Origin of the sequence: Desulfatiglans sp., from assembly GCA_012513605.1 — a bacterium.
GTDB lineage: Bacteria > Desulfobacterota > DSM-4660 > Desulfatiglandales > HGW-15 > JAAZBV01.
Window position 1 is genome coordinate 1 of record JAAZBV010000088.1, and the last position, 57,671, is coordinate 57,671.

48 protein-coding genes (1 of these 48 running past the window's edge) are annotated in these 57,671 nt (G+C 43.0%); 24 read left to right on the forward strand and 24 right to left on the reverse strand.

Translation table 11 applies throughout. The annotated features are described in order from the left end of the window. Nucleotides 1–583 precede the first annotated feature (583 nt). The gene (locus tag GX654_11370; GenBank protein ID NLD37458.1) at nt 584–1,714 is read left to right on the forward strand and encodes an ATP-binding protein; all 1,131 of its coding nucleotides are present in this window, start codon (nt 584–586) and stop codon (nt 1,712–1,714) included. A gap of 131 nt (nt 1,715–1,845) precedes the next feature. Here GX654_11370 and GX654_11375 read toward each other — a convergent pair whose 3' ends face one another. After that, the gene (locus tag GX654_11375; protein ID NLD37459.1) at nt 1,846–2,163 is read right to left on the reverse strand and encodes a carboxymuconolactone decarboxylase family protein; all 318 of its coding nucleotides are present in this window, start codon (nt 2,161–2,163) and stop codon (nt 1,846–1,848) included. Between the two features lie 463 nt (nt 2,164–2,626). On the opposite strand from GX654_11375, the gene GX654_11380 reads away from it, so the two are divergent. Genes GX654_11380 through GX654_11415 form a run of 8 tightly spaced genes read left to right on the forward strand, consistent with a single transcriptional unit; the run spans nt 2,627 to nt 11,615 of the window. Further along, a complete protein-coding gene (locus GX654_11380; GenBank protein ID NLD37460.1) occupies nt 2,627–3,268 on the forward strand; it encodes a redox-sensing transcriptional repressor Rex in 642 nt (213 codons plus the stop codon). After that, complete coding sequence (nuoE, locus tag GX654_11385) at nt 3,258–3,803, forward strand: NADH-quinone oxidoreductase subunit NuoE (GenBank protein ID NLD37461.1); 546 nt, start codon at nt 3,258–3,260, stop codon at nt 3,801–3,803. Before GX654_11380 ends, nuoE begins: the two co-directional genes overlap by 11 nt. Further along, complete coding sequence (locus GX654_11390; protein NLD37462.1) at nt 3,803–5,692, forward strand: 4Fe-4S binding protein; 1,890 nt, start codon at nt 3,803–3,805, stop codon at nt 5,690–5,692. Before nuoE ends, GX654_11390 begins: the two co-directional genes overlap by 1 nt. 5 nt (nt 5,693–5,697) lie before the next feature. After that, nucleotides 5,698–7,689 carry a 2Fe-2S iron-sulfur cluster binding domain-containing protein gene (locus tag GX654_11395; protein ID NLD37463.1) on the forward strand — a complete coding sequence of 664 codons (1,992 nt, stop codon included), beginning with the start codon at nt 5,698–5,700 and terminating at the stop codon, nt 7,687–7,689. Between the two features lie 22 nt (nt 7,690–7,711). Continuing rightward, complete coding sequence (locus tag GX654_11400) at nt 7,712–7,972, forward strand: (2Fe-2S) ferredoxin domain-containing protein (protein ID NLD37464.1); 261 nt, start codon at nt 7,712–7,714, stop codon at nt 7,970–7,972. After that, nucleotides 7,969–9,687, forward strand: a complete 1,719-nt coding sequence (locus GX654_11405) for a 4Fe-4S binding protein (GenBank protein ID NLD37465.1) — start codon at nt 7,969–7,971, stop codon at nt 9,685–9,687. The genes GX654_11400 and GX654_11405 overlap by 4 nt, the downstream gene beginning before the upstream one ends. Then, nucleotides 9,687–10,874 (forward strand): SpoIIE family protein phosphatase, encoded by a 1,188-nt coding sequence (locus GX654_11410; GenBank protein ID NLD37466.1) that lies wholly within the window; start codon nt 9,687–9,689, stop codon nt 10,872–10,874. Before GX654_11405 ends, GX654_11410 begins: the two co-directional genes overlap by 1 nt. Before the next feature lie 36 nt (nt 10,875–10,910). After that, nucleotides 10,911–11,615: a 16S rRNA (uracil(1498)-N(3))-methyltransferase gene (locus GX654_11415; GenBank protein NLD37467.1), complete on the forward strand. Its 705-nt coding sequence runs from the start codon at nt 10,911–10,913 to the stop codon at nt 11,613–11,615. A gap of 52 nt (nt 11,616–11,667) precedes the next feature. On the opposite strand, the gene GX654_11420 is transcribed toward GX654_11415, so the two are convergent. Continuing rightward, complete coding sequence (locus tag GX654_11420) at nt 11,668–11,865, reverse strand: hypothetical protein (GenBank protein NLD37468.1); 198 nt, start codon at nt 11,863–11,865, stop codon at nt 11,668–11,670. Between the two features lie 405 nt (nt 11,866–12,270). On the opposite strand from GX654_11420, the gene GX654_11425 reads away from it, so the two are divergent. From GX654_11425 to GX654_11440, 4 genes are all read left to right on the forward strand, one after another. Then, nucleotides 12,271–14,355, forward strand: a complete 2,085-nt coding sequence (locus GX654_11425) for a hypothetical protein (protein NLD37469.1) — start codon at nt 12,271–12,273, stop codon at nt 14,353–14,355. 75 nt (nt 14,356–14,430) lie between these two features. Then, nucleotides 14,431–15,219, forward strand: coding sequence for a hypothetical protein (locus tag GX654_11430; GenBank protein ID NLD37470.1), 789 nt, complete (start codon nt 14,431–14,433; stop codon nt 15,217–15,219). Nucleotides 15,220–15,223: 4 nt separating this feature from the next. Next, entirely contained in the window at nt 15,224–16,150 is a 927-nt protein-coding gene (locus GX654_11435) for a hypothetical protein (GenBank protein ID NLD37471.1), read from the forward strand. Between the two features lie 11 nt (nt 16,151–16,161). Continuing rightward, complete coding sequence (locus tag GX654_11440; protein NLD37472.1) at nt 16,162–19,539, forward strand: hypothetical protein; 3,378 nt, start codon at nt 16,162–16,164, stop codon at nt 19,537–19,539. A 33-nt stretch (nt 19,540–19,572) separates the two neighbouring features. Here the strand turns inward: GX654_11440 and GX654_11445 are convergent, their stop codons facing one another. The 7 genes from GX654_11445 to thrS all read right to left on the reverse strand — a co-directional run bounded on the left by GX654_11445 (nt 19,573) and on the right by thrS (nt 26,694). Continuing rightward, on the reverse strand, nt 19,573–19,905 hold the full coding sequence (locus tag GX654_11445; GenBank protein ID NLD37473.1) for a MerR family transcriptional regulator: 333 nt from the start codon (nt 19,903–19,905) through the stop codon (nt 19,573–19,575). A gap of 7 nt (nt 19,906–19,912) precedes the next feature. Then, nucleotides 19,913–22,327 (reverse strand): phenylalanine--tRNA ligase subunit beta, encoded by a 2,415-nt coding sequence (locus GX654_11450; GenBank protein NLD37474.1) that lies wholly within the window; start codon nt 22,325–22,327, stop codon nt 19,913–19,915. A gap of 25 nt (nt 22,328–22,352) precedes the next feature. After that, a complete protein-coding gene (pheS, locus tag GX654_11455) occupies nt 22,353–23,357 on the reverse strand; it encodes a phenylalanine--tRNA ligase subunit alpha (protein ID NLD37475.1) in 1,005 nt (334 codons plus the stop codon). A 77-nt stretch (nt 23,358–23,434) separates the two neighbouring features. Continuing rightward, entirely contained in the window at nt 23,435–23,779 is a 345-nt protein-coding gene (gene rplT, locus GX654_11460; protein NLD37476.1) for a 50S ribosomal protein L20, read from the reverse strand. A gap of 71 nt (nt 23,780–23,850) precedes the next feature. Continuing rightward, nucleotides 23,851–24,048 (reverse strand): 50S ribosomal protein L35, encoded by a 198-nt coding sequence (gene rpmI, locus GX654_11465; protein ID NLD37477.1) that lies wholly within the window; start codon nt 24,046–24,048, stop codon nt 23,851–23,853. 214 nt (nt 24,049–24,262) lie between these two features. Then, nucleotides 24,263–24,778: a translation initiation factor IF-3 gene (locus GX654_11470; protein ID NLD37478.1), complete on the reverse strand. Its 516-nt coding sequence runs from the start codon at nt 24,776–24,778 to the stop codon at nt 24,263–24,265. A 5-nt stretch (nt 24,779–24,783) separates the two neighbouring features. Further along, a complete protein-coding gene (gene thrS / locus GX654_11475) occupies nt 24,784–26,694 on the reverse strand; it encodes a threonine--tRNA ligase (GenBank protein NLD37479.1) in 1,911 nt (636 codons plus the stop codon). Between the two features lie 591 nt (nt 26,695–27,285). Between thrS and GX654_11480 the strand changes: the two genes are divergently transcribed. From GX654_11480 to GX654_11505, 6 genes are all read left to right on the forward strand, one after another. Beyond that, nucleotides 27,286–28,014: an NAD-dependent deacylase gene (locus GX654_11480; GenBank protein NLD37480.1), complete on the forward strand. Its 729-nt coding sequence runs from the start codon at nt 27,286–27,288 to the stop codon at nt 28,012–28,014. 141 nt (nt 28,015–28,155) lie between these two features. Then, a complete protein-coding gene (locus tag GX654_11485) occupies nt 28,156–29,580 on the forward strand; it encodes an efflux transporter outer membrane subunit (protein NLD37481.1) in 1,425 nt (474 codons plus the stop codon). A gap of 13 nt (nt 29,581–29,593) precedes the next feature. Further along, nucleotides 29,594–30,892, forward strand: coding sequence for an efflux RND transporter periplasmic adaptor subunit (locus tag GX654_11490; protein NLD37482.1), 1,299 nt, complete (start codon nt 29,594–29,596; stop codon nt 30,890–30,892). Nucleotides 30,893–30,894: 2 nt separating this feature from the next. Next, nucleotides 30,895–31,614, forward strand: coding sequence for an ABC transporter ATP-binding protein (locus tag GX654_11495; protein NLD37483.1), 720 nt, complete (start codon nt 30,895–30,897; stop codon nt 31,612–31,614). Between the two features lie 2 nt (nt 31,615–31,616). Next, nucleotides 31,617–32,837 carry an FtsX-like permease family protein gene (locus GX654_11500; protein NLD37484.1) on the forward strand — a complete coding sequence of 407 codons (1,221 nt, stop codon included), beginning with the start codon at nt 31,617–31,619 and terminating at the stop codon, nt 32,835–32,837. A 306-nt stretch (nt 32,838–33,143) separates the two neighbouring features. After that, a complete protein-coding gene (locus tag GX654_11505; protein ID NLD37485.1) occupies nt 33,144–34,328 on the forward strand; it encodes a class I SAM-dependent rRNA methyltransferase in 1,185 nt (394 codons plus the stop codon). Between the two features lie 124 nt (nt 34,329–34,452). Here the strand turns inward: GX654_11505 and GX654_11510 are convergent, their stop codons facing one another. Both GX654_11510 and GX654_11515 read right to left on the reverse strand, forming a co-directional pair. Further along, nucleotides 34,453–35,295 (reverse strand): hypothetical protein, encoded by an 843-nt coding sequence (locus GX654_11510; protein NLD37486.1) that lies wholly within the window; start codon nt 35,293–35,295, stop codon nt 34,453–34,455. Nucleotides 35,296–35,322: 27 nt separating this feature from the next. Beyond that, a complete protein-coding gene (locus GX654_11515; GenBank protein NLD37487.1) occupies nt 35,323–36,975 on the reverse strand; it encodes a sulfatase-like hydrolase/transferase in 1,653 nt (550 codons plus the stop codon). 125 nt (nt 36,976–37,100) lie between these two features. Here GX654_11515 and GX654_11520 point away from each other — a divergent pair, with 125 nt between their 5' ends. The 3 genes from GX654_11520 to GX654_11530 are packed head-to-tail and all read left to right on the forward strand — an operon-like array spanning nt 37,101 to nt 41,430. Next, nucleotides 37,101–38,546: a cytochrome bc complex cytochrome b subunit gene (locus GX654_11520; protein ID NLD37488.1), complete on the forward strand. Its 1,446-nt coding sequence runs from the start codon at nt 37,101–37,103 to the stop codon at nt 38,544–38,546. A gap of 53 nt (nt 38,547–38,599) precedes the next feature. Beyond that, on the forward strand, nt 38,600–39,127 hold the full coding sequence (locus GX654_11525; protein ID NLD37489.1) for a ubiquinol-cytochrome c reductase iron-sulfur subunit: 528 nt from the start codon (nt 38,600–38,602) through the stop codon (nt 39,125–39,127). Beyond that, nucleotides 39,124–41,430, forward strand: coding sequence for a tetratricopeptide repeat protein (locus GX654_11530; GenBank protein NLD37490.1), 2,307 nt, complete (start codon nt 39,124–39,126; stop codon nt 41,428–41,430). The genes GX654_11525 and GX654_11530 overlap by 4 nt, the downstream gene beginning before the upstream one ends. Nucleotides 41,431–41,517: 87 nt before the next feature. On the opposite strand, the gene GX654_11535 is transcribed toward GX654_11530, so the two are convergent. Further along, entirely contained in the window at nt 41,518–42,906 is a 1,389-nt protein-coding gene (locus tag GX654_11535; protein NLD37491.1) for an aminotransferase class V-fold PLP-dependent enzyme, read from the reverse strand. 201 nt (nt 42,907–43,107) lie between these two features. Here GX654_11535 and GX654_11540 point away from each other — a divergent pair, with 201 nt between their 5' ends. After that, the gene (locus GX654_11540; protein NLD37492.1) at nt 43,108–43,548 is read left to right on the forward strand and encodes a RidA family protein; all 441 of its coding nucleotides are present in this window, start codon (nt 43,108–43,110) and stop codon (nt 43,546–43,548) included. Nucleotides 43,549–43,585: 37 nt separating this feature from the next. On the opposite strand, the gene GX654_11545 is transcribed toward GX654_11540, so the two are convergent. From GX654_11545 to GX654_11600, 12 genes are all read right to left on the reverse strand, one after another. Continuing rightward, nucleotides 43,586–44,035, reverse strand: coding sequence for a DUF3307 domain-containing protein (locus GX654_11545; protein NLD37493.1), 450 nt, complete (start codon nt 44,033–44,035; stop codon nt 43,586–43,588). 100 nt (nt 44,036–44,135) lie between these two features. Continuing rightward, nucleotides 44,136–44,894, reverse strand: coding sequence for a class I SAM-dependent methyltransferase (locus tag GX654_11550; protein ID NLD37494.1), 759 nt, complete (start codon nt 44,892–44,894; stop codon nt 44,136–44,138). A 129-nt stretch (nt 44,895–45,023) separates the two neighbouring features. Further along, entirely contained in the window at nt 45,024–45,260 is a 237-nt protein-coding gene (locus GX654_11555) for a toxin-antitoxin system HicB family antitoxin (GenBank protein ID NLD37495.1), read from the reverse strand. Between the two features lie 68 nt (nt 45,261–45,328). Then, nucleotides 45,329–45,655 carry a type II toxin-antitoxin system RelE/ParE family toxin gene (locus GX654_11560; protein ID NLD37496.1) on the reverse strand — a complete coding sequence of 109 codons (327 nt, stop codon included), beginning with the start codon at nt 45,653–45,655 and terminating at the stop codon, nt 45,329–45,331. Continuing rightward, nucleotides 45,655–45,930 (reverse strand): type II toxin-antitoxin system Phd/YefM family antitoxin, encoded by a 276-nt coding sequence (locus tag GX654_11565; GenBank protein NLD37497.1) that lies wholly within the window; start codon nt 45,928–45,930, stop codon nt 45,655–45,657. The genes GX654_11560 and GX654_11565 overlap by 1 nt, the downstream gene beginning before the upstream one ends. A gap of 71 nt (nt 45,931–46,001) precedes the next feature. Next, a complete protein-coding gene (locus tag GX654_11570; GenBank protein NLD37498.1) occupies nt 46,002–46,229 on the reverse strand; it encodes a class I SAM-dependent methyltransferase in 228 nt (75 codons plus the stop codon). Between the two features lie 183 nt (nt 46,230–46,412). Continuing rightward, nucleotides 46,413–50,681, reverse strand: coding sequence for a hypothetical protein (locus GX654_11575; GenBank protein NLD37499.1), 4,269 nt, complete (start codon nt 50,679–50,681; stop codon nt 46,413–46,415). A gap of 122 nt (nt 50,682–50,803) precedes the next feature. After that, on the reverse strand, nt 50,804–51,325 hold the full coding sequence (locus GX654_11580) for a dCTP deaminase (GenBank protein NLD37500.1): 522 nt from the start codon (nt 51,323–51,325) through the stop codon (nt 50,804–50,806). Between the two features lie 381 nt (nt 51,326–51,706). Beyond that, complete coding sequence (locus GX654_11585; protein ID NLD37501.1) at nt 51,707–53,059, reverse strand: M48 family metalloprotease; 1,353 nt, start codon at nt 53,057–53,059, stop codon at nt 51,707–51,709. A 33-nt stretch (nt 53,060–53,092) separates the two neighbouring features. Continuing rightward, nucleotides 53,093–53,752 (reverse strand): OmpA family protein, encoded by a 660-nt coding sequence (locus GX654_11590; protein NLD37502.1) that lies wholly within the window; start codon nt 53,750–53,752, stop codon nt 53,093–53,095. A gap of 282 nt (nt 53,753–54,034) precedes the next feature. Further along, on the reverse strand, nt 54,035–55,921 hold the full coding sequence (gene mutL / locus GX654_11595; GenBank protein ID NLD37503.1) for a DNA mismatch repair endonuclease MutL: 1,887 nt from the start codon (nt 55,919–55,921) through the stop codon (nt 54,035–54,037). Nucleotides 55,922–55,927: 6 nt separating this feature from the next. Next, complete coding sequence (locus GX654_11600) at nt 55,928–56,794, reverse strand: zinc dependent phospholipase C family protein (GenBank protein NLD37504.1); 867 nt, start codon at nt 56,792–56,794, stop codon at nt 55,928–55,930. Nucleotides 56,795–57,159: 365 nt separating this feature from the next. On the opposite strand from GX654_11600, the gene radC reads away from it, so the two are divergent. Beyond that, nucleotides 57,160–57,671 carry the 5' portion of a DNA repair protein RadC gene (gene radC, locus GX654_11605; protein NLD37505.1) on the forward strand. 217 nt of this gene lie beyond the right edge of the window, so the window shows 512 of its 729 coding nt (coding positions 1–512); it begins with the start codon at nt 57,160–57,162; its stop codon lies off the right edge, out of view.

Here is a 57,671-nt window from a genome sequence, read left to right on the forward strand (position 1 = left end):
AAATTCAAGGGGGTAGGTCTTCACTACAACGGGTTTTCACACCCCTCTCTAATAATTACAGTTACTTATACCCCGAAAAATCGTCATTTTTACTAAAACACTAATCGAATAGCGAAAGTCGGGTTAGTAATAGTTATTGGTATTGCTCTTTATATCCTTCATAAGTTCCTTATCTGGTGTGAAAAGAAAAGATGGATTAATTATCGTGGAATCAGTGGCGACTCAATAGGGGATGCTATGATGGAAATACATGCGATGTTAAGTCCAAATGTAAAAAATGTGATTGAAATAAAGCAGCAAAAAAAGCAAGAAGAGGATGATTCAGGAGATCCACCCGACCCGCTATCAGAAGACAAAAGTTAGGTCATTTCCTTCCGACTTTGATTTTAACTATTCTAAGAAAAGCATCGATGTATGGATTCCACTGTTCAACACTCCTAAGGCTTATCGGAGACCATGGCAGTAAGGAGAAAACGTCTATTAAAATATCTAAAAAAAGCTTGAAAACCGGGTAAAATGGTAATATAAATAGAAACAATGTTGCGGATTATCATGATAAATTGAAATAGAGTTGCGGTAAATTATGTATCATCGTACCCTTAATCTCACAGAATTATTGAGAAAAAAGTCATTTTTTTTATTCGGACCCAGGGGCACCGGGAAAACAACACTCATAAAACAGACGCTTCCGGATGCCACGGTTATTGACCTGTTGGAAATAAAGACCTTTCGTCAGTATCTAAAAAATCCATCTATCCTTTCAGAACGCAGCCTGAAGCCAATTGTTGTTATTGATGAAATTCAAAAACTGCCAGAGATATTGGATGAGGTTCATCGCTTAATCGAAGGTCAAAGACTTACTTTTTTGCTTACCGGAAGCAGCACACGCAAGCTTAAAAGAGGAGGCGCTAATCTACTTGCCGGAAGGGCATGGTGGGCTGAACTCCTTCCGTTGACATCAGGCGAGATCCCCAATTTTGATTTGATCACATATCTAAACAGGGGAGGATTGCCATCGATTTATCCTAGCGATGATTACATGGAGGAACTCAATGCCTATATTGCTTTATATCTTAGGGAAGAGATACAGAATGAGGCATTGACCAGGAAGATTACTCAATTTTCCGAATTTCTGGATTTAATAGCCCTGAGTAACGGTGAGGAGATAAGCTATCAATCCATTGCAGGAGATTGTGGCGTTTCGGCCAATTCAATAAAAAATTATATTCAGTTACTTGAAGATACCCTTCTGGCCTTTCAACTGAGCGCTTACACAAAAACCAGTAAACGAAAGGCCATTGCCCGTTCCAAACTTTTTCTATTCGATGTCGGCGTAACCAACTCACTTGCTAACAGAGGGACTATCCTGCCAGGGTCGGAATTGTTCGGCAAGGCATTTGAGCATTTCATCCTGATGGAAATAAGGGCCTTTTTATCCTACACCAGAAAAAATATAAAAATGTGTTACTGGCGATCAACGTCACAGTTTGAGGTGGATTTGATCCTTGGTGATCTCTGGGCCATAGAGATAAAAAGTACACAGTCTGTTCAGGACAAACACCTGAAGGGCGTCAGGGCGCTTAAGGAAGAGGGAACCATCAAAAATTATGCAGTAATAAGCAACGATGCTGAAGAAAGAAAAACAAGGGATGGCATCTCCATCTTTCCATGGAATCTCTTTTTAAAGAAGCTTTGGGATGGAGAAATTATATGAGGAACACATAATTTTCAAAATTGGTGAATCACTTTTTATAGCTACAAAGAAGAGTTGTTAAAACTCAACAACCACCATCTAAAAATAGTGGTTGTTGAGCCTAATTTTTTATGGCCGCTTTACGTCGTAGTTTAACCTTCAAAAGCATCATTAATCCATTTCCATCCTGCAACTGCCCTGGGATGACCGAGAGTGGTCATTGCCATTAGGGCAGTATGGTATACCTCATCTTTTGTTGCGCCATTTTCAACAGCCATAATAGCATGCCTCTGGATTGCGGTCTGAAGACCACTGCCGATACAAAGTCCTACTTTGATCAGCTCCACTGTTTTTCTGTCTAATGGTCCGGCTTCAGCACAGGCTATTGTCAGCTTTTCATGGGCATCCCATACATCAGGATATCTGTCTACTAAGGACTTAAATGTATCTGGTAGATTTTTTTCGGTCATGGCATATTCCCTCCTTATTATATGTTGATAAAAAAACCAAACCGCGCCAGATTAAGTTATTACCTATATTTTCTTTTTTTGTTTAATACCATAAGTCTCCCTCATGGGTTTGTCATTATCTTTGTCTAAAAAAAAAGAGTCTGCCTTTGACTCTTAAATATGGACACTAGCTAGACGTAGTTCCGGTATACCTGAACGAAGGAGGCTGGTTGCTCAGTGGCTATTACCCTGCATCACCATTTTCGGGCAGGCACAGGGACCTGCCCCTACAGTTTATAAGATATGCATCATGCCATTTGCTACCATTCAGCCATTTATACTGATTTCTGAAAACCGGTTTTAGACAAGAATGATGTTAAAAAAATATTTTTAAAACTTTTCTTGACACTTTTTTTTCATGGCATTATATTAGATATACTTTTATCGATTACTTATTATCGATAGGTTATTATTTATAAGGAGAATGATGATGCCCCAATCTATCCGAACCTTTTCCGCGCCCCTTATCAGGAGGCTGCCGGAATATCATTCATACCTGGAATCTGCCTTTGCCCAGGGTTTAAAGACCGTATCCTCAACGGCCATAGCTGCCCATCTTAATATTGATCCGATAGTTGTGCGAAAGGATTGCGAGGCAATAGGCGCTGTTGGCAGGCCAAGGATCGGTTTTGATATCCCAGGTCTTATCGCGGCTATCTATGAATATATGGGCTGGGGAAACCTTGATGAGCTGGTTATTGCCGGATGCGGCAGTCTGGGTTCAGCCCTCATAGGGTATAACGGGTTTGAAAAACGCGGGTTCAGGATTGTTGCAGGGTTTGATAATGCCCCTTCAAAAGCCGGAAAATCAATCAATGGGATTTCTGTATTCCCGCTCAATAAGATGGTGAATCTGGTAAAGAGGCTCCATGTGGAGATAGGCATAATTGCAGTTCCCCCTCAAGCAGCACAGGAAATTGCCGATATGATGGTGGAGGCTGGTATCAAAGGTATTTGGAATTTTTCACCATGCGCCCTTAAGGTCCCTAAAAATGTCATTGTACAGCAGGAAGACCTGATAACATCACTGGTGATACTCCAGAAAGGAATGAAACATGAGAGATAATATTGAAAATGTGGCATCAGGCCATGATGCTGGTTCAAAAAAGGTGGTTACACCGGTTCGTCAATTCGATGTAGTGGTTAAAATACTGGAAAATTACCATTATGATCACGAAAAACTAATCCCCATACTGCATGAAGTACAGGAGGAATACAGATATTTACCTGAGGCGGTTTTGATGTATGTTGCAAATTCACTCGGAATAAGTCCTGCAAGGGTTTATGGGGTGGCCACCTTTTATACCCATTTCGCTCTACAGCCTAAAGGCAAATATGTTGTAAGGGTGTGCGATGGAACCGCCTGCCATGTTAAAGGCTCAATGAATATGTTTGAAACAATAAAAAAGGTCCTTTCCCTCTCAAATGGCAAATCCACCACTGATGATCTCATGTTTACGATCGAGACTGTTAGTTGTCTGGGCGCATGCGGTCTTGCCCCTGTAATGATGGTAAACAGCGATGTCTATGGTCAGCTCACAGAGGACAAGGTGAAAGATATTATAGAAAATATCAGGAAAAGTGAGGCAGGTGTAAAATGATGAATGAGACAATTGTAACACTTCAAAAAAATTATGAAGACCGTGCAGGCAGACAGAAAACCAGGATCACTATCTGTGCCGGAACAGGTTGCATAGCAAATGGGGCTCAGGCCATCATTGATTCTTTCAGGTTAAATCTCGCTAAACTTGCACAAAGCAATGCCACACTTGCAATAGATACGCATGATGACCATAGTGAAACCGGTATAATCGGAAGCGGATGCCAGGGATTCTGCCAGATGGGGCCGCTTATAAGTATTGAACCAAATGGTATATTTTATGTGAAGGTGAAACAGTCTGACGTTGATGAAATAATTACAGAAACAGTAATAAATGGCAGAGTCATTGAACGGCTTCTTTATATTGACCCTGCAACAGGTTTAAGATGCAGGGGCAAAGCAGAAATACCCTTCTATCAAAAACAACATCGCCTGACCCTTGAACTGTGCGGAATAATTGACCCCGAGGATATCGGGGCCTATATAGCTCATGACGGATACAAGGCCGCTTTTGCAGTGCTGTCAGAATCATCTCCTGAAATGGTATGTGCGGAAATACTAAAATCAGGGCTTCGCGGTCGAGGTGGCGGAGGCTTCCCAACCGGAAAAAAATGGGATCTTGCACGAATTGAACCAAGTGACCGGAAATATGTAATATGTAATGGTGATGAGGGTGACCCTGGTGCATTTATGGATAGAAGCGTTATGGAGGGAAATCCACATTCTGTTATTGAAGGCATGATTATAGCCGGAAAGGCGATTGGCGCAAAAGAGGGCGTGGTGTATGTAAGGGCAGAATATCCTCTCGCAGTCAAGCGCATGCGCAATGCTGTTAAGGATGCATTAAACAAAGGCTTTCTGGGTGAAAACATCCTGGGTAGCGGTTTCAGCTTTAATATAGATGTAATGGAGGGCGCAGGCGCCTTTGTATGCGGTGAAGAGACTGCCCTTATGGCATCAGTAATGGGAAGACGCGGTATGCCCTCGCCCAAACCTCCATTTCCATCTCAGCAGGGGCTGCATGGAAAGCCAACTATAATAAATAATGTAGAAACACTGGCCACTGTCCCCATAATTATACGCATGGGAGCGGATATCTTTCGCACAATAGGCACTGAAAAATCACCCGGCACAAAGACCTTTGCGCTCACAGGTCATGTGGCAAATACCGGGCTTATAGAGGTGCCCTTTGGTACAACACTTAATGAAATTGTAAATGATATTGGCGGAGGGGTGCTTACATCAGACGGTAAAAGGAGCGACAGTTTCAAGCTGGTACAGATAGGCGGGCCATCCGGGGGGTGCCTTACAGAGGAAAACAAGTCTCTTTCTCTTGATTTTGACTCTCTCAAATCAATAGGCGCCATGGTAGGCTCAGGCGGTCTTGTCGTCATGAATCATAATACCTGCATAGTGCAGGTTGCAAAATATTTCATGAATTTTACACAGAATGAATCATGCGGCAAGTGTGTCCCGTGCCGTGAGGGTACAAAACAGCTTCTGTTAATGCTTGAAGAGATTACACAGGGAAAGGCAACCCTTGAAACACTTACTGATATGGAAGAGCTGGCAAATGCGGTACGAATCGCCTCTTTATGCGGCCTTGGCAAAACAGCTCCAAACCCGGTTTTATCTACAATCAGGGCGTTCCGTGATGAGTATATAGAACATATTGTTGATAAAAAGTGCAGGGCGGGTCAGTGCAAGGCGCTCCAGAAACCTGAAATTCATGCGGATATCTGCATCGGCTGCGGAGTCTGTGCAAAAGTCTGCCCTGTCGGGGCAATAACCGGCGAGAAAAAACAGCCTCATTCCATAAATACTGAAATATGTATCCGGTGCGGGGCATGTGCACAGAAATGCAAGTTTGACGCGATTACGGGGGTATAATAATAATGACTGACAATAAAATAAAAATAAACGGATGTGAATATCTTATTGAAAACGAGCGCAATGTTTTAGAGATAGCAAGAAAGGCCGGTATTGATATACCAACATTCTGCTATCATTCTGAACTGAGCGTATACGGCGCCTGCCGTATGTGCCTTGTAGAGATAGAGGGGCGCGGTATTGTCACCTCATGCTCAACACCCCCTGAAAACGGCATGGTTGTATGGACAAATACACGTGAGGTCAGAAGCATAAGAAAAATCAACCTGGAACTGCTACTTGCCAATCATGAAAGGGAATGCACAACCTGTCTTAAAAATGGGACATGCTCACTCCAGAAACTCTCCCGCACAATGGGCATTGAAAAAATAAGGTATAAATCAACAGTGCGCAGGGAAATGCATGATATCTCATCATCGGCGCTTATACGTGATCCCAATAAATGTGTATTATGCGGTGACTGCGTTCGTGCCTGTGATGAAATACAGGGAATTGGGGCAATCGACTTTTCATGGCGCGGTGCAAACGCAAAGGTTGTCCCGGTATTTAACCGCAAACTTGGAGAAATAGAATGTGTTGACTGCGGTCAGTGTGCAAGGGTATGCCCTACTGGGGCTATTGTGCCAAAACCTGAGATTGATGAAGTATGGGCAATGATTGATGACCCCACTGTAACAGTGGTTGCACAGGTTGCCCCTGCCATACGCGTTGCACTTGGTGAATATTTCTCTTTACCGGCAGGCACAATAACAACCGGTAAACTGGTCGCCGCATTAAGACGAATCGGCTTTGACAATGTATATGATACAGCATTTACTGCCGATGTTACTGTTATTGAAGAGGGCTCAGAGCTTCTTAAACGTTTATCAGAAGCAAAACATCTGCCTCTTATAACCTCTTGCTGCCCTGCATGGGTGAAGTTTGCGGAACAATACTTCCCAGAACTGCTGGAAAATTTATCCACATGCAGGTCGCCCCAGCAGATGTTCGGGAGCCTTGCTCATAAGATCATGCCTGATAAAATCGGCAAATCAAATGATAAATTCAAGGTGGTTTCTGTAATGCCCTGCACAGCCAAAAAATTTGAGGCAGGTCGAAATGAATTCACCACTGAAAATGGCCGGGATGTGGATGCAGTCATTACCACGCAGGAATTAGGGAAGATGATTGAGTCTGCAGGCATAAGATTTACTGATCTTAAGGATGAAGATTTTGATATGCCATTCGGGATTGCTTCAGGCGCAGGGATCATATTCGGTATGTCAGGGGGGGTGACTGAAGCGGTTGTAAGGTTTGCTGCTGAAAAGATTGCAGGTGATACCAGCACCTGTAAAGTTGTCAAACACAAGGTTTCAGATGGAATTACTGAATTAACAGTAAACATTGGCGCCACCTCCTTTAAAAGCGCTGTTGTATATGGTTTAAAAAATGCCAGGACTGTGTGTAACGATATAATCAATGGCACATCACCATACCAGGTAATAGAGGTTATGGCATGTCCGGGTGGTTGTGTAAACGGGGCCGGTCAACCGGTAATTACAGACTTTAACACTGTTGCTAAAAGGGCTGACGGGCTGAGAGATATAGATAATACAAGTAAAATATACACAACCCTTTCAAACAGCAGTGTAGCTAAAATATACAGTGAGCATCTTGGTCATTCAGGCTCTCATGAGGCGCATAAGCTGCTTCACACACATTACAGCAGCCGGAAAAGGGTGAGGGATGATGCTTTTCATCTCCACGGATCAGTGACACCTAAGTTATCCGTTTCCATATGTGTAGGCACAAACTGCTGCCTGGGTGGTGCTCATGAATTGATGAGAGATTTAGTCGCATATATTAATACTCATACGCTTCAGGAAATGGTTGAAGTAAAGGCCGCATTCTGTTTTGAGAAGTGCAGCGGAAAGGCACCAATGGTAATGATTAACAACGATATTGTTGCCGGCTGCACCTTAGAGCATATACAGAAAAGGATCAATGATGTTTTATGAGTTTTAATGGAGATAAATTGTGGTGAAAGATAAACGTATAGAGATTGAACTTTGCATGGGGAGTGCCTGCTTTGCGCGAGGAAATCGATTTACGGCTGAGGCAATAGATGATTTTGTTAAAAAACATGGCCTTGAGGAACAGGTGCATATACGCGGGGCAATGTGTGAAAACAAATGTCGCACAGGCCCCAATGGCAGGATTAATGGTGAACCATGCAGATGCAGTGAAGGTGAAATTCCGGCTGCAATAATAAATCTGGCTCATGAAAAGAGGATACCATGAATGCCTTAAGCCCGGTATATACTGAAAAAGCGCAATGTCAGGACTGTTACAGGTGCCTGCGCAATTGCCCTGTAAAGGCTATAAAGATAGAACAGGGGGTTGCATCGGTCCTGGAAGAATTATGTATCCACTGTGGAAAATGTGTTGCAGCCTGCCCGAGCGGTGCAAAAAAGGTACGTGACGATATTGCTTCTGTAGAAAAGTTATTAGCCAGTGGTAAGGATGTAATCGCCTCTATTGCCCCAGCCTTCAGATCGGAATTTGACAGGGTTACTGACCATGATTTTGTTTATGCAGTAAAACAACTCGGCTTTTCAGGGGTTTCAGAAACTGCCCTTGGAGCTGAAGAGGTATCAGGCCATGTATACAGGATGCTGAATAACTCAACTGGCGCTGATCACCCCATGATATCTACTGCATGCCCTGTTGTGGTTAATTATATTCGGAAATATTTTCCTTCACTTACAGGCATGTTAACCCCTGTGTTATCTCCAATGCTGTCTCATGCAACAATGCTGAAAGAGCTCTACCCTGATACTGCCGTGGTTTTTTTCGGGCCATGTATTGCAAAAAAGGACGAGATAGCACAGTTTCCAAACATCTGTGACTCTGTCCTCACTTTTCAAAACCTGCGGATGATGTTTGAGCAAAAGGGTATTACATTTGGCAAAGGCAAGGCGGGCACAGATGTTTTCATCCCCCGAAAGGCAAAAGAAGGCACAGTATACCCTGTTGATGGAGGGATGATTGCAGGGATCAGGGGTAATGGCAGGATAATTGATCGTCATATGATGCACTTTTCAGGGATTCCCGAGATTGAATCAGTATTAAAATCATTAAGCACATTAAAACCTGAAGAACCCCTGTTTCTTGAACTGCTCGCTTGTTCAGGAGGGTGCATAAACGGCCCGGTTGCACAGAAAGGTGATGGTATCCTTGCAAAAAGAATTTCAATAGTCCGGAACACATCAGATTTAAAGTGGGAAAACCCAAAGGTCACTGTAGAAAATGTTGAAGGCATAACAGAGCCTCTTGATATCCCGACAAAAGAGGTTAGCATTGATGCCATCATAAAGGTGCTCAGGGCAACAGGCAAGTATACTGTATCAGACGAACTTAACTGCGGGGGGTGCGGATACCTGAACTGCCGTGATTTTGCAAAGGCAGTAGTAGAGGGAAGGGCTGAGCCAGCCATGTGTGTCACCTATATGAGAAAGCTTGCCAGTAAGAAGGCAAATAAACTAATTTCTGCTATGCCCCTGGGTATTGTCCTTGTTGATACATCAATGCGTATAATAGAATGCAATGAGAGGTTTGCTATTCTTGCAGGAGATGATGCCAGGATGATATATGAACAGAGGCCAGGCATGGTTGGTGCTGTGCTTGACAAGGTTCTGCCTGTCGGTTCATTTTTCAGGCATGTGCTTGAGACTGAAGAAGATATATCAGGCCGTGAAATCAACATAAATAACCGGCTTTTACGATGCACGATCTTTACCATTGAACCCGGATTGATTGCAGGCGGCATCTTCAGTGATATCACAGACCCTGAAATGCAGAGAGAAGAGATAATAAAGCGGGCGCGAAGTGTTATTAGAAAAAACCTCTCCACTGTTCAGAAGATTGCCTACCTCCTGGGTGAAAATGCCTCAGAAACAGAGATGGTTCTGTCCGGGATCATTGAATGCTTTGGTCCTCAGGACCAGGAGGGGTGATGGATACTGAACCTAGAGGCTCTATAGATATCAAACATAAACAATTGATGAAATACGGGCAGAGGGTATTTGGCGATACATTCCAGTATCATCATATCAGGGAAGAAGACAGGCTGATTGTTATACTCTCAGACGGTCTTGGGAGCGGAATAAAGGCGAATGTGTTATCAACACTTACCGCTACAATGGCAATGAATTTTACATCCGGTTTACGCGATGTAAATCGGTGTGCACAGATTATCATGAAGACACTCCCTGTATGCAGTGTCAGGAAGATAAGTTACGCTACCTTTACCATTGTTGAAATAGACAGGGAACATAATGTGCGGGTTATTAATTATGATAATCCTTTACCGATCCTAGTGAGACAGAATAATTGTGTGAATTTACCTGTTGAATATAGTGAAGGTACACATAAAAATAGAAAATACCGGCTTGAATTCATGCATTTCAGGCTTGAACAGGATGACCGTATAATACTGCTTTCGGACGGTATCACACAGGCAGGTATGGGTTCAAAAAGGTATCCGCTGGGCTGGGGTAATCAGGGGGTTATCCTTTTTACTGAAAAACTGATCGCAACTGAAGGCCTACCCGCCGCGAGGGAGCTTGCAGAAACAATCATCAGCAGGGCCAATGAAATTGATCGCTACCAGATGCACGACGATGGGACATGCGGGGTTATACACTTAAGAACATCTCAGGAGCTGCTAATGGTTAGCGGACCACCGCTTGATACCTCAAGGGATGCAGAGCTTGCCGCGACTTTATCAAACTTTAACGGCAGGAAGATCATATGCGGCGGCACAACAGCCAAGATTATTGCAAGGGAGCTCGGAAGGGAACTGACCTTTGTAAATGAACGGTTTACATCATCACAGCCGCCGCTTTCTACTATTCCGGGAATAGATCTTGTTACTGAAGGCATCATTACCCTGCACCACGTTCAGGTCATGCTTGCAAGGGGGATATCTCCAGATCAGGATGAAAACAGCCCTGCTTCCAGGGTAGTAGAGATGATGCTCGACAGCGATATAATACACTTTATGGTGGGTACACGTATCAATGAGGCATGGCAGGACCCATCTTTACCGGATGATATTGGCTTGCGTCGAACTATTATCGCTGCAATAAGGAGACTGCTTGAGACCAATTATGAAAAAGAGACAAAACTCCATTTCTGGTAGATGAATATAATTTTATAAAGGTAATGTATTGATAAAATGAACCTGATAATTCTTGATAAAGAAGATATCCATGATGGAAAGGCCGAAGTAACCGGTAAAAAGCTTGAGCATATCCTTACATACCTGAAACCTTCTGCTGGTGACACCCTCAAAACAGGGCTCCTGAACGGGCTGATGGGAGAGGGGATAGTTATGGATCTTAATATGGATAGACTAATATTAAAGGTCGAATTGGATGACACCCCCCCTGCCCCTCTTCCACTGATACTTATCCTTGCAATGCCACGACCAAAGGTATTAAACAGGGTAGTTCAGCATGCTGCAACAATGGGGATCAAGGAGATATATATTATAAAAACATGGAGGGTTGAAAAGAGCTATCTGGAAAGCCCCATACTTGATGAGGATAATCTTCGTATCCAGATGATCCTGGGGCTTGAACAGGGCAAAGATACTATATTGCCCAAAATAAAAATCAGAAAACTCTTTAAACCCTTTATTGAAGATGAGCTGCCGATGATTATTAAAGACACCCTTGCCCTGGTGCTCCATCCGCTTGCAGATGCACCATGCCCGCATCAGGTTAATTCGCCTGTTACTATTGCCATTGGCCCTGAGGGAGGTTTTATCCCCTATGAAATTGATGCACTGCAGCGCACAGGGTTTAAAGCAGTATCCCTTGGAGAAAGAATCCTGCGTGTGGAAACCGCCCTTCCCTTCATTATTGGCAGATTATTTTAGATTTTGATTTGATTTTCCTCGTTGCAGACCCTGGACGCTCTGCGTCGATTTCCTATTTCCTATTTCCCATTTTCTGATTCCTATTTTTTTTGTCATCAAGTATGGAAAGAAACAGGTCTATACGAACAAGCTCTCCCCTCTTTATCTCCATCGGGTTTTTAAGAAGAACCCTCTCACCATTACCCTTAACAGCATACTCAGAAATATGAGAATAAAGCAGTAAAAAGCATATCCTCATAACGCGACCCATATAGCCTCCAATATGAAATTCACTAGAAATAAATAATTAAAATGATAGTTCAACTCAGAAATGCAGTTGGTTGTTTATATTAAGAAAAGCTGATTTTGTCAAATTAAACGGGTTATAAAGATTATGTATTGACTTGCATCAGTTTGCTCCATATAATTTCATCCATTAAATATGGTAATGCTTGTCAACCTGACTCAATATTAATATGGAGTGGATGTTGTCATGTTTTACCCATTATCTCGCATATGTCACCTCATTAATAAAAACCGGTTAAACCAATTAACTTTTCCTGAATTCTGTACCTTGATCTACAGAAGTCGTAATGTAATTTTAACCATGCTTGCGTGGTCTCTTTTTATATACTGTCCCCTTCCGTCCAGGGCCTGTAATGCAGATACTGCAATTATGGCTGTTATATCTTCTGCCGGAAAATCACCCGAAGCCCTGGTTAATTATGTGAACAGCCGCACCATTCCGGCGCTGAACAGCCGCATACTGCGCAGCCCTGCACAGGTGCTGAAGGATGGCAGGGGCAATAGTGTCGAACGATCTCGGCTCCTGGCAGCCCTTCTTGATGCAGCAGGCCACCCTGCGCGTTTCCAATGTGCTGACCTGGATGATGAAGCGGCATCAACCCTGATAAAATCTGCCATGCCTGCATCTCCGCCAAAAAAATCATGGCCGGAAGATGTGCCTCTCTCAGAACCTGCAACAGAAACTGCCCTGCTTGATGCAGTTCGCCGCCATACCTGGGTTCAGGTACTTATTGAAGGTCAATGGAAGGACCTTGATCCTTCATTTACAGCAGCTAAACCTGCCACCTTTGATTCAGACGAGCGTGAAACATTTTACAGATTCTCCCAGACAAGGCTGCCACAGTTGGAATTAACTATAGAGGGAGACAGGAGCAAGACCCCTGGTGAGTTTGAGGAGTTGCTCTGGTGGGATGGCAGTCTTGAATTGGTTTCAGATCAACCGCTCTATATCCGTGTTTACCCACGTATCACCCTTGGAAGAAAGGGAGAGGGTGAAGGGCTTGATCCGGCCCGACGCCTGGTAGATCCCCTGGCAGGGGGGCAGCCCGAAGAGGAAGAGACTGCCCATGAGCCAGTCACAACGTGGAGGGCAGAGATATTATCAAATAATGGAATCTTAAAGGATGCTGATATCCCTGCCACCCTCCCCAATGATGAAGGGACAATATTATCTCTTCGTCTGCGTTCAAGGATAATCTTTAATAAGGAAGAGGACATTATCGAGGATATCAGGCCCATTTCCGCTGTTGATTCTAAAGGCAATCTTCCCATTTTTCAGCGTCATGCCCTTTTATATTCAACCTCTCTTATTAATCCTGCCGAACTGAAAAGCCGGCTGGCTGTTTATTCACCGGAGCGCCGTGTTAAGGCCCATGCAGAGATAGAGAGCTTAAAGAAAGAGCTCAAACAGGAGGCATCAAATAAGGAAACCATTCTAAAGAGCTCTCTATCATCTGAAGAGGTACTTGGTATTTACAGCGGTCACTTTATTAACCTGGCATATCTGGCGCTTATTGATCCTGTAACAGAAGAGCTGGCAGGCCGTCTTGGCATTTATTCATATCTTGAAGAACCAAGACTTATCATCAACAGCCTTTATAGGGGTAAAAACGGCCATGAAGAGGTAAACGTTGATCTGAGGCGTGATAAAACAGGGGCTATCGGGCTCCCCGGAGAGCCGAAGCGCATTACCGAGAGTTTCCAGTTCAGCCGGGGCGTGATCAGCTCTGCTCTCGAGGGAAGGCTAATCGCCCTTGCAACAGGCAGGCCAGCGCTTACCACAGCTACGCTGATGAAACTTGCATCAAAGTCAGGAATTCCATCACGTCTCTATTCAATGCATGAACAGGAATACCTGGATGAACTAACACTCCCGGAAAATGTTCGAACAATGCTTAATAAAACACTTGAATCAGGTCATGTAGTGATGCTGCCTTCAAAACCTGTGAATTTTGAGGGCGCACCCCGCTGGGGCTGGTGGCAGATTAATCCCCTTAACCGCCATACTATTGGTGTGCTTGACAGCGGCCTGCATCAGGCGATTATCGAACGTACCCTGATAGAAACCGAGGGAGTGCTAAGTAACGAAATGGCCGCAGTAATCGGCGCCATAAGCGGTGCGGTTGACACCCAGTTTACCATAAGCGCAATGGTGCTCAGGCACGGCGAACTGACTGAAGAGGCGATAGAGGAGGCTAAAGCCTACATGTCCGATATTGGAGAGGCACTATGCCAGGAATTTAAGGCAGAGTTCAAAGTGGGAGTCTCTAAAACTCTGGCGTCGGCATCCATAGAAATAGAGGGGTGTTTCCGTTATGAAGAATCCCTTGAAATAGGCGTTAAGTCCGAAGGTTCTGTGACTCTGATGGACAAGAGTTGGTGTGAGGCTTTTCAGCGCGGTTTTACATGTGCCTCCATGACAATACTTAACGCATATGCATCACAGCAGGATTAATTAGTATCCATCCATAAATAGACAAATTCTGGATGGAACTTTCGATTGTAAAACCTGTTTAAGGAGGATAAACAAATGATCAAAAAGTTATTTTCCATATTCTTTATTTCTGTTTTATTTCTTTTTACCCAGACAATTGCATTGGCTGATACCTACATGAAGCAGGTAAAGCGCTCTGATGCATATACAGTAATGGGCCAGACCATACCCGAAAAAACCGAAACCACTGAGACATGGATAGGCGAAAAGGCCAGCCGGGTAAATCTTCCCGATGGCACATCCACCCTTACGATGTTTACCGAACAAAAAACCTACGCACTGAAACACGCTGACCGCACATATGCAGAGATGCCCGCGAGTATGGATCAATTAATGGATGAGGTAGAAGAGGATATTGATACTGAAGATGAAGATGATAAAGCCTCTGCGGCTGCCATGCGCGGGATGATGGAAGGGATGATGGAAGGCATGATGTCCCAGATAAAGGTCAGTGTAAAAGACACCGGGGAAAAACAAAAGATCGGCAAGTGGAGTGCCAGAAAGTATGAGAGGATTACCGAGATGGGCTCCATGGGAAAAAGTGTTGATGAGGTATGGGCAACCGGGGATCTTAAGGTAGATATGAAGGCTTACTGGAAGGCCATGAGCGTCATGCAGGCTCAACAGCCCGGGTTTGATAAATTTATGAAGGAGATGGAAAAAATCAAAGGGGTCATTGTTAAAACCATAAGCCGTGCAGATGCCATGGGAGTGGAAATAAAAACTACTGAAGAGCTTGTTGATTTTGCGAGCAAGCCGGCGCCGGCAGATACATACAAGATTCCTTCAGGTTACAAAAAAGTTTCTTTTACTGGCGGGCATTAAAGGTATGCGGAATCTGGCCTTAATAATCGCCTCATGGCTGATAATTGTCCTGGTTACAATGGGTCAGGAGAGCAAAACCAGATGGCTTAATGCCAGGGGACATAACCAGCAGGTCGAACTGACGGTGTTCGATGTTACACTTGCGCCTCTTCCTGACAAACCCGATCAACTTGAGGTTATTGTGACCACCGCCTGGCGCAACCTGGAGCTGCCCCATGTCATGGATGACATAGAATGGAAAACCACTGGTATGGGGAGCCTCTCAGCATTTGGCAGATCCAGACGGCCCACCGGAAGGGCAGCGATTCAGCATACTGCCTATCTGGTGCCCCGCATCGGGGATCACATATATCTGGCCTATGGTACCGGGGGAATAGCGCGGCTTGAGGATGATGAAGAGATCAGCCTTCCGCATCATAACGACGAGGTCGAATGGATATGCCGTTTTGAGGTTGAAAAATCAAAGTCCGATGTAATGCAGCTCCTATTTCTGGACTTTGACAACGGCCACATCAATATTCCACTTACATCAAAGGCCCCTGTGCGACAGGGAAAAGCCCCGGCTGCAGAGGCTGCCAATGAATATATCCGCGCCAGGGTTTATGGTTGTTCCCGGGTAGGTAACAATACAGAGATAGAACTGGGGTTGATCAGCACCTATTCCGGGAATATGGTGGAGCTTTCTATTTCCGAAACTGTCCGGGTTAAACTTAAAGATGGCTCATCGGCTGATATTGAAGTTATGACCCCTGAGGCATGGGAGGCAGAGAGCACACGAATTCTGCCTGAATGGGAAGAGCGCGGACGCCTGCGCTTTGGGCGCATGGTGCAGTGTGGCAAAGGGTCTCTTGAAATCGCGGCGCCCGGTCTTGAACCTCTTTTATTAACTCTGCCCCCGGACAAAAGTAAACCAGAACCCCAACCAGAGTGAGAAAGGCCTTAATGATGAAGCCATTTTTACACAGGTTTATATTGGGTGTTATGCTGGTCTGGTGCTTTACAGCCCAGGGCATTGAAATGAATAAAGCTGTCGTGGATCCGCCTTCACAGGCTGAAGCAGTAATCTGGGGCCGTGGTCTAACAGAGATGACAAGCGCATACGCCCCTGATGATGCGGTATCAAGTGGCCTAATTGCCGGCGAGGCAGGGGATTTCCGTGCTGAAATATCACTGAATATTGGCGGCACATACAGCGCCACAACAGGAGTAGTGTTTGGTTTTTCTAATGAGAAAGAATTATGGCTTGCTGGTTTTAACCCTCGTGAAGCCCGTTTTGAAATAATCTGCCAGACAGAAGAAGATACAGAAATCCTGGCCTCATCAGCGTCTGAGGTGAAAACTGGGGCCATGCTGATCTTTGAGGTTATTGTGGCTGGAAAAAGGGTAACCATTGTTAAAAACAGGAAAGAACAGCTATCCTTTGAAAACAGCGCCCCCATATCAGGTCAGGTGGGGATCGGTTCGGTTTGCATCACAGATTTCGAAGTGATCTTTGAGTCAGTTCGTTTTTTAAAACCTGATAACTCGCCCCTGTTTTTTCTTGATCCCCTGAAAACTGCCTGGAAACCCTTCCGGGCCGCCACTCTGACAGAGGGTAAAGGAGAATGGAGGTCTGTTCGAGTTTTGGTAACAGACCCGCAGAGCCCTCAAAAAGGTTTCTGTACCGCCCTTCTACTTGACGCTATTCCAACAGGAGAGCGTTACCGTTATGAGACCCTTATCCTTACGAGTACTAAATTCAGTGGTCTGGGCATGACCGGCATTGTGTTCGGATTTCGCGACTCAACCCATTACAATCTGCTCGGGTATAAACCTGAACATGGTCGCATCGAGATATGGCACCGCTCGAAATCCGGTTTAGAGCCTGTGTCATCAGCAGTTTTTGATACTGAAGAGACATGGCTAACAGTTTCTGTTGAGGGCTCTTCTGATCGGGTGCGCGTTTTCGCTGATGGACATCTGCTGATGGACCTGCGGGATGAGCGCTTCAAGGGCGAATATTCGGGAATTATGAGTTATGGTAATAGCTGGAAGTGCGCTGTATGGCGAGATGATGCCCTTTCAACAGGTGGCGATCCCCTGCCACCCAAAGCCCCGGATGATCTTCTGGCTTATGAATTCGGTACCCGCGCATTGCTGCTCGAACCGGCAGACCTTGAAAAGTGGGAGGCCCTTATTGATCACTCCATCTTAAACCAGGAGCCTGGCGCATCTTTTTCACTGGCTGAGGCCGGCGGTCCTGTCAGCATAGTATTTGCCTTTGCCTACCAGCGCCTGACAAGGATAGAACAGCTTGAGATATACCTGGATGGCCCTGAAGAGGTCGGGACTATACGTTTTCTGTCATCAATAGAAACTCCGCTTACCGGGTTCAGTGAACTCGCAGTAATGAACCCTGGCAAGGGTGATAAGGAGATTCTAAACATTGACCCGGTAAAGGCCAAGTACCTTCGCATTGAAATCCCCCAGGCAGGTCAAAAAGAGGGGCAGATAGCAGAGATTTTTGTACGGGGTTCACTTCTGGAAAAGGCGGTTCAAGGGCAAACTGCGGAAACATCTCTTGCTTTAAACAAAGTATCGCCTGATCGTGAAGAACGTGAGATCAATGATACCCCTGAAAAGGCCATGCGTCTTCCTCCTGATATATGGATCGGAGGCAAGACCGGATTCGGCGATGTTGACTATTACAGCCTCACACTACCTGCTCAGGGCGGAAGTGTTAAACTTTTTGGCCGAAATACAGGGGCAATACCTGCCAGTTATGTACTCCTCGGTGCAGATGGCCAGGAGGCCAGGCCTGTGAGCATGGAGCAAACAAAAAAAGAGTGGACTGCTTCCTATAACCTTGGCGGAGGGGTATGGATGTTTCGAGTCACTGGAGACCCTATTTCACTGACAGTCCTCTTTGATGACAGCGGCAGTATGGGTGATGCAAGGGATGCGCTTCCCAAGTTGTTAATGAAGATTGCTGATAGAGTGGGGCCTGGACTTAGAATCAAACTGATGAAATATGCCTCAACACCAGTGGAGATATTTGATTTTGTAGAGAATCCGGAGATATTAAGAGAGGCAGCAGAAAGAGAGGTCAGCGCTGAAGGGGGAACTGAAACCCTTATCGGACTTACAGGAGGATTGGAGAGTCTTAAAAATGTCACCGGTAACAGGGCGCTTCTGGTAGCCCTGGATGGTATTGATGGTTTTTCTGATGAAAATGGCTATATGGATATTATCAAAGCAGCTGTGACATCAAGAATCTCCATGTATATTATCAGCATCACTGAGGAGGAAGACTGGGATAACGAAAAACGGGTACTTGATTTAAGTGACCGCAACCTGCTGAGCGAACTGGCATGGATAACAAATGGCCGCCTCTTTATTAACCCCGACCTTAATACCTTTGAGAAGTGTATCACAGAGGTGCTTTCTGCCCTTTCCGGTGCAGTCCCCTACCAGGTTATAGCCGAATATAATGAGGCAGAATTGCCGCCTGAACCAGAGGGGCCGGGAAGCCTTGAGGTTAGACTTTCGCCGGGTATTGATAAGGAACAGGTACGTACCATCGAAATAATTCTTGATGCCTCCAATTCCATGTGGGGACAGATCAATGGAAAGGCAAAGATCGAAATCGCCCGCCAGGTGCTCAGCTCATTGATTGAAACCATACCCGACGGATTTTATATAGGATTGCGTATCTATGGCCACCGCTGGCCCATAAATGATGCAAGGGCATGCAGTGATTCGGAACTGGTAATTCCAATCGGTGCGCCTGACCGGGCCGCTTTACTGAATACAGTAAAGGGTATTTCTCCCAGGGGACGCACCCCGCTGTTCTATTCACTCCTTCAGACTCCACAGGACTTTAAGGGGATTCCATCAGGAACAGTGATCCTTATAAGTGACGGTATTGAGAGTTGTGACGGAAGGATAGATGATGTTGTAAAGACACTGCACGCTTCAGGTATTGATCTTAACGTTCATATTATTGGTTTTGATGTAAAGGAACGTAATGCCAGGGAACAGCTTGAAACCGCGGCCAATGCACTGGGCGGAAGGTATTTTGATGCAGGAGATTCCAAAGCCCTTGCGGCTGCCCTTGAACGTACCCTCAAGATTGAATACCAGGTGATTGCAGCAGACAGTTCTGTGGCAGCACGTGGTGTAGCCGGTGGTGACCCTGTAACTCTTGAGGCCGGGGACTATCGGATAAGGGTTCTTCTTGAACCCCTGTTTGCAGAGAGTGCTATAAAAATTGAACCAGGGAAGTCGATAGTGGTAAAGGTCTTAAGAGACAATAAGGAATGGAATATCCAGGCAGAGTAATAAATAAGACTCACGCCCTTAATTTATATATTGTTAGTCACCCAGTATAAGTGCAATATCCCTGAGTTCGCTTTTTATTTCCTGAAGCAGGCCGGAAGGGGCTGTCTTTACCTCATCTTTTGAAGTAGATATTTTAAGGCGTTTTCTTGCGCCCTCTATAGTGAGTTTTTCATCATATAAAAGGCGTTTAATCTCTTTTATAAGCTCAAGGTCTTTTTTCTGGTAGGTTCTCTGTTTTGAATCTGCCCTTGATGGCCTTATCTGGTGGAACTCCATCTCCCAGTACCTGAGCACATAGGGCTCAACCCCGATAATGCGGCTAACCTCACCGATACGGTAATAGCGCTTATCTTCAGGACTTTTCATTAAATAATTAACCCTCGCTTAGAGTTCCACCTGTTTCTGCCTTGATACTGTCCAGTACCTGCCCGATAATCCGGTTAACCTGTTCACCATCAAGCGTGCCTTCAACTGATCTGAAACTGATCCTGTAACTTATGGCCTTTTTTTCAGGGCCGAATTTCTCACCCTCAAAAACAGATACCACATCAACAGTCTCTACCAGTTTACCACCGGTTTTAAGGATTATATCCTGAATGGATTTACTTTCAACATTTTTATTAACAATTATTGATATATCCCTGAAAACAGCAGGATATTTTCCAACAGACCTGAACTCAAACCGCTCAGATTTTACTTTAAGTATCTTTTCAATATCAAGCTCAAAAACAAAAAGGGCACCTGTCTTGATCTCATAACCATCAAGCACTTCTTTGGCTATTTTACCCATTGTTCCAAGGATGGTTTCACCGCAGCAGATATTGCATGAGATATTTTTATCATATGACTCACCTGAAATCCTGCGTTCAAATGTAAAATTACTTAAACCAATGGATTCAAGAAGCACCTCAACAGCGCCTTTGATATCATAAAAATCTACCGGCCTTGTTTCATTATGCCATTTTTTAGAGGTGTAGTTCCCTGTAATAACACCGGCAACCATTACCCTTTCATTGGGCAGTTCGTTTGAATCTTCCCTGAAAAAGACCTCTCCCCATTCAAAAAGCTTAAGGTTCTGTTCACCATGTGAGATATTCTCTTTCACTATAGATAAGAGCCCAGGTAAAAGCGATGTCCTCATGACCGATTGTTCGGTTGTTAATGGGTTAATCAGTTTTACAAACTGCCTTAATGGGCAATTTTCCCCTGCCTGAAGCAGGTTGGCTGATTCTGGTGATATAAAGCTAAAGGTTATTATCTCACTGAAACCAGCCCCAGCGAGTATATCACATGCCCTGTCATGTAAAACAAGCGAGGGCATATCCGCTTTGTCAGATGGCCTTATGGCCGGGAATGTTTCAGGGATACAATCATATCCATGCATCCTGGCAATCTCTTCAACCAGATCAATCTCCCTTGCTATATCCACCCTGTATGTGGGTGGAATAACCTTGAGCGTATTTAAATCTTTTTCAGTAACATCCATTGAAAGGGCCTTAAGCCATGATGTCATTTCGCTTTTCGGTATCTCTGCGCCCAGAAAATTATTTGTTTTATCCACCCTGAGGTCAATAACGGGCGGCTCAATTTTTTTTGGGTAGAGATCTATCAATCCCCTGTTTATCTTGCCGCCAGCAAGTTCAAGGGAAAGCGAAAGAGCCCGCTTGAGGGCATATGTTACACCCTCAATATCAATGCCCCTTTCAAACCTGTATGATGCCTCGCTTGATATGCCAACCGATTTTGCGCCCCTTCTAATGGTCACAGGATTAAAATATGCGCTTTCGATAAGGATATTGGATGAGTTGTCAGTAATCTCACTATTGAGGCCTCCCATTATCCCAGCAATACCAACAGGTTTTTTACCATCACATATCATCAGGTGTTCACTGTTAAGTGTGCGCTCCTGACCATCCAGGGTGAAGAATTTATCACCCTGCTCTGCCCTTGCAACTACTATCCTGTGCTCTTCGAGCTGATTATAATCAAAGGTATGCAGTGGCTGACCTGTTTCAAGAAGCACATAGTTTGATATATCAACGATATTGTTTATGCTCCTTACACCTGAGACAAAAAGCCTGTAGCGCATCCAGAATGGAGAGGGCAAGATTGATACATCCTGTATCATGCCTGCCGCATACCTTGGGCAGCCTTCCGGATCAACCACATCAACCCTTGCAACCTCACTGATAGGCACACCCTCTTCCCTGTATTGGACATCAGGCAGTTTTAGTTTCTGCCCGGTAAGGGCTGCTACCTCGCGCGCTATGCCTATTACAGAGGCGCAGTCAGGCCTGTTGGGTGTAATATTGATTTCATAAAACCAGTCGAGAGGATTAATGGCATCAGAAAGTGTCCGCCCAACCTCAAGTTCAGAAGGTAGAATCATCAGACCGGCGTGGTTATCAGTAAGGCCAAGCTCATCTTCAGCCATGAGCATACCGCCTGAGAACTCTCCCCTTAACTTGCTTTCTTTTATTTGAATACCGCCCCTGAGCTCTGTGCCTGGAAGTGCCATAGGCACAAGATCCCCGGCTTTCATATTTGTTGCGCCGCATACAACCTGCACTGTTGAAAAGCCGGTATCCACATCACACAGGGATAATCTGTCTGCTTTAGGGTGTTTTCTAACTGAAAGGACCTTTGCAACAATGATCTTATCGTGTATATCACCTATCTTTTCAAGGGCTTCTACCTCAAGGCCCGCCATTGTTAATATATGTGCCAGTTCCTGAGGTGTAATATTGATATCTACATATTCTTTAAGCCAGTTTAAACTTAGTTTCATTTGTGAGACCCGGGTTATGGTAATTTTAAAATTGTTTTAGAAAACGCATATCATTTTTAAAGAGAAGCTGGATATCATCTATGCCATACTTGAGCATGGTGATTCGTTCAATCCCAAGCCCGAAGGCAAAGCCTGAATATATCTCAGGGTCATAATCCACAAAGCCGTAGACAGCAGGGTCAACCATGCCTGAGCCCAGAATCTCCTGCCAGCCTGAGAATGAGCATGTCCTGCAGCCCTTTCCCCTGCATATAACACACTGTATATCCACCTCCGCGCTTGGTTCTGTAAAGGGAAAAAAGCTTGGCCTGAACCTGAGATTGATATCTGACCCGAACATCTGATGCACAAAGCTGGTAAGAGTGCCTTTGAGATCTCCGAATGTAACCCCTTTATCTACAAGAAGCCCTTCCACCTGGTGGAACATAGGTGTATGTGAGACATCAGAGTCACTCCTGTAAACCTTGCCAGGGGCGATAATGCTTACAGGGGGCTTCTGCTTTTCCATTACCCTGATCTGCATGGGTGATGTGTGTGTCCTTAAAACCACATTTTTTGACACATAGAATGTATCCTGCATATCCCTTGCAGGATGATCCTTTGGCATGTTGAGCGCCTCAAAATTGTAGTAATCAAGCTCAACATTCGGACCTTTTACAATGGTGTAACCCATACGTACAAGAATACGGCATATCTCATCATTTACCTGGTTGATAGGATGAAGATGTCCCCTTAAAGGTCTTTTACCAGGAAGAGTAATATCAATCTTCTCCCCTCCCTCTTCTTTTCCTTTGAATTCAGCAATGATCTTTTCAAGAAATGCGGTGATCTCATCCTTTACATCATTGGCCAGTTTACCAAAAACAGGGCGCTCTTCCTTTGCGATGTTACCCAGATTCTTCATAAGGGAGGTGATATGCCCCTTTTTCCCCAGGTATTCTACCCTGAACTTTTCAAGGGCATCCAGATTTCTCATAGAGCCCAACTCACTGAGTGCCCGATCTCGTATTTCCAGTAGCTTTTGTTTCATGATCATAATATTTCTAGGCCCTGTTTGTTAAACAAACGGGCCTAATCAGATGGATAGCAGTAAAAATTCTCTGGCAGTTATTTTACCATTTCAACGATTTTAGAAAAGCCTGCGGGGTCATGGATGGCCATATCGGACAACACCTTTCTGTCCAGGTCAATCCCTGCCCTGTTCAGACCATGAATAAACTCGCTGTAAGACATACCATTTATTCTTGCAGCCGCATTGATGCGGATGATCCACAATTTTCTGAAATCGCGTTTTTTAGTTTTGCGGTCACGGTATGCATACTGCCTTGCACGATCTACTGCCACTGTTGCAGCAGTAAATAATTTGCTGTGACTACCCCTGAAACCTTTTGCAGCCTTAAAGACCTTGTTTCTACGGTGTCTTGCCTTAAAACCTCTTTTTACTCTTGGCATTTGAAGATCCTCTTTTGCATAGTAATTAATTTCTTCAATCTGTTATTACAAAAAAACTTAGCTGTAATAAACTACATAAAGGGAATAAGCTTTTTGATTCTTTTTACATCACTGGCATCAACAAGCCCTGATTTTCTCAGGTTCCTTTTACGTTTTGTTGTCTTCTTGGTAAGAATATGGCTTGCATTTGCCTTGCTTCTTACAACCTTTCCTGTACCTGTGGTCTTGAATCTCTTTGCCGCACCACGGTGTGTCTTTAATTTAGGCATTTATACCTCCCTTAAGTACCTGTCTCTATATCAGCCTTACCCGTTGAAAATAAACAGAATTATATTCTTTGTCGGGCCGACATAATAAAATATACCTCAAAAGTCAAAGGATTTTATTTAAATAAAGCCGGGTTGACTTTGATTTTATATCAGCCTAGTAAATATTATAAGTAATATCAGAGCGTTAAGGATATATCTCAGAAACTCAAAAAAATTACTTTGGCACTATAACCATTGTTGCATTACGGCCCTCTTTTTTTGCTTCCTGCTCAATAGCACCCAAATCCTTTACCTCTTCAGCTATCTTGAGTAATAGTTCAATACCTGTTTCCTGATAGGCTAATTCACGCCCCCTGTACATGAGAGTCAGTTTCACCCTGTTCTTTTTTTCCAGGAATTTTTTCAGGTTCTTGATCTTTGTGTTAAGATCATGCTCATCAGTATGAGGCCTTAACTTTATCTCTTTTAACTGAAAAGCCTTTGTCTTTTTTCTGGCTTCCTGTTCCTTTTTGCTCGCCTCGTATTTGAATTTGCCATAATCCATTATCCTGCACACAGGAGGATCAGCGTTTGGCGCCACTTCTACAAGGTCAAGGCCTTCCCTGATGGCAACATCCATTGCATCCCTAGTGGCCATTACCCCAAGCTGGGTCCCGTCACCGGAAATCAATCTAACCTGGCTGGCCCGGATCAATTCATTTACCCTTATTTCTTCAACTTTATTTGCTATAGCTGCTACCTCCTTTGTCTTTCTTCTTCTTTTAGATGTTGAATAATCTCATGAGTGGTCATGAATGGAAGATTCTGCCCATCCCTCAGCCTGGGTGTAACTCCACCCTTTTCAGCCTCTTTGTCCCCAACAACAAGCATGTATGGGATCTTCTGAATCTGGGCCTCTCTTACCTTCAAACCAAGCTTCTCATTTCTGATATCCGCTTCTACACGGAACCCCGCCTCTTTAAGGGATGCTAAGAGAGAATTTGCAAACTCATTGTTTCTGTCTGTAACAGTAAGTATGCGTGCCTGCAGGGGCGCTATCCACATTGGGAAAGCCCCTGCATAATGCTCAATTAAAATCCCGATAAATCTTTCTATGGAACCTAAAATAACCCTGTGTATCATTACCGGCTGCTGTCTCTGGCCGTCATTATCCATAAAGGATAGATCAAACCTTACAGGCAGGGTAAAATCACACTGTACAGTGGCGCACTGCCATTTGCGGTCAAGTGCATCCTTGAGTTTCACATCTATTTTGGGGCCGTAAAATGCGCCGTCTCCTTCATTTATCTCATAGGGAAGGGCAAGATCTTTAACCGCGTTTATAAGTGCATTTGTTGCCCTTTCCCAGTCTTCATCTGACCCGATTGCCTTTTCAGGCCTTGTACTGATCTCAAGTTCATAGTTGAAATTGAAGATCTGCATTACATCCTTGATAAATTCAAGGACACCCTTGATTTCATTACCGAGTTGATCGGGGGTGCAGATGATATGAGCGTCATCCTGTGTAAATTCACGCACCCGTGTCAGACCGTGCAAAACACCTGAGCGTTCATGCCTGTGAACCAGGCCAAGTTCAAAGTACCTTTTAGGAAGATCCCTGTAGCTTCTGATCTTTGATTTATATATGAGCATATGAGAGAGGCAGTTCATGGGCTTAATGCCGTATGACTGTTCATCTATCACGGTAAAATACATGTTTTCACGGTAATTATCAAAATGGCCCGATTTCTGCCACAGATCAGTCTTTAGGAGCTCAGGCCCCTTGACCATTTCATAGCCGCGCCTGAAATGTTCATTTATCTCAAACTGCTCGATCAGATGCCTGAGCATGTAACCATTCGGGTGCCAGACAACCATGCCTGCCCCTATCTCTTCATGGGTGCTGAATAGTTCAAGCTGTTTTCCAAGCTTTACATGATCCCTTTTCTTTGCCTCTTCCAGTCTCTGGAGATATGACTTTAGTATTTTAATATCAGCAAAGGCAACACCATATACCCTGCTCAGCATTGCCCTCTTTTCATCACCACGCCAGTAGGCGCCAGCTACCTTTGTAAGCTTAAATGCCTTTATCCTGCCGGTGGAAGGTACATGGGGGCCCCTGCACAGGTCTGAAAAACTCCCCTGGGTATAAACAGATACATATTCAGCTTCAATACCCTCTATGATCTCCACCTTGTAATTTTCGCCCTGTTTGCTGAAGAACTCTATGGCCTCAGCCTTGGAAAGCACCTCACGTTTGAATGGAAGATTCTGTTTTATGATCTCGTTCATCTTGTCTTCTATAAGAGTGAGATCCTCTTCCTTGAATGGCCTCTCGTAATCAAAATCATAATAAAAGCCGTTTTCTATTGAAGGGCCGATTGTCACCTTAACACCGGGGAACAGCTCCTTAACAGCCATTGCCATTACATGGGAGGCGCTGTGCCGCATGATATCAACACCCTCTTCCGTGTTGATATAGAGAGGCTCAATAGATACATCAGCTTTAATATCAGTGTAGAGGTCACACAACTCTTCATTTACCCTGACAGCCACTATGTTTTCCAGCCCCCTTACCCCGAGTTTATTAAGGGCATCAAGGGCAGTTATGCTGTCTGCGTCAATATTGATTGCTGCTTTATCTTTTAGTTTTATTTCCATTCCCATCTTTTTGGCCAAAAAAATAAGGCATCATAAACAAGTAACTTTAACCAGGGTGAAAGGGGCAAATTCATATTTTCAACTTTTAACCGTGGCCATTTATTATTTGGACACAACGGTTAAAATTCTGATAAAAAATAGAATGTCGTAACTAAAAAAGTCTTCATCCCCTGTCTCTTTTACCTTATCTGATGCCTGAATAACTCTTTATTATTATTTAACTATACCAAAGGGCAACGTTCTTGTAAAAAAATGGTTAATTATACCCGCTAAATATTAAAAATCAAGAAAATGATTATAAAAAAGATAATATTTTTAGAATCTTCACTGTCGATAATACGGCATTAGTCTATATATTTAAAATAAAGTTATTTTGATCTTGCTTGATTATTAGAGTTGCATTATAAGCATCACCCGCAACAATGGATACAATGTATCCATAATATATTTCAATATGGGCATTTAATAACCAGTTTCATGACAATTTTTCAACGTTTATATTCATTATCAGGTTATATTCTGTTGTATTGGCCATTATTTATCTGGCATGTCATTTGCTGAACATTAATTGCTATGTATTCGGAAGGTTAAAAAAACATGGATAAATTATTTATCGATGCAGCAAAAACAATTATCGGCAGTAAAAGATGCATCGCGCTTACCGGAGCCGGGATATCTGCTGAGAGCGGAATACCTACCTTCAGATCAAAGGGCGGTTTATGGAACAGTTATGATCCAACCGTATATGCATCGATCGATACATTCATGATTGACCCTTCAAAATACTGGAGTATAAGGGGTGATTTTATCCGCAATTATAATGATTATTCGCCTAACCAGGGTCATCTTGTACTCGCAAGACTTGAAAAAGCAGGACTCCTTAAATGTATCATCACCCAGAACATAGATGGGCTTCATAAAAAGGCCGGTTCAGAAAAGGTGCTGGAGATACACGGATCTCTCAGGGAAATATTCTGTATGTCATGCGGCAGGGAATATATTGCGCCAGACATCCCTCCAGGCGAGGTACCGCTCTGTGCCTGTGGGGGTGTACTTAAGCCCAACACTGTACTCTTTGGTGAAGGTCTGCCGCCTGCAGTTCTTACAGAAGCTGAAGAATATGCCGGCACCTGTGATGTAATGATTCTGATAGGAACATCCGCAATTGTATATCCGGCTGCATACCTGCCTGTAACAGCCAAGAAGAATAGCGCAATAATAATAGAAATAAACCTGGAAAACTCATTTAAGGATTCAGATATTATAATTGAAGAAAAATCCGGGATTGCGCTCCCGGAGATTGAGGCAAAAATGAAAAAACTTTAAACAACAATTATCACTCTGAGTGAATATGATTTTAACAATTTTTACATATTTTTTACTTTCCTGACAAATATTTTTAACTTTTATTCATTACAGTATGAATTTACTCGATTGTTTTAGTGCTTATATGAAGGGGTTTAATATATGAAGATAAATAATGAAGGAATAAAAATTGGTTTAACAGCAATAATTCTGCTGATTATTCTTTCCATAACAGCCTGCATCACGGTAGGTCCTGATTACAAACCGCCAACAGTAGATATGCCTGAAAAATGGCAAACCGGATTATCTGAAAAACTTTCGCCGGAAACAGACAGGTTAAGCCTTGTCAACTGGTGGAACTCTTTTGACGACCCGTTTTTAACTGATCTGGTTAAAAGGGCTGTGGAGAATAACCTTTCTCTTAAAGAGGCCTTTACAAGACTAAGTGAGGCAAGACTCAGAAGAGGGATCACCGGGGCAGATCAATACCCCTCTGTGTCATCATCTGCATCAGGGACTAGAAGCCATTCTTCCCGCAGCAGCAGCGAAATGTATCAGGCCGGGGTGGATTCAAGCTGGGAGATAGATATATTCGGTGGTATAAGGCGTTCAATAGAGGCATCTGATGCTGATCTGGAGTCAGCAAACGCCTCACTTAACGATGTTCTGGTATCCCTCACTGCCGAGGTTGCTACAAACTATGTAAATTTAAGGCTTTACCAGGCAGAGATGGATGTTACAATCTCAAATCTGAATGCACAGGCAGAGACCTATGAAATAGTCTCATGGCGGTTCAAGGCAGGGCTTGTTACAGAGCTTGATCTTAAAAAATCAGAATACTCTCTTGAACAGACAAAATCTCAGGTACCTGCCGTTCAATCAAGGATTGATCAGGCGCAAAACCGGATTGCCGTTCTTCTGGGGGTAAATCCGGGTATGATGAAGGATGAGTTGAACAAGGCAAAGCCTGTTCCGGTTCTAAAAGATGAAATCAAAACAGGCATACCTGCTGACCTGTTAAGGCAAAGGCCTGACCTGAAAAAGGCAGAACGTGACCTGGCCGCTCAGACAGCAAGGATAGGAGCGGCTGTATCCGATCTTTATCCGAAGATTTCTCTTTCAGGGTCTATTAAGGTGAATTCATCTTCAATAGGATCTCTTATAGATAGCGACAGCCTTACAAGCAGTATAGGGCCTTCATTATCATGGCCTGTATTCCGGGCAGGAGCGATCAGGAAAAATATAGAGATTCAGTCAACAATGGCCGAGAGACTTCTTATTCAGTACAGGTCTCTTGTTTTAAAAGCATCTGAAGAGGTCGAAAATGCGCTTGCCTCATGCATGTATGAAAAGATGAAAGAGGCATCCCTTAAAAAGGCGCTTGATGCTGCGACTGTGGCATTTAATCTTTCAAAAATGCAATATTCTTCAGGTCTGGTTGATTTTCAGGTGCTGCTTGAAGCACAGCGTACACTTCTATCATTACAGGATCAGGTCACCCAGAATGAAGGGCAGATCACCTTGAACTTTATAACTCTTTACAAAACATTGGGTGGCGGATGGTCACCTGATACAATAGATATGTAGCAGGGAGCTAATTATGGATAAAATAGAAAACAGGAAGCAGGTAGCAGAAAAACTTGAATTGCACAGTGGTCATGGCAAAAAGGGCAGATTTAAAAAATACATTATTATCATTGCCGTTCTTATTTTTATTATTGTCTTGTATTCGTTTCTAGCGGGCCAAGAGAATAAACCTGCCTCCGAACTTTATAGTATAGAACAGATAGAAAGGGGTGAACTCACTGTAACTGTAAGCGCTACAGGGAGTCTTGAGCCCAGAAATCAGGTGGATGTTGGCAGCGAGTTATCGGGTATAGTGAAGAGTGTTGATGTTGATTTTAACGATCATGTAACAAAAGGGCAGACACTGGCCACAATCGACCCATCAAAACTTGAGGCACAGGTAAAACAGTCAAAGGCATCCCTTGAATCAGCCAATGCAAAGGTCCTTGATGCAGAGGCGACCCTTACAGAGATGCAGAATGAACTCAAACGGCTTTTACAGGTGTGGGAATTAAGCGGCAAAAAGATACCATCACAGAATGAGATCGATTCAGCCGAGGCCAAAGTAAAGCGGGCCAACGCATCACTTGCATCAGCAAAAGCACAGGTTTCACAGGCAAAGGCAACTCTTGAGGCCAATGAAACAGACTTAAGCAAAATGGTGATACGTTCACCTATCAATGGTATCGTCCTTAACCGCAATATTGAGCCGGGCCAGACAGTAGCCGCCTCTTTCCAGGCCCCTGTCCTTTTCACCCTTGCAGAAGACCTTACACAGATGGAACTGCGCGTTGCCATTGATGAGGCTGATGTAGGCGTAGTTAAAAACGGTCAGGATGCCACCTTTTCGGTCGATGCATACCCTGAACGTAATTTTAATGCCAGTATATTTCAGGTTAAATTCGGCTCATCAGCAGCGGAGGGTGTAGTAACCTATGAAACACGTCTTACTGTCGATAATAAAGAGCTTCTATTAAGGCCCGGCATGACAGCCACTGCCGAGATAATAGTAGATAATATTAAAGACACAATACTTGTTCCAAATGCCTCTTTAAGGTTTGAGCCGCCCTTTATAAAAGATGGCGCTGATACAAGAACAGGCAACAGAGGTCTCATGAGCAGTCTGATGCCTGGTCCTCCCGGAAGATTCAGAAATACCGGCAATCAGCCCGAAAAAAAGGAGACATCAAATAAAAAGGTATGGGTGTTGAAAAACAACAATCCTGAGCAGGTGGAAATAACCACAGGGTCAACCGATGGTAACTATACCCAGGTAACATCAGGCCAGATAGAACCCGGTATGAATATAATAACAGGAATGGAAGGACAGTAGTAATGGATCAACTAAAATCCAGTGAAGACTCTTGTGTAATAGAGTTCCGGGGCGTAGTAAAAACATATGGTACAGGACAGGCCTCCATGACAGCACTGAAAGGGGTGGATTTCAAGGTAAAACACGGTGAATTTGTTGCTGTGATGGGGCCTAGCGGTTCAGGAAAATCGACCTGCATGAACATATTAGGATGCCTTGATTCTCCGACGGATGGGGATTACCTGTTTAAAGGAATAAGTGTCAAGTCTCTTTCAAGACAACAACGTGCCCTGCTTCGCCGCTATTATATAGGCTTTGTTTTTCAGGGTTTTAATTTACTTAATCGAACAACTGCACTTGAAAATGTCGAGCTCCCCCTTTTCTATCGCGGCATACATATAAAAGAGAGAAGAATGATGGCAAGAAAGGCCCTGGATGCAGTGGGCCTTACAGGATGGGAAAAGCATACCCCCGGTGAATTATCAGGAGGCCAGCAGCAGAGGGTATCTATTGCAAGGGCGCTTGTAACCGACCCTGAAGTACTTCTTGCAGATGAACCGACAGGGAACCTGGATTCTGAAAAAAGCATAGAGATCATGAACCTGCTCACCGATCTGAATAATACCAGGAACATTACAATAGTCATGGTAACCCATGAAAAGGACATGGCTGAATATGCGAAAAGGACAATCAGGTTCAAAGACGGGCTGATCGATCATGACATGCATAATGGAGGCAATTAATAATGTGGTATCAGACAATCCTTCTAGCCCTTAAGGAGATAAGACGCAACCTCATGCGTTCTACCCTTACGATACTTGGCGTTGTTATAGGCGTTGCAGCAGTTATTACAATGGTTACACTTGGAAGCGGGGCAACCGCCCAGGTTACCAATGACATATCAAAACTCGGCAGCAACCTTTTGCAGATCAGACCCGGTCAGGCATTCAGAGGCGGGGGTGGAGGAGGCGCCAGGATGGAATCACAGCCATTTGAAGATTCGGATCTGGAGGCCATAAGAAACCAGATCAGATCGCTTGCAGCCGTAGCCCCGGTTTCAAGCAGTATGATACAGATCATTTATGGCAATGAAAACATGATTACATCTGTGACAGGAAGCACAAACGATTATTTGACAGCCCAGAACTGGGAAATTGATACAGGCCGTGAATTCACACATGGCGAGATCAGCGGCGGTAAATCTGTATGTATAATAGGTGCCAGCACAAAAAAGAATCTATTTGGGGCAGAAAATCCAATTGGCATGACCATAAGGTTGAAAAAGACCGCATTCAAAATAATAGGGGTATTCAAATCAAAGGGGCAGGCCGGTTTTGGAAGGGATCAGGATGATTTTGTGCTTATCCCTTTAAAAACCTTCCAGAGAAGGATTTCTGGCAAAAGAGATATCTCATCAATCATGGTATCGGCTGTTAAGGGCGCTTCAACTGAGAAGGTAAAAAAGGATCTGGAGGCGCTGCTCAGGGAGCGAAGGCCGGGTTCAAAGGGCACACAGGGTGATGATTTTTCTGTAATGGATATGAAAGAGATTGCCTCCATGCTTACAAGTACAACAAGGGTGCTTACAGGGCTCCTGGGAGCTGTTGCGGCAGTGAGCCTGCTTGTTGGGGGTATCGGCATAATGAATATTATGCTTGTTTCTGTTACGGAGCGTACACGAGAGATAGGCATCAGACTTGCAATAGGAGCCCTGGAAAATGAGGTTTTAAAGCAGTTTCTCCTTGAAGCAGTGGTGCTCTCTTCACTTGGCGGGGCAATAGGAATAACACTGGGCCTTTCAGCTGCCGGCCTGCTGACCTTGCTGCTTGGCATCCCCTTTGTTATAAGCCCCGGGATAGTATTGATTGCCTTTATGTTCTCTGCTGCGGTCGGGGTTGTATTCGGGTATGTCCCGGCCAGAAAGGCCGCTCAGCTTGACCCTATTGAGGCGCTGAGGCACGAGTAAAAAAAAAGTTCAAGGTTCAAGGTGTAAGGTGTAAGGTAAAAACAATTTTTTATGATACTGACTCATTCTTATCCGAAAACATATTTTCATACTGCGATGTAAACACTTATTTACTGCAAAAGATACAATGCTGAATGAATAATGATGATTAATACTGTAGGGGCAGGCCACTGTGCCTGCCCGCAGACTATTGCACATGATATAACTTTATTCTAAACCATTGTCTTACCGCAAAAACAATAATCAGATTGTAATTAGATTTTTTTTATGTCAAAAAGATAGTTTAATAAACCGGGTTTAAAATTGATGGAAAACAATCGTAAGATCATAACACTCAAAAAAGGTAAGGATGCCTCCATAAGGCGGCGTCACCCCTGGCTCTTTTCCGGTGCAATAAAGGAAACGGGCAGTGAACAGATTCCAGACGGTGCAATGGTAGATATATATTCCCATAAGGGTGAATTCTTAGGCATGGGGCACTATCAGTCATGCACAAGCATTGCTGTGAGGATACTCTCATTTACACCATCTGATGAAAAGAGCCTTTTTAGAGAAAGAATAAAGAGTGCCTGGGAATACAGAAAACGCATCGGTATTACTGAAAATCCGGACACTAATGTTTTCAGGCTTATCTTTGCAGAGGGTGACGGCCTGTCAGGTCTGGTTGTTGATTATTATAACGGCGTGGCAGTATTGCAGGCCCATTCCATGGGCATGTACCTGAGCCGCAGTTTGATAGCAGAATCAATCAAAGAGTTGCTGGGCAAGGATCTGAAGGCAGTGTATGACAAGAGTAAAGAGACACTGCATGGCAGACATGGCCTTGTTGAAAACAGTTTTATTCTGGGCTCTGCTGAGGATTCTGCCATTGTCATGGAAAATGGCAAACGCTTTATGGTTAACTGGGTAACAGGTCAGAAGACAGGGTTCTTTATTGATCAGCGTGAAAACCGCACCATGGTTAATTCATACTCTTCAGGCAGGCGTGTGCTTAATACATTCTGTTATACAGGAGGCTTTTCAGTATATGCCGGTTTGGGCAATGCAAAGGAGGTACACAGTGTGGACTCCTCAAAGGCTGCGCTGGAAATTGCCAGAAAAAACATGATACTCAATAATATCCCAAACAGTGATTTCTTTTCTAATGATGTGTTTGAATATCTTCAGTCATGTCGTGAATATGACATGATAATCCTTGATCCACCAGCATTTGCTAAAAGGCTTAATGCAAGGCATCAGGCGGTTATGGGTTATAAGAGGCTCAATGTGGCAGCCTTAAAAAAGATTGCTAAAGGGGGCTTACTATTTACCTTTTCCTGTTCTCAGGCAGTGGATAAGCGTCTTTTTCAGGACACTATCATAGCATCAGCAATAGAGGCAGGGAGGAATATCCGCATCATGCACTGGCTCAGTCAGCCAAAGGATCACCCTGTTGATATATATCATCCTGAAGGAGAATATCTGAAAGGGCTTGCTGTATATGTTGAGTAAAAAGCCTTAAGCTTTCAGCCATCATCTATCAGCTAAGACTTTGCTTTATAAGCCTTTTACTGAACGCTGATGGCTGACTGCTTTCATAATAAAATAAGTTTTTGTATAAACATTATCTATCAGACTATTTATTGAAAACCTTGTCAAAGAGTCCTCTGACTCCCTTTTTCACCTCATCCACTGTCGCGTTTTTAGCCTCATCTCTGGCGGCCTGTCCGACATCCTTTACATCCTGTGATATGGCGCTCTCCGATTCGCTGTATTCCTGGTCATCCAGAATCTGCTGCGCATCGCCCATGTATGCGCCAATCTCCATTATCTCAACGCCTGCTGGCAGCTCAAAAAATGAGTCTTTCATTGATTTCTGTGAAAGGCTTTTTAACTTAATATCATTTCCCGTACGTATCATAACACCATAGTTATTCTCTTTAGCAAGCCTACTGCTCTTTTCAAAAAGCTGAGACATATCCTGACCCATTATCTGTGCCATACCCGCTGCGATAGATATCCAGGCATCATTGATTTTCTGGATATCCTTTTTATTAGAGAAGACTATCTCAGTGGTGTTAACAGCCTTGTTATTTTCATAATAGGTTGCACTGTAGACATTCCCTTTAAGCCCTGCTACCTCTTCCTTTTTCCCGGTATCCTTCAGCTTCATATCATATTCAGTTGCCTTTGCCTTTTTTCTAAAAAGACCACCCATCATCCCGGCCATGCCCTTCATCTGATCCATATCAATTGCACTCCAGTTGCCCTCTTCATCCTTGTTTACTATGTAAATCTTTTTTCCCTGAAGAAGCATGTAGCTGTCAGGTGTGGTATCCATGCGTACATGGGAGGCATCCCTGACTGAAATGGTCATACTCTGGCCATCAGAATACTGATATGTAGCTGAGATATCGCCTGCAAAAACAGGCGCAGAAAACAACAAACAAATACAAACCAACAAAACCTTTTTAAACATATTTTCTCCTTTAATTTACTTTAACTTTTATTTACCAATCCCATTTGCATAGGAATCTTCGCTGATAACCTCCATCAGTCTGCAATAATGCCACTCCTGATCTTTGGGTGTAAGTGCCCCTGCCTTATATTTTTCGCATGTACCAGGTTTTTCAAGGGGATATTCTTCCAGCGGGTCGTTATCAAGATTATAAAAGGTGCAGTTTTTATCTTCAAACCCGCCCGCACATACCACCTTGTATCTTGCATTACGAGCGCCTACATGCTGTGTTCCATTTGTCATGAGATTTATGGATTCTGAAAGTACAAATCCCCTGTCAGGGTCACGCACTCTCTCCTTCTTACCAAAAAGGATTGGAGACAATGATACAGAATCAACCGAAACCATACCATTCCCTTCACTGTTACTTACCTCTTCAGGTATCTTAAGCCCGGCAATGGAAAGCACGGTAGAAAAGAGGTCTGCCACATGGATAATTTCGCTATTCTTTGAACCCGCCTTAATCTCCGGGCCCTTAATTACCATAGGCACAAGCGCCCCGCTTTCAAAGGTAGTACCCTTTCCACGTCCCTTTCTGGTGATGTACATATTGTCTATATACTCAAGCCCTTGTCTTTCATACATAGGAGTGCCGTTATCACTTACAAAAATAACATAGGTATTTGGATCAAGAGCATTTACTGCATCAAGCAGTTTGCCTGTAATGGTATCAAGGGAATTTGTCATTGCCCTCATAAGTGATTCATCACTGCAATTACCGGCACTGTTAGATCCGAACTGCCCGCCGCATTCCTTCATCTCTTCAATGCTTTTGGCATCCATTGTATCCATATTGGGTACGGCCATTGCATTAGGTTGCTGGATAATAGTGGTATGTGACAGGTTATATGCAACCCATGCAAACCAGGGTTTATCAGGGATTTCCCTTTCTTTTTTTGTAATCCACTCTATTGCATCAGCAATCTTTACAACAGGTGAATAGTTGGTTGGTGCTATGCCTGGCAAAGACTTGACCGGGGCTTTTTCTGTTCTCCAGACATTTGCAGGTGTTTCTTCATCCTGGATATGATAGTCATAATCCCAGAAACTCTTTATCGCGGCATGCAGGTTACCCCTGAAAAGATCAAAACCAGCCTCCTTTGGCTTCATACCCGGATAATCAGGCCCATTGCCATTTCCCGGAAGCCCTGCCAGATGCCACTTGCCGAATAATGCCGTGCTGTAGCCGCCTTCATCCTTTAATTTTTTTACGAAGGTGGTATGTTTCTGTGAAAGTGCATCAGCATAGGTGAGCACCTTTGCCTTTTTACCAAAAAGACCGGTAATGATAGCCGACCTTGTTGGTGAGCAGAAAGGATGTGCCCAGACATTGGTGAATACCATACCCTCACTCGATAATTTATCAAGCCTCGGGGTGGAGGCAGGAAGCCCCCTGATGGATTTATACCCTGCATGATTATGGCCTGATGGCCCGTACTTTTTTTCAAGATCATCTATGAGACCAGGGTACATGCCAGAGGTGACATCCACCCCAAAGTCATCAGCAATAATGAGGAGTATGTTGGGCTGTTTATGTTTTTCAGGTTTATCACCCATTGCCTGTGAAACAGTGCTGAGGCATATGAGTATAAAAAAGAGTAATAGACACGGGGTTTTTCTGGGTACTATTCTTTTTCGCATAGGTATCTCCTGTTAATAACAGATTAACAAACGATAAATCTAAAATTGTTTGATTCTCCCCATTTCCTCAGCCGGAGGCATATTATGGCAGCCTTGAAACCTTGTCAAGATAGCAGTTTTTAGATTTGACTCATAAATTAATAGATACTATTGTGGCCATGTTCTATTTAATATTTTTTAAATATCTGAATTTTGCAGAGACGGGTTTTATCCGCCGTCGCCTTATGGCTATGGCGGGACAAAAACCAGTCTCTGCATATAATTTTAATTGCTCACAGGCCAGAAAGGCAATCTGTATGAATAAAAGCATGGTATTACACTTCAGGCCCAGGACGGTTGACATCAGGGCGCTCAAATTTTCCATGACCTTCGGCCTGGGCGGCATGGCTTTTGTGCTGATTATCCTGCTCTTCTTTACCGGTCTTCTCCTGAAATTTTACTACCTGCCCCTTCCTGAAAAGGCATATGACTCTATTCTTCATTTAAAGGAAAATGTGCTATTCGGTTCTTTTATAAGGAATATCCATTACTGGTCAGCAAATGTACTTATCTTAATTACATTTCTGCATCTACTCAGGGTATTTTTAACATCTGCATTTCATCCTCCAAGGGCGGTCAACTGGATCATTGGCATTGCCCTTCTGTTGATTGTCATCGCCTTTAACTTTACCGGGTATCTCCTCCCCTGGGATCAGCTCTCCTTTTGGGCTGTCACCATCTGTACCGGGATGCTGGAATATATGCCTTTTGTCGGCGAATGGCTGCAAACTTTTACAAGGGGGGGGGGAGATGTGAGTGCCTCCACATTATCCATATTTTTTGCAGGTCACACTGCATTGCTTCCGGCTGTTTTAATCATAGTTCTGCCTTTCCACTTCTGGCAGATACGCAAGTCAGGAGGCATAGCACTTCCATTAAAGAGAGATAATATTGGGGAGTATAATCAAAAGGTAAAGGCCATTCCTGATCTCATAATAAGGGAAGTTGCCACTGCCCTTGTTATTACTGCATTCATCCTTGTTTTATCAATCATATTTGATGCCCCGATAGGTGACAGGGCGAATCCGGGGCTTAGCCCAAACCCATCCAAGGCGCCCTGGTATTTTATGGGTTTTCAGGAGATACTCCTGCACATACACCCTTTTTTTGCAGTGTCTGTATTACCTGCGGCAATTCTTATCCTTTTGATATGGCTGCCGTTCATGAAATACAGCCCTGAGTCTCAGGGTATATGGTTTATTTCAAAAACAGGCAGACAGGCGGCAATGTTTTCTTTTTTTGCCGCCATGCTTCTTTCAGTATCAGCCATCATTGCTGATGAGTATCTTCCTGATTTCCCGGCATTGCTGCCAGGAATACCGGTTATTATAAGTAACGGCCTGTTTCCCCTCTTTACCGCATTGCTGGCATTTGCCTTTTTTTATCATTCATTAGTAAAGAGATATCACCCCAAAAAAAATGAAAAGGCCCAGGCCATTTTTCTGTTTTTTATTACAATATTCATTACCTTTACAGTCACCGGAGTATGGTTTAGAGGATCGTCAATGAAGTTATTGTGGCCATGGCTATAGGCAGGTTCACAGGTTAATGGGTTTAAAGGTTTAAAGGTTAAGAGGTTTGATTTATGGCAGAAACTGATAAACATAATGAGGCTGCACTCTCCCCCCCGCGAAGGTCATTCCTGAATATACTATGGGCAGGGCTCGGTATCCTTGCTGGCCTGGAATTGATCATAATGATATTTACATTCCTGAAAAGAGGTAAGCCACAAGACAGGCCAGGTCTTACAAAAGAAATTATTGAGGCAGGCTGCGTGGACAGCTTTCCTCTCAACTCTGTTACCGCAAACATCAGGGGCAGGTTTTATCTCTGCAGGATGGATGATGGCGGTTTTCTGGCCCTTTCAAGTAAATGCACCCACCTTGGATGTACTGTGCCCTGGGATGATAATGAAAAAAGGTTTATATGCCCCTGTCACGGCTCATCATTTGATATCAGGGGCGCTGTATTAACCTCTCCTGCCCCACGGCCGCTTGATATGTACCCTATACATATTGAGAATAACATCATCAGGGTGGATACCGGTAATACCATAAAACGAAATCAATTCCTCGCTGAGCAGCCTGTATACCGGAAAAGGGATAGGCTATGAGGGCATGGAAACTTACAGGCCTTGTGGCGACTCTTATTATAACCCTCTCAATCCCTCTTTACCTTATAAAGGTATCGGTATTCCCTGCAACTCATGATTCGAATCATAACAGAGATGACCACCTCTTTGCAGGTACATTAAAGTGTGCAGAGTGTCACACCAGGGAATATGACAAATGGAAGGGTTCCCACCATGATCATGCCATGGCGATTGCAACTTCAGAAACAGTGCTTGGTGATTTTAAAAATGCCATGTTTACAAACAATGGGGTAACATCCAGGTTTTATAAAAATAGAGATCGCTTTTTTGTCAACACATCAGGGCAAGATGGCAAAATGATGGACTTCGAGATAACCCACACCTTTGGCTGGTTTCCTTTGCAGCAGTATCTTGTCTCCTTTGATGGGGGTCGGCTACAGTGTCTGCCCATTGCATGGGACGTGCGTGAAAAGAAGTGGTATGATCTTAACCAGGGCACAAAAATAGATCCTGATGACTGGCTTTTTTGGACAAATGCGGGCCAGAACTGGAACGGGATGTGCGCAGAGTGCCATTCCACAGACCTTAAAAAAAATTATGACCTTAACAGCAATACTTATAATACCACATGGTCAGATATAGATGTAGGGTGTGAGTCATGTCATGGACCGGGTTTAAACCATGTGCAGTGGGCTGAGACTCCTGAAATGGGCAGACCCTCTGTTCAGAACTATAATCTTAAGGTAAAGAGTTCAGGAGTTTCTTCTTATGAACTTGTTAACCAGTGTGCGCCATGTCACAGCAGGCGCGCAATACTGGGGGACTATACCCATTCAGAACCTGATCTTCTGGATGTAATGCTTCCCTCTCTTCTCACACCTGAGCTTTACCATAATGACGGCCAGATACTTGATGAGGTTTATGAATATGGTTCATTCACCCAGAGCAAGATGTACCATCGTGATGTTAAATGCAGTGACTGCCATGATGTGCACAGCATAATGCCCATAAAGGAGGGGAATGACCTCTGCCTTACCTGCCACAGAGCAAATGAATATGACACAGCGAGCCATCATTTCCATAAAAAAAAGGGAGAGATGGGTGAGCCCATAAGGTCACTGGATGGCTCTATCCTCTTTGATGTGGGGACGGGTTCAGAATGCAAAGAGTGTCATATGCCCGGTAAAAATTATATGGTAATAGACTACAGGCTTGACCACAGTTTTCGAGTGCCAAGGCCGGATTTGAGTGAAAAAACCGGCGCCCCAAATGCATGCAGCAGATGTCATTATGATAAGACGAATAAATGGTCTGATGAATGGATAACCAAGTGGTACGGCCCAGGTAGAAAGGGCCATTATAGCGAGATATTGACAGCAGGAAGGGTTAACACAACAGGTGCGTTTGATGATCTTGAAAAGCTGGCGCTCGACCCCCTTTACCCTGTCATTGTAAGGGCCACAGCATTATCCCTGTTGAGTTCATACCCCTTATCAGAGACATTAAGGGCATATGAGATATCACTTATGGACAGTGAAGCAATGATAAGGAGGACGGCAATAGAGTCTCTTAACCCGCTTGAAGATAAGGATAAGGTAAGGCTGATTGCACCGCTTTTATATGACCCTGTAAAAGCCGTGCGAATCCAGGCGGCATCAGCACTTGCAGGGATTTCAACGGAACTCCTTGATAATGATCAGAACAGGGTATTAAAGAGGGTTACTGATGAATTTATTGCTGCAATGGAATACTCAGGAGATTTTTCCTTTGGTAGATTCAATCTGGGCAATCTCTACAGGGCATTAAAGGATAATAAAAAGGCTATAGAGCACTTTAATGCAGCGGTTGAAATAGATAAGCTCTTTTATCCTGCCAGGGTAAACCTTGCCATGCTCTATAATGAACATGGTGACAGGGCAAAGGCAGAAGAGATATTCCGCGACACACTGAAAGATAATCCTAATCTTCATGAAATAGCCTACTCACTTGCCCTGCTTCTGGCTGAAAAGGAGGAGTATGAAGAGGCAGCCATGTTTATGGGCAAGGCAGCGGATAACATGCCCCTTGCTGCAAGGGTGCATTATAATTACGGGTTGCTCTTACAGTATTTAAGACGTGACAAGGAATCAGAGCTGGAGCTTAAAAAGGCAAATGATATAGAACCAGCAAACATGGATTTTTTATATGCCCTTTTCGACTTTTATTTTAAGAGGTCAGAGTTTAACAGGGCAAAAGAGGTTGCAGGGCAGATGATAGAGATAGCGCCCGAGTCACCTGAGGTAAAGGAGCTATTGGATATGGTGACAGGGAGAACAGTGCAGTAATAAATGGACTTAATATGTCACACTGAAAGGGTGGCACATAGACAGGGAGCACATCATCTTCCCCAAAAAGCCCCAGCCCATTTTTTATCACATCTTTTTATAGAGCCTGTGCATGGCATCCACCACACCATCAACCTGCGCCTCATTATGAAACAGGTGAGTTGATATCCTCAAGGCATATGTATTCTTTGTATCCTCCTTATGCAGATGAAATTCCGTGGAGCGGATCACATAACCCATCTCCCTCTTAAGGCGGTCAACAAAATCCTCTATATTTTTCTGATCATGCACATCTTTAAATGGATTAAAGGCGGTAAGCCCTGAGGTAAGTTCAGGTATATCCGGGGAGAAGAGCAGCGCAGAACTGCCAAAGCTCTCTTTTATTCTCTTTTTCAGGTAAGAACTCAAACCACAGATGTATCCCTCAATACGGTCACGGCCTATCTCTTCCCACAGGTCACATGCATCGAGCATGGCCTGCATGGCAGGATAATTTTCCTGGCCACGCAGCCCGAACTGGCTTGAGAAATCCCTTATCTGCTTGCGGTCATTATTTACAGGCTGCGAGACATATTGGTACAAACAACTGTTCTGGGGCCATAGCATGGGAATATTCTCACCATGGTTCCTTAAATAAAGTATCCCAGTAGCGCCCGGCCCGCACTGCCATTTATGGCCTGATGCAGCATAAAAGTCACACCCTGTCTTACTGAAATCAAGTTCAATCATGCCTGCGCAGTGTGCGCCATCTACAATGGAGATCAACCCTTTTTCCCTGGCCAGTTTACATATGGCCGTGGCCGGTAAACGAACTCCTGTTTTATAGGGTATGTGCGAAAAGAGTATGGCTCTGCTCTTTAGGGTGATATTTTTTTTAAAGGCCTCAATAACCTGCTCTCCATATTCGAGATCAAGAACCGGTATCTCTACCTCTTTTAAAACAACCCCAAACCTGTCCTGAAGCACATGAAGGGGTGAAAGGGCAGACACATGTTCGTGGTGTGTAATCAGGATTTCATCACCCCTTTCAAATGGAAGCCCGAAGAGAACAGTATTCAGGCCATCAGTCGTATTACGTGTAATTATGATCTCATCCTTTGTGCAGCCGAATTGCCTGCTCAGCTGTTCTCTCTGTTTTATAAACCCGAATTCCCAGCCCAGTTCATCAGTAAAACCCATTGGATGACGAGCAACCACCCTGTTGTATTGGTCATAATTATCAAGCACCCTTATGGGCATGGCCCCGGTGGTGCCGATATTCATATAGACCTGATCAGGGTCAAGGGCAAACTGCCCCTGCACCCTTTTCCAGAAACTCTTTTCGGTAAGGGTATGGTCGATTGAAGGCGCCTTTTTTATTGTCGGTTGACAGGCGGCATTAAGCCCTATAGCACCTCCTGCTGCTGCAAGACCTGCCAGCCTGAGAAAATTTCTTCTATCTTTATTCTCTATTTGCCTTTCAATTGGTCTATGCATGATCCCTCCTCAAAATACAATCTGGTTACCGACCAGATCATTTTATAAAAAGTTGACAGGCGCTGTTTTTAAAAGTATCCCTGAATATGATAATCAGAGTTTATTAGCTTTTATTTACTACAGGCAGCCAGTAATAATCAATGGAAAGCTGGCATATAAAGATAATGCCTGTATCTAAAAAGGAGATTTATTATGAGAAAGATGCCTCTGTTACTCCTGATCATTTTAGTTTTCACAGGTTGTTCAAAACAATCCGGTGTCCGTGAGATAATATCAACCCCTGATGCACCGGCGGCAATAGGCCCCTATTCACAGGCGGTTCGTGCCGGTAATACTTTATACCTGTCAGGGCAGCTTGGGCTTGACCCTGTGACCGGAAAACTGGCAGGCCAGGATTTTGAGAGCCAGGCGCGTCAGGCAATAAAAAACCAGCAGGCAATACTTGAGGCTTCCGGCTTTTCTTTGAAGGATGTTGTGCAATGCCAGGTATTTGTTACTGATATGAACAGGTACCCTGCATTTAATGCAATATATAAGGAATATTTTACCGGCGATTTTCCAGCCAGGGCGGTACTGGAGGTTTCCCGCATCCCCGCAGATGGATTGATAGAGATAATGATGACCGCTGTTCAGGTACAATAATTAATTTTTTGTAGCACTTCTCTTCTGCCAAATATCACTACCTGATTAATTGTGTAATGGCGTACAGGCTGATAATATGGCTTGCCTGATCGACTATATTAATCAGCAGCCATATTTTCAGATTATTGAAATTCATCTTCTCTGGGTCTTTAGTCTTTCCCCTGATCCAGTCGAAAAACTCAGACCTTTTCACATGTACCTTGCCTGGACCAAACAGCCTCTTCTCTGTGTTCGACCTGATCAAATCAATAAAAACATGAATACAAAAGAGAAAAACAGCGCCTTTGAGCCAATCCTGTTCTCCGGGGCAGAGGTATAACATTACACCTGCCATAAACCCGTGAATCAGGCCGTGTATCATCTGCCCTGACATTTGGGTTAAAAACCCTGAACCCCTTTTTAAAATGGCGAGCTTATGGGAGCCGAAAATAACATCACCCAGAATATGAGCCGCCAGCAGAAAGATAAATATATAGAATGTTCTCAAGCCTTCCTCGTGAATAATTTTCAGCTGAGCAGATCTTAATCCGGTACAATAAAGCGCATTGTCCTCGTTACAATACTTCACCCAATCTGTAGTTTCAATATCAAAACATCGGCATTTTCCGGAACAGATATATCGCCCACCCCAGCGTTTCCCGTCCCCACTTAAGATAGGCTCTCTTACCTTCACGCGCTCGCTTCAGCACGCTCTCTACATCCGGATCAGCGGGATGATCCATTGCCCAGGTTTCAGCAGCATACCACTGCAACCCTTCATATCTATCCCAGTCATCCTGGCTGCTTACAAGTGTGTAGACCAAATCCAGACCGAGTTCCCGCCCGACCTCTGCATTCTGATAATGTGTCCCGAAATCGTTCCGTGCAATTCCTATCGCCTCTAAGTACTCTTTTTCCGGTTCATGCCGAAAGTAAGGCTCTCCCACAATAATCCAACCTCCCGGTGCTGCCATCTTCATCAGCTCGCTCAACGTCCCTCGATGCCCGCCATAAATCCAGCTTGCGCCGATGCAGGCTGCCAGATCAAAGCTCTCAAAGGTCTCCGGGACATACTTTGCCCCATCCATCTCTAATAAATTAAGTTTAACATCCGGAACACGCTCTTGATGTTTTTTGCGGGCATCAGCAATATGATAGGGAGATAACTCAACTCCTGTCCCTGTAATTTGCCGGTGCCGCTCTACAAGTCTGATAATAAACTCACCCTTTCCGGTGGCGATATCAAGCACCCGTGCCCCGGGTTTCAGAGTCAGAAGTGTGATAAGCTGTTCAATCTTCTCAAGACTCATCGGGTTACAGAGAATGTGCTCCCGATGAGTTATGTTAAAGTACTTCCACATGTCCATTGTATCTCTCCTTTATTCATGCCAGTTACACTCGCGCAAGATTAACTGGTCTGGTGATTTTTTTATTTAAATTGCAGGCTTGAAACTTATTGGTTTTCTGAAACAGTTTTGTTCTGACAGTTTTACTGCCTATAGCCGATCATATTCCTCTGGTTCTGAATCAGGAACTTTTTTAAGCACATCCCTGAATTTCTTCAAACTTGCCCTTTTGGCCCTTGTTTCTATGTATTCTTCAGTTAGCAAGGCAGACATTTTTTCCGCGGCAGCAGATGCTAAAAACTGATTAATGGAGATTCCCTCTTGTTTAGCTAACTGTTTTATTTTTTCATGCAGAGCGTTTGGGATTCTAAGACTTAATGTGCTCATTTTATCACTCCTATCTCGGTAAGGAATTGGGTTGAAACCCAACATACCATGCTGATCTTAAATAATAATTATGCCTCCAATAGCCTCCTCTGTAAAAGCGACTGCATATCACGACGACCATCTGCTATCAGTAGAACATAGACTTTCATTTTGCTGACTCGATAAATGATACGATATGGCTTGAAAAATATTTCACGGTACTCCTGAATCCCAAGTGAGAGAAGTTCTTTCGGGTATATGCCCCGATCAGGGTATTCCGATAAAGATGAGAAGCTTTTCTCAATCTGCTGTAAAACATATTCAGCCTTTCTGGGTGAATCGTTTATTAATATATAGTCATAAATCTCTGCAAGATCAGATGCGGCGTCTTTAGTCAGAAAGACCGTAAACCTCATTATTTATTCCCCTGTCTGGCTCTGATATTTTTTATCACATCTTCAGCAGTAAAAACCTTTCCGTCCTCAATCTGTTTTACTCCCAATGACAGCATCTTTAATAAGGCAATAGTTTCCTGAGTCTGTTCAAAGCTTTTTATGTCCTGCATAACTACTTTAGCTTCGCCATTCTGTGTGATAACCAGTGGCTGCTGCTCTTTTGAAAGGTTTCTTACTATTTCGGCAGCATTGGCCTTCAGATAACTGATAGGTTTAATCTGGTTTGAATATTTCATAATAACCTCCATTGGCTGATCAAGATCAGTAACTGATCAGGACTTAATTTAGTCCATAAACAGGTCAGGTGTCAAGCAACAACATTTATAATACAGGGATCGATCATAGCCTTTGAATTATCTATCCCGTGATATGAATCGCAATGATTTACTAATTGAGACAATACACGACCAGTGCCACATCCAAGTTCTAACACTGATGAATTAATTGACGGGATATGATCAAGATAAAAAGAAATATCATCATATGGCAGAGACCATAGATCAAAATATTTTGCTGTTTTTTCTCTAATGTCCATTAATTTAGATTATCCATGTGGAAATTGAAATGATGTTCATTTATATAATATCCTTTGAGTAATTAAACTGTTAAGCATTGTCCTCTATTCCGTGTAATGCGTATATGGATTGTGTAGGCATGCCTAACCCTTTAATGGGTAACACCCATGCTTTACCTATTCAATAATTAAAAACCGATACCATTATTTACTCCTAGCAGTAAAGTCTATCCCAATAATCTCTATTTTTTGAATAGTCGGGTGTCTATGCATTATTTTTTCTAGATCTTCTTTTAATGCGTTTACAAAATTCAGAAATGTCATTGATTTGCTATTATGGACATTTCTCCAATTACTTTTTTTTCTTCCATTGCAGACTATTAGAAAAATACCATATCTTGAAACACGCATGTATTGCCCAATAAGTTGGTTCTCAATACGTTCAATCAATTGTTTATGTGACCATTTGTCAGCAATTTTTAATTCAACAGGAACCGGAGCCGTTACCAAAGGGGTATTAAACCTTATATCAGTTCTTGTTGCATCTGCGAACTCCTCTTCGGAGCCAATTGTATAAAGAGATCGTGAGGATTTACGCAACCTGTTTGCAAAAACTGTCCGAATTTCTGTTTCGTTTATTAATCTTTTAAGTAAAACGGCTTCACTCTCATCGCCATCTTCTATATCATGTTTCAAATCGTCCAATTGATTCAAGGCGATATTAAAAAGATCACTTTCTGTCCGAGGAGTTGTAAGGAGAGAAAGTGAAAATGCTGCGACAGAACTCTCTTCCCAGGGTTCAAACTCTGAATCTAGAGATACACGTTCTTTTGCCAAAAAATGCATCCTGTCTTTTAAAAATCTATTCTTAGAATTTTTTGACAGGTAAACAAGAATGTCATATGAAGTTTTTCCAGGTGTTTTATAAACCAACTCCAATAAATGCGATCGAGCTTCTTGTGCATGGTCACGTTGGTTTGGTGTATAACCGCCTGTTTTCAGGGGATTATCATCTTCTACTTTAATAAAATCATAGATAAAAGGAACAAGTTCTTGTAATACCTCTATTCTTTCATAATCTCTGTAAGGTGCACTGTATCGTCTATCACCATGGCTTGTGAAAGCTGAACAAAAATCCACCATGGTTTCAATTCTCTCTTTTTTGTTTGAAATGCTTTCAATCAATTTCTTTAGGGCATAGCATCCTTTCAGCCCGTCTATATAAAATAAAACAATAAGCCATGTAATTTTTCGTTTTTTTTCTGTAGCGGCCTTAAACCTGTTAGAGGCAAGTTTTATTAATTGATTATTTTTATTCGTTTGTCTTTGCTCCATTAAGATGATTGATATTGCATTGTCAAAAACGATATCATTCACAGGCTCTTTTTCCTTGATAAGCTTGAGTATAATGTTTATATACCTTTCTTTTATATCTTTTCCATACCTTAATGCAGACAAAGTATGTGCATGATTTTCAGTCACTGGGCTAGCATGAAGCTCATATTTCAGTTCATTTTCAATAACCTTTTTAACAATATCAGGAAATGCCCTTTGCAGATCACCAAACCATGATGGAAAACCATTTAGCTCAAAGAGGGAATAATGGGCGGCTATTTCTGCTTCATCTTTGGTTAATTTACTAGACCATTCCAGATCATCATGCGACTCAATTGAAAGACCGGTTAAACCTATTATCCTTGCCCATGGGATAGTACTGCTTGTTCTCCTTTCCGCATAACTAAATGGATCATATTTACGCCAATATGCAACACAACCATCTCGAAAATTTTTTGCTACCTCGAATCCAAATTCTTTTTCAAGAGAATGCCAATTTGAATAACTCCAGCTATGACTTGATCCCTTATTTGTTTCCTTTAACCGTTCGTAAAGATAAACAGATCGTGAAAATATTTCTCCCTTATATGCATCACCTAATTTTTTAATTTCGTCAGGATTTTTTTTCAATGCTTCTGCCCATTCTATGCGATTATCCACCTGTTGTTTTTCTTGCCTTTTTTGACTTTGTTTTCTATCTTTCTCACGCTTATTCCATTTTATTTGTTCTTCTGTTAATGGTGGGTGTAAAAAATTCAGAAATTCTTTTTCAAGGGCGGGTATCCCTTTGACAGATTGCTTGATACGTTCTCGTAACTTCTTTGGCTTTTTTTCGTTTACATAAACCTGGAATATCGCTGATAAAATGATCAACTTATCAATCGTCTCATCTCTTTTAAAAAAATCATCAAAGAGCATTTCTAAATTATCTACTGTTGGCACCCATATTTTATCTATTTCCCAACTTACCTGCCACCAAGAAGTAGGATTATTACCATTTTTTCTATTCCGTTCTATGCCTATTGCATGCCAGAATAATGCATACTTAAATTCTTCCCAGGTATTTACGTCTTCAAGAAGTTTTTCCCGGTCATGGAAATAGTAATCAACATTATGTCGGGCAATTATAAAATTTAAAAACAGATCTAATACTATCGAATCGAAAGAAAAATAACACCTCTGTCGTATTAGGATATTTGAAAGCCTAACTGCTATCGGTAACAACCAAAAGTATTTATCAGAGATCTCACAATTAAAGGTATTTATGAATGGTTGTTTCTTAAGAAGGATATATAATCCCTTTATAAGTTTTATAACATCTTTTTCAGATATAACTGCTTTGTCGATCATTTCTTCTAAATGAAATTGAAGAGATGTTGATGAGTCTTTATCAGGTTGCTTAACAATTTTAAAAATCTTTAAAAGCTGTGAGATTGATAGGATGTCAGGAAAGAAGAGACTACAAATTTCCCCAACTATTGCAGAATCAAGATGGTTAATATTATTACTGAGTGCATTTACCAGATTTTGTTTTTGCTTGGTTGTACCACTGGAGGCAACAGCTCGTAATGCAAGTATCCTGTTATAGTTTTTTATTTGGTTATCAATAGCAAAAGAAATGGCAATCTCTGTGCTGTCGGATATCTTTCCCTGCCATATTATTTTTAAAAGCAATGAACAAGTATCATCATTGTTTCTATATTTTTTTAGCAGTTTATTTACTGTGTATGACAATGAAGGATCAGCTAGACGCCTAACCATCGAAACATCAAACGATGTCCCGGTATATTCTCTATCAGAATAAAACTCTGCAAACTCAACCAGAAGTGATTTCCTGAATTCTACAGGTAATGAGGATGGATCTCCATGTTCAATAAGAACTTCGGGCGCGATTTTTCGTATCTTGTTTTTTATTTCATCATCCCATAACGCGATCCATGCAGCTATCGGTCTCATAGAAGGAATAACAACCTCAACACCATACTTCTCGTTAAAAATAATACCTTCTATGAATCGTCTTGATCTACCTAAATTAATAAGTCTCCTAACCCAACTAGCAGCCAGATATTCGCGAACAGATCTTTCATGAAACTTTACAGTGCCATATATTGCCACATCAAAAATTGGTCTATCCAGAAGAATTTGTATTTTATCAGAAGCCCATTCAGGGAGTGCTTCTTTTGGGCTTATTGATATATTGTCTAATTCACAATCTATCGGTATATCAGGCAGGAGAAAATAATTCTTCTTTAATAATGTCACTGCCGCGGCAAGTCGCTCAGCCCCAAATAAAGCATCTTCGGGGGATAAGGGTCTCGCTTCATCACGATTAGGGTCCATTTCAATGAGTTTCTTTTGTATATTGAATTCCAGCATTTCATAATGTGAACCCAGTTGATTGTTTGATTTCCAAAAGGAAATTAAATCCAACAGGTCTTGTGGCCGCTCTGCAAATATTTGTGCATCTGATCTCTCAATCGCTTCAATAAAACTACTTGTATTTTCAATGCCTTTGTATGAAGCAAACTTTTTAATCTGCTGGTCATCAAGGGGAGCAAGCTGGAAGACCACATGATTTTTTAACCCTCTCGTTCTATTGATATGCTCTGTGTTAGTTGATATATTTTCTTCACCTTCTTCATCATCTTCAGATTTAATTTGGGGAAAATACCTTAAAAATAAATTTAAATCAGCTGTTGCCCTCCAGTTACTGACCCTGCAAGAAATGTAAATTTTTGCTCTATCTAAATTATTAACGATAGCACTTGAAAAATGATTAAGTGCCAGTTCATATGCATTTCGTCGGGTTAGTCGTGCCTCATCAACTGAATCCAGAAAGAAATAGGCTATTTCGTTACCCGCCCTCCAGCTATCTAATTCCTGAGATGAACCAATTTCAATAGCACCGTGGAGACCAAAATCATTAATAGCCTCTATCCTGTAAAAAAAGGCTAATTTATTATCTTTACGTAATTTTTTAGCAGCCTCCATTAATTCTGTAGTTTTACCTGTACCGGGTTCTGCAAGTATTACAACCCTATCTTTCTTAATCAACTCATCCCATAAATATTCTTTCCCAATTCCAAATGAAAAAAGAACTCGTATATTCTCAGGGTCATTTTCTTTATCTGCTTCCACGGGCCAGAATTTTCTATTTAAGTCTATGTAATCGATCATTTTTATTTTTAAATTATTGTTAATACTTTTGAATTTCAATCAGCAAAAAAACAGCCAGTCGCACTTAATTGCCTGATTGTGCCTTATTTATTAAAATCTCTGTACAATAAACTGGGTTGAATGCCATGGTTGTTCTGATATTTACCACTTGAATATTCTTCATATTCCCCTTCAATAGTATGGTAATAAATCTGGCAAACTTCCACACCTGAATAGACTCTTATCGGTTGAATACTGAATATTTCCAGTGTCCAGAATCCTTTGAAACCAACATCACCAAATCCTGCTGTGACATGTATAAAAAGCCCAAGTCTTCCTACTGATGAACGACCTTCAAGCATAGGAACTAAATTATGTGTTTCGGTATATTCAATTGTTCTTCCAAGATATAACCGGCCCGGTTCTAATACCAACCCTTCTTGAGGAATAGATAATTTCGTAAACCTATTAGCCTTTTTCATATCAAGTGGAAAATCATCATACACTAAAAGTTCATCATGTAATGACAGGTTGTAGCTATTCGGATTGAGTTTATTTTTATCATACGGGTCAATGATGATATCATTGCCGATCCTTGAAGCGATTTCTTTTCCTGACAGGATCATTTGCATTCCTTTCTTTTTACTACTGAGGTACAACAGGCATTAATAGGATTCTTGTTTTGTAAAGATTGGGCATTATCAAAAAGAACCGGTGTTATGTCAATAGGATATTAATGAAGCGTTCAGCTATCAGCCTTCAGTCAAGTCTTTTAAAATCATTTTTTTGATTCTCTTACACTATCCTCTTGAACATCTTTTCAAGCTCTGTATAGCTGATCCTTTTATAAAAAGGTCTTCCGCGTGGGCAAGTTGGTTGCAAGATAAATAAAAAAAATGGGGCGCTGTTGTTATCAGGTTTTACTATAAAACCTTATAATCTCACAACGCCCCACTAATAACTATTCTTAAACAAACGGATCAAGCTGCCTATTTTTTAAACATCATCTATTGCGACTTCTCTTTTACCACTCCCCAATCTACCAGGCATTTATAGGCATGCTGTGCCTGCTCACCTTCCGTGACCTGCTTAAGATATTGGGAGTAATCTTCGGCTGATTTTTGCCTGTTGCCCATTCCCTCGTAAGCGTAACCCCTGTAAAAAAGAGTGTTAGGATTTCCAGGCAGCTTCTTCTCATACATATTAAATTCTTCGATTGCCTTATCAAACCTCTTCAGTTGGATGTGAGAAAGCCCGCTCATATGGTTTGCCTGTGCCTCACTGGGATATACCTGCCTCGCCTGCTCTGAATATTTAAGCGCCTCGCTATATTTTTTTTGTGTATACTGGCATTTTGCCATCATTACCAGCCCCGCATAATCTCCGGGTGCAGCCTTTAATCCCTGCTTCAATAAGTCTCCCGCCTTGTCATATGATTTAGCAGCCATCAGTTCCTCGGCCTTCTGAAAATTCTCAATAGCGGGCTTAATCTTTCTAAGACGCACAGTATTATCCATGTATCGCTCACGATACAAAGGTTTTCCTTTAGCATAACTGAATTCAGTATTAGCAAGTTTCACCGATGTGTCGTAACGCTCCTGACTCATCGGGTGGGTGGCAAAAAGCACTGAAGCAATATTTGAATTTCCTTTACTGAGGCTGTTCAGCATGGTCGCAAGCTGTATCGAGCCTTCCGCACCATAACCTTTTTTTACCAGATATGTCATCCCCAGATAATCAGCCTCTCTTTCATTGTCCCGGCTATAGCGTGCCAGAAGAGCGCCTGCCCCCAGCATGCCCAGTTGACTGGCAAGCTGCCCGTAGGTTTCGCTTTTAGAACCGGCATATACGCCGATTCCTCCAGCCACAGCCTGGAGAAGTGTGCCTTTTGACATCTGCTGAGCAGTATGCCTGGCATTGACATGACCCATCTCATGACCGAGAAGAGCGGAAAGCGCTGCCTCGCTTTCAAGGGAAAGGAGGATGCCGCGTGTAGCGGCAATGCTCCCTCCCGGAAAGGCATAGGCATTAATATAGGTTGCGTTGACCCCCTGAAAGGAATATGGCATTTTAGGACGATGGGTATAGGGGGCCATTTCTGCCCCGACCTGCTGAATATAACGATTTAACGCCGCATCCTGTAATATCCCGTAGTCTGAAGAAAACTGATGAGGCGAATTTTGCCTGTCGACCTGTATCTCCCAGTCCTCTGACACCAGCATCAACTGTTTTTGACCTGTAACCGGATTAATAGCACATCCGGCAAGGAGACCGGCTGAGGCCAGGGAAGATATCATTATAAATTCACGTCGGCTGTAAAGCCCCTGTGATTTAATCCCACGGCTTGAAAATAGTGTCATTATAATTTCCTCTCATTTGAGTTAGCGCTATGATCACTGATTCTGAGGGACACGACTCGGATCAACAGATATTTTTATCTCTACCCGGCGGTTCTGTGCCTTGCCTTCCGATGTTTCATTTGAGGCTACCGGCCTGGTCTCACCATATCCGACCGATGAAAGGCTTGCGATATTCAGATTTTTTCCCCTGAGGTAGTTTTCTGCAGCCCTCACCCGCTTTTCCGAAAGAGTTTGATTGTATGCCTCAGAACCATCAGAGTCGGTATGACCTTCCAGCACAACAATATTTTCAGGATAATGAGAAAAGACACCAGCGAGATCATTAAGTTTGGTGGCTTCTGCAGGCTTAATAATATCTTTATCCACATCAAAATTGATCTTCAAAATGGCTTCAATCTTCTGATTTTCCTGGTCTACCTTAACACTTTCCATGCCTTGAACCTGCTCCAGTTCCTTTGCCTGGTTATCAAGTCGCCTTCCTATAAGGGCACCCACTGCACCTCCGACGACTCCGCCGATTACTGCTCCCCCTGTCCTGTGGTCGGATTGATGCCCTATGATCGCGCCAACTGCTGCGCCTGCTGCGGTCCCAATACCTGCGCCTTTTGTTGTTCGTGTGGTTTCACAACCTGTAAAGCAAAAAAGGCCTGAAATAAGAAATAGAGTAATTAACAAACAAATATTTTTTTCCATATCTGAACTCCTTTATAATGTGTATAAAATTAAAATAATAAATTAACCGATTGGGCCTGATTTAATACCTGTATTTTTAACCAGAAACCCTTGAGCTTTTATCGCCATACTAAAAAGCCAGACGCAAAATTCAGGTATTAAGAATTCTCTTTTAGAGGGGTAAAGTATATGAAGTTGAGTATTGTATGTCAATATAAAGTAAAGATTGGGTTATTAATAAAGCTTTCAGCATTCAGCTATCAGCCTTCAGCCAGAACTTTTATAATCATTTTCCTGACCAGCTTACACTATCCTCTTGAACATCTTTTCAAGCTCAGTGTAGCTGATCTTTTTATAGACTGGCCTTCCGTGCGGGCAGTTGGTTGCGAGATCAATGCTCTGGAGCTGGGTAATTAAGGTGTTTATCTCCCTTTCTGTCATCCTCTGCCCTGCCCTTATTGCCCCATGACATGCCATAACAGTAAGTAATTTATCCATTGCCTTTGTATTGGTAAGGTCATCCTCTTCATTAAGCACAGGTATAAGGTCTTTAAGAAAACTCTCCCAGTCTGTATTCACAAGAATTGCAGGCACTGCCCTTATCAGAAAACTGTTTCCGCCAAAGTGCTCTATCTCAAACCCGAGATTATTGATTTGCGCAAGTTTTTCTTCAAGTATCCTTGCATCTTTATTGGACAGCTCTATATCAACAGATAAAAGAAAATTCTGGCTCTCCATCTTTTTTGCCGCATACTTCGCCCTCAGGGTTTCATACACTATCCTTTCATGGGCAGCATGCTGATCTATCATTAACAGGCCATCCCTCTCTTCAAATAAAAGATAGGTACCCTTGAGCTGACCTATAACCGTGAGGTTGTCACCAATATTTTTCTGCCTTATCTCCGGCTTAACAGGGTATGGCTCATGAAAAACAGACCTTTCTTCCCTTTTCGGGATAATTACTTCGGTAATTTCCTCCGGTATATATGTGCTCTTTTGCGCGTTGAAGAGCCCCTGCTGATGTTGGGGTATTGACTCCTTTACCTCAAGTGTTTCTTTAAAAGTATTTTCTACCTGTTGATAAACAGGGGCAGGCGCATCATTTTTTTGTACTCTATCATCCGCCTGAATTGGAGTGCTAGACATGGTTGCAGGCCTTTCAATATAACCATCATTGGATGATCTAAAGGGGTTGATCTGGTCTCCAAGCGCCTTTGCAATGGTTGATGAAATAGCCTGATAAATCAACCTTCCATCTTCAAAACGCACCTCCTGTTTTGCCGGGTGCACATTGATATCTACAAATGCAGGGTCTATATCAATAAAGAGGGCTACCTGCGGGTATCGCCCCTTCATGAGCCGCTGGCCATAACCCCCTGTTATGGCGCTCAAGACAAGCTTATCCCTTATATTCCGGTTGTTTACATAGAGGTACATCCGGTCGCCACGGGTTCTTGAAAGCTCAGGCGGGGCCAGGTATGCCCTTATGGAAAACCTATCATGCGCAAAACGGGCATCCATAAAGGTCTGGGCCACATCTTTACCAAACAGGGCAGTCAACCGGTTAAGTTCGCTATCGGATGAAGGGAGATTCAATATTGCCTTACCTGTAGAATTATCAAGCAATTTTATATAGATATCTTTAAACGGCAAAGCGATCCTTGAAACAGTATCGGTTATCAGGCCGGCCTCAGTCTTTTCTGTTTTAAGGAATTTTTTTCTGGCAGGGGTATTAAAATAGAGGTCTCTTACATCAACAGTTGTGCCCGCTGGCGCCCCTGTCTCTTCAATTGATTCAATAACCCCGGCATGAGCCTTGAGCCTTAAGGCGGATATCTGGTCACTGGGCCTTGAGGTTATCTCTACCCTTGAAACAGAGCATATGCTCGGAAGCGCCTCGCCCCTGAACCCTAGTGTTTTTATGGTAAATATATCGCTTGCTGTTGATATCTTGCTTGTGGCGTGTCTTTCAATGGCAAGGAGCAGGTCATCTCTGTCCATGCCTGCCCCATTATCGCTTACCCTTATAAGACCGCTCCCGCCATCTTCTATGCGAATGGTAATTCGGTCTGCGCCTGAGTCTATGCTGTTATCAAGAAGCTCCCTTACAACAGATGCGGGTCTGTCTATAACCTCGCCTGCAGCGATCTGGTTTGCAACATTCTGTGATAGTTTTTGGATTTTGCCCATGCATGTTTATGCAAGTTCAAGGAGCTCCTTGTCAACAGGAAATTTACTTTCATGCTGTCTTGTGTTGCGAATCCTTGACATAAAACCATTCTGGCTTGCCCTGCGCAGGTTATCCTCACCTATGGGATCATGTGACAGGCATTTTGAAGAACCTGTATTTGAGAGCAGGTCTTTAACCAGCCTGAATGAGAGATTCATCATCATGTCTATGTAGGCTGCCGGTATCTGATATGGCGAGTGGTTGCACACAAATGAAAACTGCGAAGACCCATAAAGATAGTCAGAGACCTTTACAGATTGTTTGAATATATGTTTCTTTGCCCTGAGCCCGCCGCTGTTTGCCAGCACTGCCGCCTTGAGCATCTTATCACACTCAAGTTCTCTGCTTGAAAGCACATCCGAAGCCATCTTAAGATAAAATGAGCCTGTAAATTTGTCAGCAACCGCCTCAGAATAAAAATGGCCAAGCCTTTTCAGCGTGATGAACCTGTAGATAAGGTCAGGCACAAAATAGTTGTGGGCAACAACATCAGCAGCCAGATGGGAAAGAAAACCGTATGCATATGAGGCCTCCCTTTCACTTTCCGCCTCACCAAGCATGGAAAAGCCTGTCTCCCAGTTGTGGGAATGGCCCTCTTTTCTTTTGCTCCCCTTGCCTATAAAAAAATCAGCGGAAAGATTACCATATATATACTCAAGGGGAAACTGTTTGAGGATAGCAGCTATATCGGGCAGGATAAATTTCAACCCGTCGAGTATAGAACAGGATATAACAGTATGTACCGCAGGGCCCCATGCATACGCATTGTCTGCAAAGATTATCTGATATATAAAAACAGCCAGAAACGAAACAGCAATATTTATTAAAATCATTATAAGACTATTACCTTCCTTCTACTAATTGCTTGCAAGATTAAAGCCGCATGAACTATCCACAAAAAAATCGAAAAGAAAATAATGATTTTTTTATGGATGTAAAGTAAATTTTTCATTACCATGCTGATCATCTTATAAAAGCGGGCGAAATATAGCAGAACATTAATATTAATACCAGTTATTATTTTATATGTGTCCATTTTAGTATTTATTATTAATTAAACTTAATTTCATTAATTATTACATATTTACAATAAATATAGTATTCCCTAAAATTCAAACGCTCTCCTCACATCGGATAGCATAAGGTTTTTCTTTAGTCTTATTTTAAAAAAATGACTCTAAAAAATGGGGGGAATTATATGTCAGAAACAGAAATTCAGGCGCGGGGTGAAGGTCACAGGGAAAGACTCAGGGAACGGTTCATAGAGGGGGGCATAGAAAGGTTTACAGATGAGGAGGTTATAGAGTTTCTCCTCACTCTTGGCACCCCCCGAAAGGATGTTAAACTTTCGGCAAGGGAGGCACTCAGGCAGTATGGCACCCTTTCAGGGGTATTATCTGCCCCCCTGGATGAGCTTAAAAAAATAAAAGGGATTGGCGAGAAAAATGTCCTGTACCTTAAACTGGTACATGAGGTGGCTGGCCGTTACCTCAGGGACAGGGTCATAAACAATGCCTTTTTTAACTCATCAAACGCTGTATATGAATACCTGTTCCACTCAATGCGTGACCTGAAAAGGGAGGTGTTCAAGGCGCTTTTTCTTAACAGAAAAAATGAGCTTATCTCTGACCAGGATCTGTTTCAGGGTGGCCTTACCGGGAGCGCGGTCTATCCTTCCGAGATCATGAAACTGGCGCTCAGCAGCAATGC

Bases quoted from the DNA above. Each gene is read 5' to 3' on its own strand.
- rpmI (NLD37477.1), bottom strand. From the start codon at position 24,048: ATGCCTAAATTAAAGACACACCGTGGTGCGGCAAAGAGATTCAAGACC.
- GX654_11395 (NLD37463.1), top strand. From the start codon at position 5,698: ATGACTGACAATAAAATAAAAATAAACGGATGTGAATATCTTATTGAA.
- GX654_11415 (NLD37467.1), top strand. From the start codon at position 10,911: ATGAACCTGATAATTCTTGATAAAGAAGATATCCATGATGGAAAGGCC.
- GX654_11600 (NLD37504.1), bottom strand. From the start codon at position 56,794: ATGATTTTAATAAATATTGCTGTTTCGTTTCTGGCTGTTTTTATATAT.
- GX654_11585 (NLD37501.1), bottom strand. From the start codon at position 53,059: ATGACACTATTTTCAAGCCGTGGGATTAAATCACAGGGGCTTTACAGC.
- GX654_11445 (NLD37473.1), bottom strand. From the start codon at position 19,905: ATGAAAAGTCCTGAAGATAAGCGCTATTACCGTATCGGTGAGGTTAGC.
- GX654_11570 (NLD37498.1), bottom strand. From the start codon at position 46,229: ATGGACATTAGAGAAAAAACAGCAAAATATTTTGATCTATGGTCTCTG.
- GX654_11380 (NLD37460.1), top strand. From the start codon at position 2,627: ATGATGATGCCCCAATCTATCCGAACCTTTTCCGCGCCCCTTATCAGG.
- GX654_11490 (NLD37482.1), top strand. From the start codon at position 29,594: ATGGATAAAATAGAAAACAGGAAGCAGGTAGCAGAAAAACTTGAATTG.
- GX654_11375 (NLD37459.1), bottom strand. From the start codon at position 2,163: ATGACCGAAAAAAATCTACCAGATACATTTAAGTCCTTAGTAGACAGA.
- GX654_11480 (NLD37480.1), top strand. From the start codon at position 27,286: ATGGATAAATTATTTATCGATGCAGCAAAAACAATTATCGGCAGTAAA.
- GX654_11495 (NLD37483.1), top strand. From the start codon at position 30,895: ATGGATCAACTAAAATCCAGTGAAGACTCTTGTGTAATAGAGTTCCGG.
- GX654_11565 (NLD37497.1), bottom strand. From the start codon at position 45,930: ATGAAATATTCAAACCAGATTAAACCTATCAGTTATCTGAAGGCCAAT.
- mutL (NLD37503.1), bottom strand. From the start codon at position 55,921: ATGGGCAAAATCCAAAAACTATCACAGAATGTTGCAAACCAGATCGCT.
- GX654_11580 (NLD37500.1), bottom strand. From the start codon at position 51,325: ATGATCCTGTCAGGAAAAGAAATCGCTTCAAGGATCGGCAATGATATC.
- GX654_11555 (NLD37495.1), bottom strand. From the start codon at position 45,260: ATGAGCACATTAAGTCTTAGAATCCCAAACGCTCTGCATGAAAAAATA.
- GX654_11550 (NLD37494.1), bottom strand. From the start codon at position 44,894: ATGGACATGTGGAAGTACTTTAACATAACTCATCGGGAGCACATTCTC.
- GX654_11420 (NLD37468.1), bottom strand. From the start codon at position 11,865: ATGGGTCGCGTTATGAGGATATGCTTTTTACTGCTTTATTCTCATATT.
- GX654_11590 (NLD37502.1), bottom strand. From the start codon at position 53,752: ATGGAAAAAAATATTTGTTTGTTAATTACTCTATTTCTTATTTCAGGC.
- rplT (NLD37476.1), bottom strand. From the start codon at position 23,779: ATGCCAAGAGTAAAAAGAGGTTTTAAGGCAAGACACCGTAGAAACAAG.
- GX654_11510 (NLD37486.1), bottom strand. From the start codon at position 35,295: ATGTTTAAAAAGGTTTTGTTGGTTTGTATTTGTTTGTTGTTTTCTGCG.
- GX654_11405 (NLD37465.1), top strand. From the start codon at position 7,969: ATGAATGCCTTAAGCCCGGTATATACTGAAAAAGCGCAATGTCAGGAC.
- GX654_11370 (NLD37458.1), top strand. From the start codon at position 584: ATGTATCATCGTACCCTTAATCTCACAGAATTATTGAGAAAAAAGTCA.
- GX654_11525 (NLD37489.1), top strand. From the start codon at position 38,600: ATGGCAGAAACTGATAAACATAATGAGGCTGCACTCTCCCCCCCGCGA.
- thrS (NLD37479.1), bottom strand. From the start codon at position 26,694: ATGGGAATGGAAATAAAACTAAAAGATAAAGCAGCAATCAATATTGAC.
- GX654_11430 (NLD37470.1), top strand. From the start codon at position 14,431: ATGATCAAAAAGTTATTTTCCATATTCTTTATTTCTGTTTTATTTCTT.
- GX654_11425 (NLD37469.1), top strand. From the start codon at position 12,271: ATGGCTGTTATATCTTCTGCCGGAAAATCACCCGAAGCCCTGGTTAAT.
- GX654_11390 (NLD37462.1), top strand. From the start codon at position 3,803: ATGAATGAGACAATTGTAACACTTCAAAAAAATTATGAAGACCGTGCA.
- pheS (NLD37475.1), bottom strand. From the start codon at position 23,357: ATGAAACAAAAGCTACTGGAAATACGAGATCGGGCACTCAGTGAGTTG.
- GX654_11485 (NLD37481.1), top strand. From the start codon at position 28,156: ATGAAGATAAATAATGAAGGAATAAAAATTGGTTTAACAGCAATAATT.
- GX654_11440 (NLD37472.1), top strand. From the start codon at position 16,162: ATGATGAAGCCATTTTTACACAGGTTTATATTGGGTGTTATGCTGGTC.
- GX654_11535 (NLD37491.1), bottom strand. From the start codon at position 42,906: ATGCATAGACCAATTGAAAGGCAAATAGAGAATAAAGATAGAAGAAAT.
- GX654_11435 (NLD37471.1), top strand. From the start codon at position 15,224: ATGCGGAATCTGGCCTTAATAATCGCCTCATGGCTGATAATTGTCCTG.
- GX654_11450 (NLD37474.1), bottom strand. From the start codon at position 22,327: ATGAAACTAAGTTTAAACTGGCTTAAAGAATATGTAGATATCAATATT.
- GX654_11540 (NLD37492.1), top strand. From the start codon at position 43,108: ATGCCTCTGTTACTCCTGATCATTTTAGTTTTCACAGGTTGTTCAAAA.
- GX654_11500 (NLD37484.1), top strand. From the start codon at position 31,617: ATGTGGTATCAGACAATCCTTCTAGCCCTTAAGGAGATAAGACGCAAC.
- GX654_11505 (NLD37485.1), top strand. From the start codon at position 33,144: ATGGAAAACAATCGTAAGATCATAACACTCAAAAAAGGTAAGGATGCC.
- GX654_11515 (NLD37487.1), bottom strand. From the start codon at position 36,975: ATGCGAAAAAGAATAGTACCCAGAAAAACCCCGTGTCTATTACTCTTT.
- GX654_11410 (NLD37466.1), top strand. From the start codon at position 9,687: ATGGATACTGAACCTAGAGGCTCTATAGATATCAAACATAAACAATTG.
- GX654_11560 (NLD37496.1), bottom strand. From the start codon at position 45,655: ATGAGGTTTACGGTCTTTCTGACTAAAGACGCCGCATCTGATCTTGCA.
- GX654_11530 (NLD37490.1), top strand. From the start codon at position 39,124: ATGAGGGCATGGAAACTTACAGGCCTTGTGGCGACTCTTATTATAACC.
- nuoE (NLD37461.1), top strand. From the start codon at position 3,258: ATGAGAGATAATATTGAAAATGTGGCATCAGGCCATGATGCTGGTTCA.